General features: G+C 63.8%; 48 protein-coding genes, 4 tRNA genes and 1 pseudogene (2 of these 53 running past the window's edge). 30 read left to right on the top strand and 23 right to left on the bottom strand.

Annotated elements, in window-relative coordinates; all coding sequences use genetic code 11:
• A protein-coding gene (locus tag PCO31110_RS18770) for a DMT family transporter (protein ID WP_010808573.1) crosses the window boundary here: on the bottom strand, positions 1-832 show its 5' portion. It extends 74 nt beyond the left edge of the window; 832 of the gene's 906 nt are visible here — the first part of the coding sequence; it begins with the start codon at positions 830-832; the stop codon falls past the left edge of the window.
• Between the two features lie 167 nt (positions 833-999).
• Here PCO31110_RS18770 and PCO31110_RS18765 point away from each other — a divergent pair, with 167 nt between their 5' ends.
• Both PCO31110_RS18765 and PCO31110_RS18760 read left to right on the top strand, forming a co-directional pair.
• The gene (locus tag PCO31110_RS18765; protein ID WP_036662167.1) at positions 1,000-1,722 is read left to right on the top strand and encodes an AraC family transcriptional regulator; all 723 of its coding nucleotides are present in this window, start codon (positions 1,000-1,002) and stop codon (positions 1,720-1,722) included.
• 49 nt (positions 1,723-1,771) lie between these two features.
• Entirely contained in the window at positions 1,772-2,068 is a 297-nt protein-coding gene (locus PCO31110_RS18760; protein WP_010808571.1) for a YciI-like protein, read from the top strand.
• Positions 2,069-2,238: 170 nt separating this feature from the next.
• Here the strand turns inward: PCO31110_RS18760 and PCO31110_RS18755 are convergent.
• From PCO31110_RS18755 to PCO31110_RS18730, 6 genes are all read right to left on the bottom strand, one after another.
• Positions 2,239-2,314 (bottom strand) — tRNA-Glu (locus PCO31110_RS18755).
• Between the two features lie 16 nt (positions 2,315-2,330).
• A tRNA-Ala gene (locus PCO31110_RS18750) sits at positions 2,331-2,406 on the bottom strand.
• A gap of 83 nt (positions 2,407-2,489) precedes the next feature.
• On the bottom strand, positions 2,490-3,659 hold the full coding sequence (locus tag PCO31110_RS18745) for a DSD1 family PLP-dependent enzyme (RefSeq protein ID WP_051126199.1): 1,170 nt from the start codon (positions 3,657-3,659) through the stop codon (positions 2,490-2,492).
• Between the two features lie 40 nt (positions 3,660-3,699).
• Entirely contained in the window at positions 3,700-6,762 is a 3,063-nt protein-coding gene (locus PCO31110_RS18740) for an FAD-binding and (Fe-S)-binding domain-containing protein (RefSeq protein ID WP_150691127.1), read from the bottom strand.
• Positions 6,763-6,958: 196 nt separating this feature from the next.
• Entirely contained in the window at positions 6,959-8,236 is a 1,278-nt protein-coding gene (locus tag PCO31110_RS18735; RefSeq protein WP_150691126.1) for an MFS transporter, read from the bottom strand.
• Positions 8,237-8,423: 187 nt separating this feature from the next.
• Positions 8,424-9,644, bottom strand: coding sequence for a pyridoxal-phosphate-dependent aminotransferase family protein (locus PCO31110_RS18730; protein WP_150691125.1), 1,221 nt, complete (start codon positions 9,642-9,644; stop codon positions 8,424-8,426).
• A 177-nt stretch (positions 9,645-9,821) separates the two neighbouring features.
• On the opposite strand from PCO31110_RS18730, the gene PCO31110_RS18725 reads away from it, so the two are divergent.
• Positions 9,822-10,538: a GntR family transcriptional regulator gene (locus PCO31110_RS18725; protein ID WP_036662075.1), complete on the top strand. Its 717-nt coding sequence runs from the start codon at positions 9,822-9,824 to the stop codon at positions 10,536-10,538.
• Between the two features lie 135 nt (positions 10,539-10,673).
• On the opposite strand, the gene PCO31110_RS18720 is transcribed toward PCO31110_RS18725, so the two are convergent.
• Complete coding sequence (locus PCO31110_RS18720; RefSeq protein WP_010808565.1) at positions 10,674-11,315, bottom strand: flavodoxin family protein; 642 nt, start codon at positions 11,313-11,315, stop codon at positions 10,674-10,676.
• A gap of 251 nt (positions 11,316-11,566) precedes the next feature.
• Positions 11,567-12,469, bottom strand: coding sequence for an IclR family transcriptional regulator (locus PCO31110_RS18715; RefSeq protein ID WP_010808564.1), 903 nt, complete (start codon positions 12,467-12,469; stop codon positions 11,567-11,569).
• Between the two features lie 174 nt (positions 12,470-12,643).
• Between PCO31110_RS18715 and PCO31110_RS18710 the strand changes: the two genes are divergently transcribed.
• The 7 genes from PCO31110_RS18710 to PCO31110_RS18680 all read left to right on the top strand — a co-directional run bounded on the left by PCO31110_RS18710 (position 12,644) and on the right by PCO31110_RS18680 (position 20,147).
• Positions 12,644-14,092: an NAD-dependent succinate-semialdehyde dehydrogenase gene (locus PCO31110_RS18710; protein WP_010808563.1), complete on the top strand. Its 1,449-nt coding sequence runs from the start codon at positions 12,644-12,646 to the stop codon at positions 14,090-14,092.
• A 110-nt stretch (positions 14,093-14,202) separates the two neighbouring features.
• The gene (locus PCO31110_RS18705) at positions 14,203-15,507 is read left to right on the top strand and encodes an ABC transporter substrate-binding protein (protein WP_010808562.1); all 1,305 of its coding nucleotides are present in this window, start codon (positions 14,203-14,205) and stop codon (positions 15,505-15,507) included.
• 129 nt (positions 15,508-15,636) lie between these two features.
• Positions 15,637-16,533, top strand: a complete 897-nt coding sequence (locus PCO31110_RS18700; protein ID WP_010808561.1) for a branched-chain amino acid ABC transporter permease — start codon at positions 15,637-15,639, stop codon at positions 16,531-16,533.
• Positions 16,530-17,546 carry a branched-chain amino acid ABC transporter permease gene (locus PCO31110_RS18695; protein WP_150691124.1) on the top strand — a complete coding sequence of 339 codons (1,017 nt, stop codon included), beginning with the start codon at positions 16,530-16,532 and terminating at the stop codon, positions 17,544-17,546. Before PCO31110_RS18700 ends, PCO31110_RS18695 begins: the two co-directional genes overlap by 4 nt.
• 11 nt (positions 17,547-17,557) lie before the next feature.
• Positions 17,558-18,322, top strand: a complete 765-nt coding sequence (locus tag PCO31110_RS18690) for an ABC transporter ATP-binding protein (RefSeq protein ID WP_051126198.1) — start codon at positions 17,558-17,560, stop codon at positions 18,320-18,322.
• Positions 18,315-18,962 carry an ABC transporter ATP-binding protein gene (locus PCO31110_RS18685; RefSeq protein ID WP_010808558.1) on the top strand — a complete coding sequence of 216 codons (648 nt, stop codon included), beginning with the start codon at positions 18,315-18,317 and terminating at the stop codon, positions 18,960-18,962. The genes PCO31110_RS18690 and PCO31110_RS18685 overlap by 8 nt, the downstream gene beginning before the upstream one ends.
• A gap of 24 nt (positions 18,963-18,986) precedes the next feature.
• Positions 18,987-20,147 carry an iron-containing alcohol dehydrogenase gene (locus PCO31110_RS18680; RefSeq protein WP_010808557.1) on the top strand — a complete coding sequence of 387 codons (1,161 nt, stop codon included), beginning with the start codon at positions 18,987-18,989 and terminating at the stop codon, positions 20,145-20,147.
• Positions 20,148-20,323: 176 nt separating this feature from the next.
• Here PCO31110_RS18680 and PCO31110_RS18675 read toward each other — a convergent pair whose 3' ends face one another.
• The 4 genes from PCO31110_RS18675 to PCO31110_RS18660 form a co-directional block, all read right to left on the bottom strand.
• The gene (locus tag PCO31110_RS18675) at positions 20,324-21,448 is read right to left on the bottom strand and encodes a glycosyltransferase family 9 protein (protein ID WP_174979642.1); all 1,125 of its coding nucleotides are present in this window, start codon (positions 21,446-21,448) and stop codon (positions 20,324-20,326) included.
• Between the two features lie 193 nt (positions 21,449-21,641).
• The gene (locus PCO31110_RS18670; protein ID WP_150691122.1) at positions 21,642-23,420 is read right to left on the bottom strand and encodes a rhodanese-related sulfurtransferase; all 1,779 of its coding nucleotides are present in this window, start codon (positions 23,418-23,420) and stop codon (positions 21,642-21,644) included.
• A gap of 46 nt (positions 23,421-23,466) precedes the next feature.
• Positions 23,467-24,114, bottom strand: coding sequence for a cysteine dioxygenase family protein (locus tag PCO31110_RS18665; RefSeq protein ID WP_010808554.1), 648 nt, complete (start codon positions 24,112-24,114; stop codon positions 23,467-23,469).
• Entirely contained in the window at positions 24,111-25,424 is a 1,314-nt protein-coding gene (locus PCO31110_RS18660) for an acyl-CoA dehydrogenase family protein (RefSeq protein ID WP_150691121.1), read from the bottom strand. Before PCO31110_RS18660 ends, PCO31110_RS18665 begins: the two co-directional genes overlap by 4 nt.
• A gap of 252 nt (positions 25,425-25,676) precedes the next feature.
• Here PCO31110_RS18660 and PCO31110_RS18655 point away from each other — a divergent pair, with 252 nt between their 5' ends.
• The 8 genes from PCO31110_RS18655 to PCO31110_RS18620 all read left to right on the top strand — a co-directional run bounded on the left by PCO31110_RS18655 (position 25,677) and on the right by PCO31110_RS18620 (position 34,094).
• Positions 25,677-26,774 (top strand): LLM class flavin-dependent oxidoreductase, encoded by a 1,098-nt coding sequence (locus PCO31110_RS18655; RefSeq protein ID WP_150691120.1) that lies wholly within the window; start codon positions 25,677-25,679, stop codon positions 26,772-26,774.
• Positions 26,775-26,791: 17 nt separating this feature from the next.
• The gene (locus PCO31110_RS18650) at positions 26,792-27,676 is read left to right on the top strand and encodes a class II aldolase/adducin family protein (protein WP_010808551.1); all 885 of its coding nucleotides are present in this window, start codon (positions 26,792-26,794) and stop codon (positions 27,674-27,676) included.
• Positions 27,677-27,753: 77 nt separating this feature from the next.
• Positions 27,754-28,797: an ABC transporter substrate-binding protein gene (locus tag PCO31110_RS18645; protein WP_010808550.1), complete on the top strand. Its 1,044-nt coding sequence runs from the start codon at positions 27,754-27,756 to the stop codon at positions 28,795-28,797.
• 6 nt (positions 28,798-28,803) lie between these two features.
• Positions 28,804-29,922, top strand: a complete 1,119-nt coding sequence (locus tag PCO31110_RS18640) for an ABC transporter permease (RefSeq protein ID WP_010808549.1) — start codon at positions 28,804-28,806, stop codon at positions 29,920-29,922.
• Positions 29,916-30,770 (top strand): ABC transporter ATP-binding protein, encoded by an 855-nt coding sequence (locus PCO31110_RS18635; protein WP_010808548.1) that lies wholly within the window; start codon positions 29,916-29,918, stop codon positions 30,768-30,770. Before PCO31110_RS18640 ends, PCO31110_RS18635 begins: the two co-directional genes overlap by 7 nt.
• 99 nt (positions 30,771-30,869) lie before the next feature.
• Positions 30,870-32,117 carry a c-type cytochrome gene (locus tag PCO31110_RS18630; protein WP_150691119.1) on the top strand — a complete coding sequence of 416 codons (1,248 nt, stop codon included), beginning with the start codon at positions 30,870-30,872 and terminating at the stop codon, positions 32,115-32,117.
• Positions 32,118-32,175: 58 nt separating this feature from the next.
• Positions 32,176-33,144, top strand: a complete 969-nt coding sequence (locus PCO31110_RS18625; RefSeq protein WP_150691118.1) for an ABC transporter substrate-binding protein — start codon at positions 32,176-32,178, stop codon at positions 33,142-33,144.
• 305 nt (positions 33,145-33,449) lie between these two features.
• On the top strand, positions 33,450-34,094 hold the full coding sequence (locus tag PCO31110_RS18620; RefSeq protein ID WP_150691117.1) for an alanyl-tRNA editing protein: 645 nt from the start codon (positions 33,450-33,452) through the stop codon (positions 34,092-34,094).
• 129 nt (positions 34,095-34,223) lie between these two features.
• Here PCO31110_RS18620 and PCO31110_RS18615 read toward each other — a convergent pair.
• Positions 34,224-34,337, bottom strand: a pseudogene (locus tag PCO31110_RS18615) (YdeI/OmpD-associated family protein); the annotation flags it as partial.
• An 86-nt stretch (positions 34,338-34,423) separates the two neighbouring features.
• Here PCO31110_RS18615 and PCO31110_RS18610 point away from each other — a divergent pair.
• A complete protein-coding gene (locus tag PCO31110_RS18610; protein ID WP_150691115.1) occupies positions 34,424-34,666 on the top strand; it encodes a DUF3820 family protein in 243 nt (80 codons plus the stop codon).
• 54 nt (positions 34,667-34,720) lie between these two features.
• On the opposite strand, the gene PCO31110_RS18605 is transcribed toward PCO31110_RS18610, so the two are convergent.
• The 3 genes from PCO31110_RS18605 to PCO31110_RS18595 form a co-directional block, all read right to left on the bottom strand.
• Positions 34,721-36,229, bottom strand: a complete 1,509-nt coding sequence (locus PCO31110_RS18605; RefSeq protein WP_150691233.1) for an amidase — start codon at positions 36,227-36,229, stop codon at positions 34,721-34,723.
• Positions 36,230-36,409: 180 nt separating this feature from the next.
• The gene (locus tag PCO31110_RS18600; protein ID WP_051126194.1) at positions 36,410-37,150 is read right to left on the bottom strand and encodes a substrate-binding domain-containing protein; all 741 of its coding nucleotides are present in this window, start codon (positions 37,148-37,150) and stop codon (positions 36,410-36,412) included.
• A gap of 86 nt (positions 37,151-37,236) precedes the next feature.
• Positions 37,237-38,556 carry an MFS transporter gene (locus tag PCO31110_RS18595; RefSeq protein WP_150691114.1) on the bottom strand — a complete coding sequence of 440 codons (1,320 nt, stop codon included), beginning with the start codon at positions 38,554-38,556 and terminating at the stop codon, positions 37,237-37,239.
• Positions 38,557-38,863: 307 nt separating this feature from the next.
• On the opposite strand from PCO31110_RS18595, the gene PCO31110_RS18590 reads away from it, so the two are divergent.
• Both PCO31110_RS18590 and PCO31110_RS18585 read left to right on the top strand, forming a co-directional pair.
• Complete coding sequence (locus PCO31110_RS18590) at positions 38,864-39,790, top strand: LysR family transcriptional regulator (protein WP_010808539.1); 927 nt, start codon at positions 38,864-38,866, stop codon at positions 39,788-39,790.
• 133 nt (positions 39,791-39,923) lie between these two features.
• A complete protein-coding gene (locus PCO31110_RS18585; RefSeq protein WP_010808538.1) occupies positions 39,924-40,355 on the top strand; it encodes a hypothetical protein in 432 nt (143 codons plus the stop codon).
• 136 nt (positions 40,356-40,491) lie between these two features.
• On the opposite strand, the gene PCO31110_RS18580 is transcribed toward PCO31110_RS18585, so the two are convergent.
• Together PCO31110_RS18580 and PCO31110_RS18575 are read right to left on the bottom strand one after the other, a co-directional pair.
• Positions 40,492-41,679: an alpha-hydroxy acid oxidase gene (locus tag PCO31110_RS18580; protein WP_150691113.1), complete on the bottom strand. Its 1,188-nt coding sequence runs from the start codon at positions 41,677-41,679 to the stop codon at positions 40,492-40,494.
• A gap of 66 nt (positions 41,680-41,745) precedes the next feature.
• Positions 41,746-42,219, bottom strand: coding sequence for an Lrp/AsnC family transcriptional regulator (locus PCO31110_RS18575; protein ID WP_010808536.1), 474 nt, complete (start codon positions 42,217-42,219; stop codon positions 41,746-41,748).
• Between the two features lie 174 nt (positions 42,220-42,393).
• On the opposite strand from PCO31110_RS18575, the gene PCO31110_RS18570 reads away from it, so the two are divergent.
• A complete protein-coding gene (locus PCO31110_RS18570; RefSeq protein ID WP_010808535.1) occupies positions 42,394-43,482 on the top strand; it encodes a porin in 1,089 nt (362 codons plus the stop codon).
• A 124-nt stretch (positions 43,483-43,606) separates the two neighbouring features.
• Here the strand turns inward: PCO31110_RS18570 and PCO31110_RS18565 are convergent, their stop codons facing one another.
• Positions 43,607-44,356 (bottom strand): CerR family C-terminal domain-containing protein, encoded by a 750-nt coding sequence (locus PCO31110_RS18565; RefSeq protein WP_150691112.1) that lies wholly within the window; start codon positions 44,354-44,356, stop codon positions 43,607-43,609.
• A gap of 102 nt (positions 44,357-44,458) precedes the next feature.
• Between PCO31110_RS18565 and PCO31110_RS18560 the strand changes: the two genes are divergently transcribed.
• The 3 genes from PCO31110_RS18560 (at position 44,459) to PCO31110_RS18550 (ending at position 48,896) form a co-directional block, all read left to right on the top strand.
• Positions 44,459-45,754 (top strand): HlyD family secretion protein, encoded by a 1,296-nt coding sequence (locus tag PCO31110_RS18560; protein ID WP_150691111.1) that lies wholly within the window; start codon positions 44,459-44,461, stop codon positions 45,752-45,754.
• Between the two features lie 169 nt (positions 45,755-45,923).
• The gene (locus PCO31110_RS18555; RefSeq protein WP_246189907.1) at positions 45,924-47,432 is read left to right on the top strand and encodes a DHA2 family efflux MFS transporter permease subunit; all 1,509 of its coding nucleotides are present in this window, start codon (positions 45,924-45,926) and stop codon (positions 47,430-47,432) included.
• A gap of 6 nt (positions 47,433-47,438) precedes the next feature.
• Entirely contained in the window at positions 47,439-48,896 is a 1,458-nt protein-coding gene (locus PCO31110_RS18550; protein WP_010808531.1) for an efflux transporter outer membrane subunit, read from the top strand.
• Between the two features lie 154 nt (positions 48,897-49,050).
• On the opposite strand, the gene PCO31110_RS18545 is transcribed toward PCO31110_RS18550, so the two are convergent.
• Positions 49,051-49,127, bottom strand: a tRNA-Arg gene (locus PCO31110_RS18545).
• Positions 49,128-49,282: 155 nt separating this feature from the next.
• A tRNA-Arg gene (locus tag PCO31110_RS18540) sits at positions 49,283-49,359 on the bottom strand.
• A gap of 407 nt (positions 49,360-49,766) precedes the next feature.
• On the opposite strand from PCO31110_RS18540, the gene PCO31110_RS18535 reads away from it, so the two are divergent.
• Positions 49,767-51,419 (top strand): AMP-binding protein, encoded by a 1,653-nt coding sequence (locus PCO31110_RS18535; protein ID WP_150691109.1) that lies wholly within the window; start codon positions 49,767-49,769, stop codon positions 51,417-51,419.
• 213 nt (positions 51,420-51,632) lie between these two features.
• Here the strand turns inward: PCO31110_RS18535 and tcdA are convergent, their stop codons facing one another.
• Positions 51,633-52,469, bottom strand: a complete 837-nt coding sequence (gene tcdA / locus PCO31110_RS18530) for a tRNA cyclic N6-threonylcarbamoyladenosine(37) synthase TcdA (RefSeq protein ID WP_174979640.1) — start codon at positions 52,467-52,469, stop codon at positions 51,633-51,635.
• A 19-nt stretch (positions 52,470-52,488) separates the two neighbouring features.
• Between tcdA and PCO31110_RS18525 the strand changes: the two genes are divergently transcribed.
• The 4 genes from PCO31110_RS18525 to PCO31110_RS18510 form a co-directional block, all read left to right on the top strand.
• Positions 52,489-54,567, top strand: a complete 2,079-nt coding sequence (locus tag PCO31110_RS18525) for an AsmA family protein (RefSeq protein ID WP_246189896.1) — start codon at positions 52,489-52,491, stop codon at positions 54,565-54,567.
• Between the two features lie 283 nt (positions 54,568-54,850).
• Complete coding sequence (pdxH, locus tag PCO31110_RS18520) at positions 54,851-55,498, top strand: pyridoxamine 5'-phosphate oxidase (RefSeq protein ID WP_150691107.1); 648 nt, start codon at positions 54,851-54,853, stop codon at positions 55,496-55,498.
• A gap of 116 nt (positions 55,499-55,614) precedes the next feature.
• Positions 55,615-56,826: a class I SAM-dependent methyltransferase gene (locus PCO31110_RS18515; RefSeq protein WP_010808526.1), complete on the top strand. Its 1,212-nt coding sequence runs from the start codon at positions 55,615-55,617 to the stop codon at positions 56,824-56,826.
• Positions 56,823-57,671, top strand: the 5' portion of a protein-coding gene (locus PCO31110_RS18510) for a DUF72 domain-containing protein (protein WP_150691106.1). The gene runs 285 nt beyond the window's last position; 849 of the gene's 1,134 nt are visible here — the first part of the coding sequence; it begins with the start codon at positions 56,823-56,825; its stop codon lies off the right edge, out of view. Before PCO31110_RS18515 ends, PCO31110_RS18510 begins: the two co-directional genes overlap by 4 nt.

Below are 57,671 nucleotides of genomic sequence, written 5' to 3'. Positions count from 1 at the left end.
GCGCCACACCGCCGCCGATCAGGTGGAACGTGTGCAAGCGCTCACCCAGCAACACCACCGCAATCGCCGCCGTCATGACAGGCAGTACGTTGATGAACATGCTGCACCGATTCGGCCCCAGATGGCGAATGCCCTGAATCCAGAGGATCGGCAACAGAATCGACGCCCCCAGCCCCGCGTACAACACCAGCGGCACCGTGGCGGTGTTGAGTTGTGCCTGACCGGCGGGCACGAGCGCAAGCATCGGGATCATCGTCACGAGTGCTGCCCAGGCCTGCACGTAAGTCGACTGCGCAGGCGGCACGGCCACGTGCCAGCGTCGCAGCAACACGCTGTACAGCCCGTAGGATGCCGACGCGATCAACATGAGCACGTCGCCCAGATGTACGCCGCCGTCGAGCAGTTGTGACGGATGCCCCTGCCCGATCAGATACACCAGTCCCGCCAGTGACAACAGGCCACCGACGAGCATGCCGAGCGTTGGCGGCTCACGCAGCAGCACGACGCTCCACAGCAACGTGAGCAGCGGCGCGAGGGCCGTCACGATGGCCATGTTCGTCGCCGTCGTGCTGTGCGCCGCCAGATACGACAGGCTCTGATAGAACGACATGCTCAGGAAACCGAGGAAGCCGAGTTTCGCCAGTTGAGGGCGAATGTGCCCCCAGTTGCGCGCCAGCGGGCGAATGACGAATGGCGTCATGACGGCAAGCGCCAGCACCAGCCGGTAGAACGTGATGGCCGACGGCGCGATGGTCGTGGCCGAGAGCTTCGAGACGATGACATTGCCGGCCCACAACAGCATGGCGCCCAGCGGATACAGGAGGTACCCCATGACGATTTTCCGCAAGTATGAAAAGGAAGCGTCATCGTCGGGCATGCCGCAATGGGGTGTCTCACGCTAAAATTCCATAACCTGTCTTGAAAAGGACACTCATGAACACCGTCCACCGGCCTCGGGAGACTCGCTTGACCGACCACCTTCGCTTCGAAAATACGCCCATGCCAATGGCGGCGATGGCGGTCGACTATGCGCACAACGAGTTCATCGCGTCGCATTCTCATCGCCGCGCGCAACTGCTCTACGCCATCGAGGGCGTGATGATCATCGCGTCGGCGTCGGGTCGCTGGGTGGTGCCGCCCACGCGCGGCGTCTGGCTGGCAGCCGGGCTGGAACATACGGTCCAGATGAGCGGCAACGTCAAGATGCGCACGGTGTTCGTCGAGCCCGGCACGGAACCCTTACCCAATGAGAGTTGCGTGGTGGAAATCACGCCACTCATGCGCGAACTGATTCTCGCGGCCATTCATGTGCCGATCGATTACGCGGACGACTCGCGCGACGCACGCCTCATGCGTCTGCTGCTCGACGAACTGATCGCCCTGCCAGTGCTCCCGCTGTATCTTCCGTGGCCGCGCGACACGCGTTTGGCGCGCACATGCGACCGCCTGATGCAGGCCCCATGCGACGACGCAACCATCGACGACTGGGCTCGCGACACCGGCCTGTCGGCGAAGACCTTCCAGCGACGCTTTGCCCGGGAGACGGGTATGACGTTCGGCCGCTGGCGTCAACAAGCCCGCCTGCTTCAGGCCCTGGAAGCGCTCGCGCGGGGTGAGAAAATCGTGAATGTCGCGCTCGATCACGGCTATGCAAGCCAGAGCGCGTTTGCCGCCATGTTCAAGCGTCATTTCGGCGTACCACCGTCGGCGTTTTACCGATAATGCAGGGGTACGCCGTCGATACCGTAGCGAATTCAAAGGAGACAACCCCATGCATTACCTGCTCACTTACGACCTCGTCGACGATTATCTCGAGCGTCGTGCCCAATACCGTAACGCCCATTTGGCGCTCGCCTGGCAAGCTGCCGATCGCGGTGAACTGCTGCTCGCCGGTGCGCTCGAATCCCCCGTAGACGCGGCGGCATTGCTCTTTGAAGGCGAATCTCCCGCAGCGGCCGAAGCGTTCGCAAAAGCCGATCCGTATGTCGTGAATGGTCTGGTGAAGGCGTGGCGCGTGCGGCCGTGGAAAACCGTCGTGGGCAAAACAGCGAGTTCGCCGGTGCGCTAAGCGAGACGCATGAGGATATGCGGCACAGGACGCCGCCTGCCATGCCACGCCGAGAAGAGAATTCCGTCGCGGAAAAAACAAAACGCGCTTGGCGGTGAAGCCAAGCGCGTTTGTCGACAACCGATTGTCGTCGTGTTTTCGGACATTTCCGAGAATCACGCCGATGAATCTGGCGTCCCCTAGGGGATTCGAACCCCTGTACTCACCGTGAAAGGGTGATGTCCTAGGCCTCTAGACGAAGGGGACATAAAGTCTTCCGTTTTGGTGGAGGTAAGCGGGATCGAACCGCTGACCTCTTGCATGCCATGCAAGCGCTCTCCCAGCTGAGCTATACCCCCGTACGGCGAAGAAACGAGACTATAACGTGGTTTTCGAAAGTTGTGAAGCCCCCTGCGCGAAAATTTTTCGACGCCGTTAGCCTTCACTGACTCAGGCCGCGCGCTTCGATGGGCCACAGCCCTTCGACACGGCCATGCCTTACGGCCACATACCGATCGTAGAGATTGACTGTCGGATCGCAATGCCCAGGCACGAGCAGAATTGGCTCGCCGAGCCACGGTGCGCTGTCCTCGCCGGAAGCCCCCAGCTCAAGCACGCCATGCTCATCCGACGCTGTGCGATAGTACGGCTTGCCCGCCTGTTGCGACGACCAGAAACGCGGCAGCCCCGAATCCGTCGCCACGCTCTTGAGCCCCGCATCGCACACGATGATGCCCGCGCGCGCCGTGCTCATGACCGTCGACGCGAGAAACAGGCCATGGCGGAAGCGCCACTCGTCGCGCCACTCGAGCGAGCCGTAGTGACCGTCGAGAAACACATACGAGCCGGGCTGAATCTCGGTATAGACGCCACTCTCGATATCGAACTCGGCCGTGCCCGTGCCGCCGCCCGTCACCACCGGGCAGGCAATCCCGCGTGCCTCGAGAAAGCGCACGTAGGTCGACGCGCGGTCGGCGGCAAGCCGCGCCGCGTCACGACGCCGGTCCCAGCTATCGATGTGTTGCGCACTGCCGTGATACGCCTGCAACCCGCCAAAGCGCAGCCCTTCGTAATGATCGATGGCATCGACCAATTGCGCCACGGCGTCCGTCGAATCCACCCCGCAACGCCCCTGCCCCACGTCGACCTCAGGTAGCACCGCGATACGCACACCGGCGCGCTGTGCCGCCTTACCGAGCGGCGCGACCTGACGTACGTCGTCCACACAGACGGACAGCGTGACGCGCGACGCCATCTCCACGACGAGCGCCACGCGCGCTTCACCCACGAACTCATTGCTGATGTGGATGTTGCCGATCCCCGCATTGACGAAAGGAATCGCTTCCGTGACCTTCTGACAGCAGATGCCGACGGCGCCCGCCGCGATCTGCGCTCGCGCAATCGTGACGGACTTGTGCGCCTTGGCGTGCGGACGCACCGCGACACCCCGCACGGCGGCGGCACTCGCCATGCGGGCGACGTTCGCGTCGAAGGCGTCGAGGTCGAGCAGCAAGGAAGGCGTTGCCACCTGCGCGAGCGAATCGCCCACGCGGGCAACCGGGGGTACCGCTACATTGGCAGACGTCAAAACCGTATTGAGTGAATCGGGCATCACAATCCCCTGGAGGGCATTTGCAAGAAAATTGCAGCATTCAGACAGGCAGCGCCCGGGCCAGCACACACGCGACGTGAAGCGCATCCGTGTGCGCACCATCGTGAATCTGATGCCGGCAACTGGTGCCGTCGGCCACAACGATAGCGTTCTCCTTGCGCTTCCGGATCGCCGGCAACAGCGTCAATTCGGACATGGCGCGAGAGGTATCGTAGTGCTCGGCCTCATAACCGAAGCTGCCCGCCATGCCGCAGCATGACGACTCGATCGATGATACCTTCAGCCCCGGCACCCAACCAAGCACGGCCGTCACGGCCGAGTAGGCATCGAACGCCTTCTGGTGGCAGTGCCCGTGCACGAGCGCCTCGCCCACGCCGTCTGGCAAGGCCCGCCACGCCACATCGAAACGCCCTGCCGCCTTCTCACGAACCAGAAATTCCTCAAACAGGAACGCATTGTCCGCCACCTTGCGGGCCGCATCGCCGAAACCGTAGCCGAGCACTTCGTCGCGCAACGACAGCAGGCACGACGGCTCCAGCCCCACAATCGGCACGCCGCGTTCGACGAACGGCATCACGGCGTCGAGCAACCGCCGGGCTTCCGCTTTCGCTTCGTCCACCAGCCCCGCCGCGAGGAACGTGCGCCCACAGCACAGCGCACGCTCGCCCGCGCGCTGGTTCACGTGAACGGTATATCCGGCGGCTTCGAGCACACGCTTGGCGGCACGCGCGTTCTCCGGCTCCATGTAGTTGTTGAACGTATCGACGAAGAGCAGTACCTGACGCTGCCCGGCCGCTTCCGGCACCGGCGTTGCAGCGAGCGGCGCCTGACGCGCCAGGAACGACGGCTTCAACGCCGGCACCGAGCGCTCCAGCGCCAGACCGAGCCAGCGCTTCGCGGCGTTGCTGCCCGGCAGACGCTGCGCAGCATCGAGCAGGCCGCCTACGCGGCTGGCCCACGGCGCATAGCGCGGCAGGTAGGCGATCAGCTTGTCGCGCAACGATACGCCGTGACGCTTGGCCCGCGCATGACGCGCCTCGATCTTGAAGCGCGCCATGTCGATGCCCGTCGGGCAATCGCGCTTGCAGCCCTTGCACGACACGCACAGATCGAGTGCCGCCTTGACGTCGTCGCTCGCGAGCCCTTCGTCGCCCAATTGTCCGGACACGGCGAGACGCAGCGTGTTGGCGCGTCCGCGCGTCACATGCTGTTCATCGCGGGTGACGCGATAGCTCGGGCACATCGTGCCTGCGTCGAACTTGCGGCAATGTCCATTGTTGTTGCACATCTCGACGGCCGACGCGAGGCCGTGCGTGACATCGGTGCCGGTATCGGGCGCGCTCTGCTCGCCAGTCAGCGCGTCACGCGTCACGTTCCACGCCGTCCAGTCGAGCGCGGGGGTAATCGGCCTGGCCGCGTAGCCCGGCGCGAAGCGGAACAACTCGCGCGTATCCATCTTCGGCGGACGCACCATCTTGTCCGGATTGAAACGGTTCTGCGGATCGAACAGTTGCTTGATCTCGCCGAACGCCGCATTGATGCGCGGCCCGTATTGCCAGGCCACCCACTCGCCGCGGCACAGCCCGTCGCCGTGCTCGCCCGAGTACGCGCCCTTGTATTCGCGCACGAGCGCCGCCGCCTCTTCGGCGATGGCACGCATCTTCACCGCCCCGTCACGACGCATATCCAGAATCGGGCGCACATGCAGCGTGCCCACACTCGCGTGCGCGTACCAGGTACCCTCCGTGCCGTTGCGATGGAACACTTCGGTCAGCCGCCGCGTGTACTCCGCAAGATGTTCCAGCGGCACCGCGCAGTCTTCGATGAACGACACCGGCTTGCCGTCGCCCTTCATGCTCATCATGATGTTCAAGCCCGCCTTGCGCACTTCCCACAGCGCCTTCTGTGGCCCCGCTTCGGGCATCTTCACCACGCTGCCGGGCAGTCCGAGATCCCCCATCAGCGAGGCGAGATCGTCGAGCTTCGCGCGCAGCGCGTTAGCGTCGTCGCCCGCGAACTCCACGAGCAGAATCGCTTGCGGATCGCCAGCGAGCGCCGTCTCGATCACCGGGCGGAACGCCGGGTTGTCCATCGCCAGATCGATCATCGTGCGATCGACCAGTTCCACCGCGACCGGCCCCAGCCTGACGATGTGCTGCGCGAGATCCATCGCCTGATAGAACGTGGGGAAGTTCACCACACCGAGCGTCTTGTGCACGGGTAGCGGCGCCAGCCTGAGCGTGATCTGACGGCTATACGCGAGCGTGCCTTCCGAGCCGACCAGCAAATGCGACAGATTGGCCACACCGTCGTGTGTGTACGCCCGCGGATTGAGGCAGTCGAACAAATCGAGGTTGTAGCCCGCCACGCGTCGCAGCACGCGCGGCACGCGCTCACGCAGTTCGTCACGCTCACGCACGGCAATCTCGTGAACGCGCTCGAGAATCGCCCGCATGCGAGCGTCGGTGGGCGGCGTGCGCAGCGAACCGAAGTGCAATTGCGCGCCATCGGCCAGCACCGCATCGATGGAGAGTACGTTGTGCACCATGTTGCCGTACTCGAGCGAGCGCGAACCGCACGAGTTGTTGCCCGTCATGCCGCCGATGGTGCATTGCGCCGCTGTCGATACGTCCACCGGGAACCACAGTCCGTGCGGCTTGAGCCACGCGTTCAGGTGATCGAGCACGATGCCCGGCTCGACGGTGACGGTGCGCGCCTCGGCGTCGAACGCCACCACGCGGTTGAGCCACTTGCTGTTGTCGATGACCAGCGCCTCGCCAATGGTCTGGCCGCATTGGCTCGTGCCCGCGCCGCGTGCGAGCACCGGCACCTGTTGGTCACGTGCGATGTCGAGGGCGCGAATCAGGTCCTCCTGATCGCGCGGCACTACCACGCCGATCGGGAATATCTGGTAGATCGAGGCATCAGTCGCATATCGGCCACGACTCGCGCGATCAAAGCACACATCGCCACGCATCTCTCGACGCAGACGATCCTGCAAGGGCGTGAGGGCCACGCCGGCACGCTGCATCGGCATCAGATGCACGGGCTGGGCGACGGGATCGGCGTGGGAAGTCTCGCGGGCGTTTGATTGGGCATTCATGACGTTGCTGGCGTTGAGCTGACAGGGCCGTTGCGCGGGCCCGCCCGGGCGGGCAGAAGATATGGCGAACGTAAAGGTAGAGCGTGTCCGGCTGACGTTTTGCAGGAGATGTCGCCGATGCCGCCCGATGCCGCGCGCGCCGAGCCTCCGGCACGCGCGACGATCAGGCGCACATCACATGGACATCGCACGCCCATCAGGCCGGCTGGCGCGCGTTGCTCGCTTTGGCGGCATCGCCGGCCATCGAAAACTTGCTCTCGGGCTGCATGCGGAAAGCCAGCACCACACCGAGGGCCATCAAGATCATGCTGCCCACGAACGGCAGTTCCCAGTTACCCGTGCGGTCGATGAGATAGCCCGAAATCACCGGCGAGAGGATCGCGGCCAGCGCCGAACCGGTGTTCATCATGCCACTGGCCGTGCCCGAGTATTCCGGGGCGACGTCCATCGGGATCGCCCACATCGGGCCAATCGTCATTTCGGCGAAGAAGAAGCCGGACGCCAGACATGCCATCGACACGTACAGATGGTGCGTGAACATCATCGGCACGAGCGAGATCAGCGTGAGCAGCATGCACACGGACACCATCCAGCTACGTGCGCGCTTCAGGTTGCCGGTGCGCTCGTACAACTTGTCCGTGACGATCCCGCCGAGCGTATCGCCGATCACACCGGCGAAGAACACGCTCGATGCGAACAGCGCCGACTTCTTCAGGTCGAGGTCGTAGCTGTGCAGGAAGTATTGCGGAATCCACGACAGGAAGAGCCACAACGTCCAGCCGTAGCAGAAGTACACGATCGTGACCGGCATCATGCGCTTGAACAGCGGCCCCCACGGCACCGACGCACTCTTTGCCTTCAGGGCAGGCAGCACGGCGAGTTCTTCGGTCGTGATGCGCGGATGATCTTGCGGACGCTCCGTGAACGTGAGCCCCCAAAGCACCACCCAGACCAGACTCACGATCCCGCACAGATAGAACGATTCGCGCCAGCCGTGCGTCGTCATGATGAACACCACCACGGCCGGGGCAACGGCATTGCCGATGCGCGACGCCGCGTGCGTGATGCCCTGAGCGAAACCGCGCTTTTCTTTGGGGATCCAACGGGACATGGCCGACGTTGCCGCCGGAAACGTTGCGCCCTCACCAAGACCCAGCAGCAGGCGTGCCAGCAACAGTGTGACGAGACCGCCCGCCATGCCGGTGAGAATCGTCGCAACGGCCCACAACGCACCGCAAAAGAGCAGCGTACGCTTCGCACCGAAGCGGTCGCTCACCCAGCCGCCGATGATCTGAAAAACCAGATAGGGATAAGCGAAAGCGGAGAAGACGAGACCGATTTCGGTCTTGTTGAGATTGAATTCCTTGCCGAAGCCGGCGGCAGCCGTACTGACGTTGACACGATCGAGATAAGTGATGAAGTACATGACGCATAGCATCACCAGCACGACCCGTGTCGCTCTGAAAAGCTTCATTGCATGTCTCCTGAAACATCCTGTGAAGCGCCCCTGCCTGCAGATGGCGCAAAAGGTGTTGCTGCGGCACGAGCCCTTCTGTGGTGGGGTCCATTACCGCCTGAATGACAAGTAAAGCGTTCACTGCAAGGGCACCGGCAACGGCGGCGGCGCCCTTCGTCTCCTGTTAAGGATAACTAACGGCTCGTCAGGCAGCGGCCTTGAGCGACGGCGTGTCTTTTGCCTGTGCCAGATAGTCCATCGCGGCAACGACACCCGAACCGGCGAGTTTGACGCCGGAAATCTGCAGACCCATTTCGCACCCCGCGAGCGTTGCCATGAGCGTGAGGTCGTTACAGTCGCCCAGATGGCCGATGCGGAACATCGTGCCGCGAATCTTTCCGAGCGCCTGACCCAGCGACATGTCGAAGCGTTCGTAGATACGCTTGCGCACTTCGTCCGCATCCACGCCTTGCGGCATGACCACACCGGTGAGCACCGGGCTGTACACCGCCGGGTCCTGACACTGGATCTCGAGGCCCCAAGCGCGCACGGCGCGGCGCGTGGCTTCGGCCAGACGCTGGTGGCGCGCGAACACGTTGTCCAGCCCCTCTTCGAGAATCATGTCGAGCGCCTCGGACAGGCCGTACAACAGGTTCGTGTTCGGCGTGTACGGCCAGTAGCCGTTCTTGTTCGCTTCGATGATTTCCTGCCAGCCCCAGAAAGCGCGCGGCAGTTTGGCGCTGCGGCCGGCGTCGAGCGCCTTGGGCGAGACCGCGTTGAAGCTCATTCCCGGCGGCAGCATCAGGCCCTTCTGCGACCCCGAAACGGTAACGTCCACGCCCCATTCGTCATGACGGTAATCGGCCGAGCCGAGGCCCGAGATCGTGTCGACGAGCAGCAGCGCGGGATGCCCGGCAGCGTCGATGGCGCGACGCACCGCCGCGATATCCGAGGTCACGCCGGTCGAGGTTTCGTTGTGAACCACGCACACGGCCTTGATGTCATGCGCGGTGTCGGCGCGCAGGCGCGCTTCGATCATGTCCGGCTGAACGCCGCGACGCCAACCGTCGGTGCCCGGCAAGCCGATGAACTCCGGCTTCAGGCCAAGGTTCTCGGCCATCTTCTTCCAAAGCGTGGAGAAGTGTCCCGTCTCGAACATGAGCACGTGATCGCCGGGCGAGAGTGTGTTCGTCAGCGCAGCTTCCCATGCCCCCGTGCCCGAGGCCGGATAGATCACCACCGGCTGCTCCGTCTTGAAGATCTTCTTGATGTCGGCCAGTACCTTGCGACCGAGCGCGCCAAATTCCGGGCCACGGTGATCGATCGTCGGGTAACTCATGGCGCGCAGAATGCGATCGGGCACCGGGCTGGGGCCAGGGATTTGCAGGAAGTGGCGACCCGAGGGGTGGAAATCGAGCTTCAGCATGAACGTCTCTCTCCTGTTCAAAAATTCTCTTTTGAATTTTGCATTCAAAATACTTTAGCAGAGCCGAGGACTTTCGCAATAGGTGAGAAGCGCTTTCAATACAGGCGTTTACCCTAGAGATACGGGTGCCTGACACCGTACGTTACAATCGCGGACATGAAGGCTTGATGATTTTGAATGCAAAAAATGGAAAACACGTCGACGATTGCCGCCCCAGACATTCCGCGCGTGGAGCGCTTGCGTTTGCACGACACGGTGGTCGAGCATCTGCGCAAGCTCATCATCGAGGGGGTTCTCTCACCCGGTGTCAAACTCAACGAACGCGAGTTGTGCGAAACCCTCGGCATCTCGCGCACCCCGCTGCGCGAAGCCTTCAAAGTGCTTGCCGCCGAGGGTCTTATCGAGATTGCGCCAAATCGCGGGGCGAGCGTCGCCCGCATGACGGAAAAGGAAATCCGGGAGATGTTCGAGTTGATGAGTGGGCTCGAGGCATTTTCAGGCGAGTTGGCTGCCGAGCGCATGACGCCCATCGAGCTGGCGGAAATCAAAGCGTTGCATTACGCAATGCTCGCGTGCCGCGCGCAACAGGACCTGCCGGGCTATTACGCGCGCAATCAGGCCATTCACGATCGCATCAATGAAGCGGCGCGCAACGGGGCGTTGCGCCAAACTTATGTGTCGATCAATCGTCGTCTCATGGCGCTGCGCTTTCGCTCGAACTTCCATGCGGACAAGTGGGACCGCGCTATTGCAGAGCACGAGCAGATGATCGATGCGCTGGAAAAGCACGATGGCAAACGCCTCGGCGAGATCCTGCGCAAGCACCTGCTGGCCAAGCGCGACGCCGTCCTGCAAATCCACGCCGAACCGGCGAGCGACGCGCCGAGCAACTGAGCCGGCACTTCCAAAACAAAAAGGCGTGGGCACCCTATCCGGCGCCACGCCTTTTTCATTGGTACTGCGATTCGTCTCTAGCGAGCTTTCGCGGGCCCGCCTGCCGCTCACGCGTCTTGCCGAATCAACCCTGGCTCAGAGACGGCGCTCGGCCGCTTCGCGCGCGCGACGCGCAAGCACGGCGGGCGATTCGAGGACCTCACCCGCGAGACGGGCGACGAGCGCCGCGACGTTGCGGCCGTACTGCTTGCCGGCGATCACATCCGCCGGATCGAGTGCATAGGCGGCGTCGACTTCCATGCCCGACGCCGTGACGGCCGGAAAATCGCTGGCGTGACGCTTGCCGGCGGATGCGCCCGGTGCAATGCCGGATGCGTCGACATCGGCCCACACCATGCCCTGCTGCACGGCAAGCGCCGCGAAGTAGTCGAGGGTATTGCGCTTGTCATCGGACGAACGGCAACTGAACGAGAATCCGCCAGCGACCTTGTCGCGCCAACTGGGTGCCCGCCACAGGCCGGTCGTTGCGTCGGCAAATGCCTTGAACGGGGCGGCGATACCGCCCTGATAGGCCGGAGCACCGAAAATGATGGCGTCGGCGGCCGCCAGACGCGCGAGCATGGCTTCGTCGTGCCATTGCCCGTCGACGAGTTGGTGCGGCTCGATACTGAGCAATTGTGCGTGTGCGCCGGCGTCGTTCACGCCTTGCGCGACGGAATGGGCAATCATGGCGGTTGCGCCGCCTTGCGAGTAGTACACGATTGCGATATTGGACATGGCGTAGTGCTTCCCGAATGGATGTCCGCCCCATGGCACCGCCGGGATCGCGCTTCCCTACGCTTCCTCTGGCTTGTCTGGACATCAGTCAAGTCCAAATAATGCCAGTGATAACCCCTAGGGAATAGCCCGCATAACTGGACATGACTGTTCCGCCAAAGATAACAATCCAATGGCTGCACCACGCTGTCGGTCAATCAGCACCCAGCTGACGGGAAGATGGCGCCACGCTGACCGCGCGCGGATACGCGCTAACGGCGGGCCGGTGCGCCAAGCCGCACGGAGAGTTGATCGGCCAGTTCGCGCATCTGGCATCCGATGCGCCGACCGGTCTCCGAATCGATCTCATTTGTGAGAAAACTGACGGCAAGCCCGGCCACGGCGCGCTCGCCGCTGGCATCGAACACCGGTGCACCGAAGCAGATCATGCCTTCGCGCATCTGCCCGTTGTCGATCGAATAGCCATCGCGACGCACCTGCGCCATTTCCTCGGCCAACGCCGCATAAGTGCTCACGCTCGCCCGCGTAAGCGGCGCAGGCCATACACCGGCCAGCAGATCGGCAGCCTCGCCGGGCGGCAGTGTCGAGAGCATGGCCTTGCCGGTCGCGGTGTAGGGCGCGGGCAGCCGCATGCCAATGCGGAAGGTCACGCCGAGCGGCCGGTTGCCGTTATGGCAGGCCAGATAGATCACCTCCGCGCCGTCGAGCACGGACAGTGTCACGGTTTCCTGCGCAAACGCGCGCGACGCCTCCCAGACCGCCCGGAATTCCTCGGTAATGTTGGTCTGCGTCAGAAACGCGTTCGCCCATCCCATCACGTAAGAGCCCATCGTCATGCCGCCATTGGCATGGCGCTTGACCAGCCGCAGCTTGACCAGCGTATCGCACAGGCCATGCAACGTGCTCTTGGGCACCCCCGTCTCGCGCGCCAGATCGGCCAGCGCCACCGGCTCGGACGAGGCCGCAATCACATCCAGGACGTGCACCGCGCGCACCACGGCAGGCGCCGTGGTCTTGATCGGCTCGGTGGCAAGGGCGTCGGAAGAGGCGTTGGCGGGTACGTCGAGTGTGCGCTTGGGCATGAACGGGGTGTCGGCTTCGAAATCGTGAGGATGGATCGGGTGGCGGGCCACGCGCGAGCATGGTACGGGCAAGTCATTCTCATTCCGCCCTAGGAAAACCCCTTAGTTGCCCCCGAAACGTTCAATACGTAGAATCATGTTCAATACATAGAATATCGTTCAATAGATAGAACGGCAAGCAGCAACCGAGAGACTGCCGCGCGCCGTTTCGCCAACAGGAAAAGCCGGCGAGCCCGGTCAACAGCCATGCAACTCAAAGACACTACCCTCTTCAAGACACTCGCCTGGGTCGACGGTCAATGGATCGCGGCCGACAGCGGCAAGACGTTCGACGTGCTGGACCCGGCCACGGGCGAGGTGCTGGCCAAGGTGCCGGAACTTGGCGCCGAGGAAACCACGCGTGCCGTGGTGGCGGCCGAAGCCGCACAAAAGCCGTGGGCTGCCCGTACCGGCAAGGAACGTGCCGCTGTGCTGCGCCGCTGGTTCGATCTGATGATCGCCCACACGGAGGATCTGGCGTATCTGATGACGCGTGAGCAAGGCAAGCCGCTCGCCGAGTCGCGCGGCGAGATCGCCTATGCCGCCAGCTTCGTCGAGTGGTTCGCAGAGCAAGCCAAACGCGTGGATGGCGATGTGCTCGCCACGCCCGCCTCGGACAAGCGCCTCGTCACGCTCAGGCAGCCCGTTGGCGTGTGCGCGGCCATCACGCCGTGGAATTTCCCCGCGGCGATGATCACACGCAAGGTCGCCCCGGCACTGGCCGCCGGCTGCGCCATCGTGGTCAAGCCTTCCGAACTCACGCCGCTCTCCGCCTTTGCGCTAGCCGAACTGGCACACCGCGCCGGCATTCCGGGCGGCGTGTTTCAGGTCGTGACGGGTGACGCGCGTGCCGTGGGTGGCGTGCTCACTTCGCACCCGAGCGTGCGTAAGTTGTCGTTCACGGGGTCGACCGGCGTGGGCCGCCTGCTCATGGCGCAGTGCGCACCGACCGTCAAGCGCATGTCGCTGGAGCTGGGTGGCAACGCACCGTTCATCGTGTTCGACGATGCGGACCTCGACGCCGCCGTCGAAGGGGCGATCGCGGCGAAGTACCGCAATGGCGGCCAGACGTGCGTGTGCGCGAACCGTTTCTATATTCAGGACGGCGTCTATGATGCGTTCGCCGCGAAGTTCGCGCAGCGCGTGGCCGACATGAAGGTCGGCAACGGTCTGGAAGACGGTGTGCTGATCGGCCCGCTGATCGAAGGCAAGGCGGTGGAAAAGGTGGTCACGCTTGTGGAAGACGCCAAGTCGCGCGGCGGCCGTGTGCTGGTGGGCGGCGAAGCGCATGCGCTGGGCGGCACCTACTACGCACCGACGGTGATTGCCGACGCAACGTCGCAAATGCGCGTGGCACGCGAAGAAATCTTCGGCCCGGTAGCGCCCTTGTTCCGCTTCACGGCCGACGCCGAAGCCGTCGCACTCGCGAACGACACGGAATTCGGTCTCGCGGCGTATCTGTACACACGTGACATCTCGCGCGCATGGCGCACGGCCGAAGCGCTGGAGTACGGCATGGTCGGCCTGAACACCGGCTTGATCTCAAATGAAGTCGCCCCGTTCGGCGGCATCAAGCAATCGGGCGTGGGCCGCGAGGGCTCGCACTACGGCATCGAGGAATACCTCGAACTGAAGTACCTGTGTCTGCAAGTGTGATGGATGGGCCTGGAAACAGGCCCCGCCATCGCACCGAAGCGCCGGAGCATCAGAACTCCGCAAGTTCATAAATCGACAGACAAGTCGCAACACCACCAAAGGAAACCAGTATGAAGCGCGTTATCCAGCGCGGCATGAAGCCGCTCGCTCTCGCACTCGCGGCCGGCGCCGCCATCGCCTCGGTTGCCACGACGGCGCAAGCGCAGACGTCAACGGCCGCGAAGCCGATCAAGATCGGCATCGTGACGTTCATGTCGGGCGCCGCCGCAGGTCCGTTCGGCGTGCCCGCCAAGAACGCCGCCGAAATCACGGCAGCCGAACTCAACGCCGGCAAGGTGCCGGCCCCGTACGCCACGAAGGGCTTCGGCGGCGCACCGATCGAACTCGTCTACATCGACGAAGCGGGCAGCACGAGCAAGCAAGTGAGCGAATACCGCAACCTGCTGAATCAGGGCGTGGACTATGTGGTGGGCTACACGTCGTCGGGCAACTGCCTGGCCATCGCACCGGTCGCAGAAGAACTGAAGAAGGTCACGCTGCTCTTCGATTGCGGCACGCCGCGCGTGTTCGAAGACGCCAGCTTCAAGTACGTCTTCCGCCCAGTCGCCACGGCCACGATGGACAACGTAGGCGCAGCCCGCTACGTTGCCGAGCGCAAGCCGGATCTGCAAACGTACGCCGGCATCAATCAGAACTACGCCTGGGGTCAGGACGCCTGGGCCGACTTCGAAGGCACGCTGAAGGCGCTTAAGCCGAACGCGAAGGCTGTCAGCTCGCAAATGCCGCAGTTGGGCGCCGGCCAGTACAACGCTGGTATTTCGAGCCTGTTGTCCGCGCACCCGGACGTGCTGCATTCGAGCTTCTGGGGCGGCGATCTGGAAGGCCTCGTGGTACAGGCCGGTCCGCGCGATCTGTTCAAGAAGTCGCTGACAGTGCTCACCGCAGGCGAGACGGCCACGCACGGCAAGACGCGTCTGCCGGACGGCGTGATCATCGGTGCACGCGGCATGTACGGCATGTTCGCGCCCGACAACGCACTGAACCGTTGGCTGCGCACCGCTTACAGCGCGAAGTTCAACGATACGCCGAGCTACCCGTCGTACAAGATGAACCAGAGCATCCTCGCGCTCAAGGCGGCTTATGAGAAGGCGCAGGCGGCCAATGGCGGCAAGCAGCCCACGCCCGAGCAGGTTATCGCTTCGTTCGAGCACCTCGCGTTCGACGCACCGGCCGGCAAGATCGGCCTGACGCTGGGCAAGGGGCATCAGGCAGCGCAGGGCACGGCGTTCGGCATTGTGAAAAACGTGAACGGTAAGGTCACCGTGACCGACGTGAAGCAGTATTCGATCGCGGAAGTCACGCCGCCCGAGGGCGTGAAGTCGGCCGATTGGATCAAGGGCGGCCTGAAGCACTGAGGCGTCTCGTTCAGGAGGACTCACGAGTCTTCCGCGCAATAAAGCTGCAACGACCTTGAGTCGTACCCGCAAAGCGGGCGTGGCGGACTGTGTGCCGCCCGCCGCTTTGCGTTCCAAGGAGAATGCGAGATGTCGCAGATCTACGCCGTCCTGGTGGACGGGGTGATGTACGCCGCGTGGCTGTTCCTGGTTGCCCTGGGACTGACCCTCGTCTACGGCGTGCTCAAAATCTTGAACATGGCGCACGGCAGCCTGTACGCGTTGGGTGCGTACGCTGGCGTGACGTTGATCGGCCCGTGGGTTGCCCAGGGCGGCAACCTTTACGTGAGCTATCTGTTGCTCGTGCTGGCGGCCATTGTCGCGGGCGGAGCCATCGGTTTCATCATGGAGCGCGGGGTGCTGAAGCGTTTCTATGGGCAAGACCCCGTGGTGCTGCTGCTGGTGACCTATGCGCTCTTCCTGATCATGGAAGACGCGATCAAGCTGGTATGGGGCGTGGACCCATACACGGTGTCGGAGCCGTACAGCTTCCTCGGCAATTTCGATCTGGGCGATCTTTCGTACCCGAATTACAACTTCCTGATCGTGGGCGTGGCGCTCGTGGCCGGTATCGGCCTCACGTCGTTCCTGAAGTTCACGCGCAGCGGCCGTTTGCTGCGCGCGGTGATTCACGATCGTGAGGTCAGTCAGGCGATGGGCATTCGCGTGAGCCGCTATTTCGTGGTGACGTTCATGGCCGGCGCCGTGCTGGCCGCCATTGGCGGTGCGCTGACAGCGCCGACGGTGTCGGTGGCGCCGGGCATGGGGGTCGAGATCGTGGTGCTCACTTTTGCGGTGGTGGTGATCGGCGGGCTCGGCTCGCTGCCCGGCGCGGCGTTTGGCGCGCTGCTCGTGGGTCTGGTGCGCGCGAGTGCGGTGCATTACTGGCCGCAAGGCGAGCTGTTCTCGATTTACATCGTCATGGCGCTGGTGCTGGCTGTGCGTCCGAAAGGCATCTTCGCTCCGATGGAGGCTCGCAAGATATGAGTTCCGCAATCTGTTCTCACCTGCGCGCGCCCGGCACGTGGCTCGCAGTGATCGGTTTCGCCGCCATCGGTGCGGCAGGTCTGGCGCTGCCGCAATGGCAGTTTCTAGTGTCGGTGGCACTGTCGAAGGGTATCGTCGCGTTGGGACTGGCGCTGTTGCTGCGCACGGGGCTGGCCTCGTTCGGGCAGGCGTTGTTCTTCGCAGTCGGCGCGTACTGCGTGGGCCTCGGCATGAACTATTACGGGCTGACGGCGCTGTTCTCGCTGCTGGCGATCTCGATGATCGTCTCGGCCGTTCTCGCACTGGTGCTGGGTTTCCTGCTGGCACGCTACCGCGACATTTTCTTCGCGATGCTCACGCTGGCGCTGTCGATGATCTGCTACGGCCTGTTGCTCAATAACGTGGAACTCGGCGGCAGCGACGGCTTCAACGTGAACGCTCCGACACTGGGCAGCAGCGCTGAGCCGTGGCAGCTCACGGGCACAAATCTGTTCGCGGTGGGTTTCATCGCGGCGATTGTCTGTGTGATGGCGGTTGCGCTGTATATGCGCTCGACGCCGGGCCGTCTCGGCCCCGCGATCAAGGACAACGAGATCCGCGTGGAGTATCTGGGTACGTCGGCGCGCGCGAACATTCATCTGACGTATGTGATTGCCGGCGCCCTTGCGGGTCTGGGCGGCGCGTTGCAGGCGTTCAACATCGGTCACATCGATCCGGACATGGCGTTCTGGACGACCTCGGGTGAGTTCGTTTTCATCGCGGTGCTCTCGGGCACGCGCTTCGCCTTCTCGCCGTTCATCGGTGCGTTGTTGCTGGAAGTGGCGCGCGCGATGGCGTATCGCTACGCACCGAACACGTGGCAGATCGTAATGGGCGCGATCATGCTGGCGATCATTGCGTTCCTGCCGGGCGGGCTGACGAGTCTGGGGCTGGTGCGTCGCAAGCGGGGGGCTGTGCATCCGGTCACGCAGACGGCAACGACGACGGCGACCGCTTCGGGCGACGCCGCATGAAGGGGCACGAGATGGCATCGAAACACATCATTGAGGCCACGGGCCTGTACAAGACGTTCGGCAGTGTCTCGCCGGCGAAGGACATTACGGTCAATATCGACGCGCAAAGCGTGGTAGGGCTGATCGGCACGAACGGTGCGGGCAAGACGACGTTCGTGAACATGCTCACGGGCTATATCAAGCCGGATCGCGGGGAGATCGTGTTCCGCGGCAAGCGCATCACGGGGCTCGCACCGCGCAAGATTACGCGTCTTGGCATTGCACGTTCGTTCCAGATTCCGCAGCTCTTCGGCTCGCAGACGGCGCGCGAGAACATCGAGATCGCGCTGGCGATTTCGGGGCTATCGGCCGAGCTGGCGAACGAGAGTCTGGCGCGTCTTGGCGTGCTGGAGTTCGCGGACATGATGTCGGGCACGTTGCCCGAGGGCGTGCGCAAGCTGCTGGATATTGCGCTGGCGATGGTCTGCAAGCCGGAAGTGTTGTTGCTCGACGAGCCGACTTCGGGCGTGGCGGCGGAAGAGAAGTTCGACGTGATGAATCGTGTGCTGGATGCAGCACGCGCGCTGGGCATTACGGTGCTTTTCGTGGAGCACGATATGGAAATCGTGCGCCGCTACAGCGATCGGGTGCTGGCGTTTTGCGACGGCCGTATTCTGGCGGACGGCACGGCCGATGTGGTACTGGCCAACGCCCAGGTGCGCGAGTTGATCATTGGCGAGACGGTGGCTGCGGTGCCGGGCGCCGGGAATGTGGCAAGCGAGGTGGCCCATGCTTGAGGTCGGAAATCTGAATGTGCGCTTCGGCGCGACGGACATTCTGCGCGGGGTGCAGTTCTCGGTGCCGAAGGGCGCGATTGTCGGTCTGATCGGCCGCAACGGTGCGGGCAAGACGACGACGTTGCGCGCGATCATGGGACTGGTGAAGCCGAACGGCGGCACGCTGACGTTCGACGGCGTGGATCTGGTGAAGGCGCCGCCGCACGAGCGCACGTCGCTGGGTATCGGCTACGCCCCGGAAGATCGCCGTCTGATTCCGGACATGACGGTGGAGGAAAACCTGTGTGTGCCCGCCTGGGCACTGAAGGCGAAGGACGTGCAGGAACGTCTGGACAAGGTTTACCGCATCATTCCGGAAGCCCGGGAGTGGGCGCCGCGCCGTGCCTTGCAATTGTCGGGAGGCCAGCAGAAACTGGTGGCTGTCGGACGCGCGCTCATGACCAGTTCGCGTCTGCTGATGCTCGACGAACCGTTCGAGGGCGTGGCCCCGGCGCTCTCGAAGCGCATTGCCGAGGTGATCGGCCAGATGCGCGGCGCCGGTCTCGCGGTGATTCTGTCGGGCGCAGATCTGCAACACGCAGGCGCGGTGCTCGATAGCGTCTACCGAATCGATCGCGGCCAGATGGTCGCGTCAATCTGAGAAGGTCTCAAGAGGAAAACGATGATGAACGCTTTTCGTTTCCAGACGGTTCCAACGGTCGTCGTGGAATTTGGTGCAGCACGCCGTCTGGGCGCGCTGTTGCGCGAGCAGTATCCGGCGGGCAAACGCCTGTGCGTGGTGACGGACGGCTTTTTGCACAAGAGCGGTCTGCTGGCCCCGGCGCTGGCAGATCTCGCCAAGCACGACTGGCAGGTCTCGGTGATCGACGACGTAATCGCCGACCCGCCTGAGCATGTGGTGCTGGAAGCCGCCGAACGCGCCCGCGCCGCCGACGCAGAGATCGTGCTGGGGCTGGGCGGCGGCTCGTCGATGGACGTAGCCAAGCTACTCGCCGTACTGCTGCCCGGCACGCAGTCGATCAAAGAAATGTACGGCGTCAAGAATGTCACCGGCACACGCCTGCCGCTGGTGCAAATGCCGACGACCGCCGGTACGGGCTCGGAAGTGACCGCCGTGTCGATCGTGACAACCGGCGAAACGACGAAGATGGGTGTCGTAGCGCCGCAACTTTACGCAGACCTCGCAATTCTCGATGCGGAACTCACGCTCGGTCTGCCACGCGTCGCCACCGCCGCAACGGGTATCGACGCGATGGTGCACGCCATCGAAGCCTATACGTCCGCGCATCTGAAGAACCCGATTTCAGACACGCTCGCCGTGAAAGCCCTCGAATTGCTCTCGCGCAATCTGCTGCCCGCCTGCAACGACGGCAACCACCGCGAGGCCCGCGAAGCTATGCTGCTCGGCGCCATGTTCGCCGGACAAGCTTTCGCAAACTCGCCCGTCGCCGCCGTTCACGCCCTCGCCTACCCGATCGGTGGCATCTTCCACGTCGCCCACGGCCTCTCTAACGCCCTCGTGCTCTCGCATGTCATGCGCTTCAATGCCCCTGCCGCGAGCAAGCACTACGCCGAGCTAGCCGATGTCATCCTTCCCGCCAAGATCTCCGGCAGCGATGAGGCAAAAACCAACGCGCTCATTCAACACATCGAGCAACTCATCGTCGATACCGCGATTCCCCGTACCCTGCGGGAAGTTGGCGTCAAGCAAGACGACATCGCCCGCATGGCCAGCGACGCCATGCGCCAGACGCGCCTTCTCGTGAATAACCCGCGTGAAGTCACCGAGGCAGACGCTTTCGCTATCTATAGCGCCGCGTTCTAAATCGACAGGCCCCTTGCCCTGCACCCCGGGTCGGCTTGATCGGCCGACCCGTTGCTGCACCCCGCCCAGAGTACCTCTCCGACGGACCGGGCCCCCTTTCCGCCTCTCAGACATAAACCCAACTCGATTCGGAAAGGGGCCCCGATCCGTCTCTTTCCCCGTTCTCCCCCCTAACGCTAGCGCAGCGGCACCGATGCCAAGGTGGCAACGACCGTCTCCGCCAACTCCTCCGGATCCACCGCACTCACGTCTGAATCTGTCTGCAACGGCACCGATTGACACTGCGGCGTCAGTCGCAAATAGGGGGGTTCAGCCTTCGCAAAGAGCGTCACGCTCGGCGTGGATGTCGTGTGCGCCACATGCATCAAACCACCATCGGCACCCACGAAAAGTGCAGCGTTTGCAATCACTCGCTTCGCTTCACGCAACGTCAACTGACCCACGTACGACGCCAATTGCAGATTGACGAATTTCGCCGTCATCAACGCCTTCGCCGCCTCAGCACCATTGCCCGATCCCAACAACACGATGCCCGCCGGCATCCCCGGTTGGTACGCTATGTCGTATGCCTGCAAGAACTCGCGCCATTGCGCATATGTGCGGCGCGGCTCCACACCCCCCATCGCAAGCACCAGAAACGGCCCCGCCGGCAGTTGCTGCGCCACAGCCTCCGGTAACTCCGACTCCCTGCGCAGATACGGCTTTGCACGCGCAAACAAGTCGTCGGACGCCAGCCCCAACGAGAAGACATCGTTGACGGCCGCAAAGCTGAACTGTGTCTGATTACGATCCGGGCCGTGGAAGAAGCGGAACAAGCAGGCAAAGGGCAGCGACGGGAAGAATTTTCGCTTCAGCCGCAGAGTCGGATAGTTGAATTCCTGCAATACGATGACGTCGTATTCGCCCGGATTCACGCTCGCGGGATCGTCGTAGACGTGACGGAAGATATCGTCACCCTCGAACAACGCCTTCAGCCCCGGCGTAATCAGCAGATCGACAGGCCCCTCACGTCCACGCAACAGCGCCCGGCCTGACATGTCCATCACGGCATCGCCCACCGACGCCTTGCCGCCATAGATCCACAACACCCGCGCATTCGGCGCCACATGACGCACTTCTCGATTCGACTGCCCGCTTATCGCGAGACGCAAGCGCCGGTGCAGATATTTTTTGGCAACGCTCAACGACGACGTGCGTTGCATGAAGACGTCGGGCTCGTGATACACCCACGCATAAGGAATGCGGGTGCTCGGCTCGGTAAGGGCGCCTAGACGGCGGGCAATGAAGCGCTGCAATGGCATGGTCGAATCGAAAGCAGGTGGGCCGCCGCCTCGCCCCCGCATGCCCGTGAAATAAGCTCACGCCGCGAGTCAGGCGACAGCGCCGGAAGTTCGGGAGTATGCCACGTCTGTCCGCGAAAACGGCACCGCAACCCCTTCCCTTGCCGCCCGCCCGTCGCCGCCTGCATCTCCCGTTTTCCCTCGACAAGGCCCGTCACACCACCTGAAAGTGGTGCGTGCCGTCTCGATGCAGTTGATCGACGAGCCCAAACTCCCAGTCGAGATATGCCTGCATCGCCTCAGCAGCGTTATCGGTGCCTTCATACGGACGGCGATATCGATCATCACGCACACTGGCCAGTCGCGTCTCGCCCGACTCCAACGGCAGTCCGGCATTGATCCACGCCTGCGTACCACCATCGAGCACCACGATCTCGGCATCGCTCAGACGTCGCAGATCCGCAGCCGCAAAGCGCGCGAGCAAGCTCGAGCCGCAGGTGAGCACGTAACGCTGTGCAGGTCCGATCTTGCGCAACGCCTCAGCCAGCCGCGCACGAATGACGAACCACGCGCCCGGTATGTGACGTTTGACGTAATTGACACCGGACGTGAAGTCGAGCATCGCGACCTGCCCCGGCACCGCCTCGTCGAGCCACCGCGCCAGCAACGCGGGCGAGACGGTCGCCACGTCAGGCGCGCTCGGCGTATGCAATGGCCAGCCACCCCGCGCACTGCGCGCCTCGGCGCTGTGCGGTTCGACCACGTACACGGTCCAGCCCATCTGCGCCAGCCACGAACCGGTCATATCGGCACGCACGCCATCGTCGTCCGCCAACACGATCCACGCGCCACGCACCGGCACCTGATGGTCGGTCTCCTGCACGAGTTGCCCACCCGGCGCACTCGCAAAGTCAGGCAAGTGCCCCGCTTCATATTCTTCCGGCGTGCGCACGTCAAAGCGATACACGGTGCGCCCCGGCGCATTCAGCGACGCCACGTCGGCTAGCGCGATGCGGCGTACCCCGGCACGATCGGCAACGGCTCTCGCCCCCTCCCGCGCAACCGCCAGTGTCGCTTCACGCACGGTGGACGGATGACGGCGATCCGCCCCTCGCTCGAGGGTCTGACCGGCCAGCGTCCAGCCAATGGTGCCGTTGCGCAATGCCGCCACCGGATTCGGCAATCCGGCATTGACGAGCGATTGCGTGCCGATGATGCTTCGCGTGCGCCCCGCGCAGTTGACGATCACGCGCGTGGCCGGATCCGGTGCGAGTTCACGAACACGCAGCACCAATTCGGCACCGGGCACGCTCGTCGAACCGGGAACGTTCATGGTCTGGTATTCGTCGAAGCGGCGCGCGTCGACAACGACCATATCGGCATCGGCATCGAGCAGTGCCTGCACTTCCTGCGCCGACAGCGACGGCGTATGACGCAATCCCTCGACCCACTCGCCAAAAGCCTTGCTCGGCACGTTGACGTCGCGGAACACTTCACCGCCCGCAGCAATCCAGCCGTCGAGGCCGCCCGCGAGCAAATTGACGTTCGTGTAGCCCAGTTTGCGAAGCACACTCGCTGCGAACGGCGCGAGATCCTGAGCGTTGTGCTCGCCGTACACGACGACCCGTGTGTCGCGTCGCGGAATGCGCGCCCATGCGTCGATTTCTACACGCGAGAGCGGAAGATTCGCAGCCCACAACGGATGTGTCTGCGCATACGGATCTTCTTCACGGACGTCGAGCAGAGCAATTTCCTCGCGCGCGAGCAACGCGGCGCGCACGTCGGCAAAGGTCAGTTCGGGGAAGGTGAAATCGGCGGCGGCGAGCGCCTGGTCAGCCGTCTGCGACGGCGCGTCAGTCGAGTGAGCGGACACGGTGGTTCCTTGAATTCGTCGAACGTTGCTTCGGTATCGTGTGTCGGCACGGCGAGGTGCCCCGTCTGCGTATGCCAGCGGCCATTGTCGCAGAAGGGCCCCGCACAAGTGGCACACCATGTGGTGCACTGCGGCATGTGCAGTACGGCTGATGGGCGCGCCGGTCTCAGACGCGTGGCGCCGCTCTGCCCCAAGGGTTCGGTAACTGCGCGTTCGCATAGCCGGAGACGAAGCCTTTGCGCTCGCCCGACTCGGTGAACACGCTGCGATGCACCGCACCAATGTTGGCGCCATACACGTGAATGCTCACCGACACCCGGTCGGCGTAGGCGTTGGTCACACGGTGAATGTCCCCCAGACGCGGCGACAACACCTCCACGTCGCCCGGCGACAAACGCACCGGCTCGCCCGCAATGACAGGCACGCCCTTTGCGTCGAGCACGTAAGGCAGGGAGTCCTCCGCGCCGCGCAGCATGCCGATCAGGCCCCACACGGTGTGGTCGTGAATCGGTGTGCGCTGCCCCGGCCCCCATACGAAACTCACGATGGAAAAACGCTGTGCGGAATCGCAATGCAGCAGGTATTGCTGATAGTGATCGGGATGCGGGGTCGCGAACGCCTCGGGCAGCCAGTCGTCGCGAGCGACCAATTGGGCGAGCAGCCCGGCGCCCTCTTCAAGGAGCGTCGTCTCGTGCGGACGGCGTTCTAGCAGTCGCGAGAATGCGGCAACAAAGTTGCGCAGCGGATCGAGCGCTTCGTAATCATGGTCGGGCACATCACCGCTCAGTGCGATGCCATCCAAAATGGCGGTCATACGGATTCCCGGAAAGCAGCGAGCGCCCGCCGGCCGGCAGCGCCCAGAATGGTGTCGTTTTGCGGCGTGTGAATGCGGCTGCACAGCACGTCGCGGTGGTAACGCTCAAGCGGATTGTTGCGCGAAAGTCCATGATTGCCAGAGAGCTGCAAAGCGAGTTCGAGAACCCGAATGGCATTGCCCGTTACCGTGAACTTTAACGCACCGCTGGCGATGTCGTCATCCGGCACGCCGGCGTCAGCCGACTCGGCCGCCCCATCGAGCAATCGCTGGTTCACATGCAGCAATGTCGCAATCTCGCCCACCGTCTCCTGAATGCGTGGCACGCTGGCGAGCGGCGCGCCAAGATTACCCGGCACGCGCGTGTTCAGGAACGTCACGAGCCAATCGACACCCGCGCGCGCCACCGCGTCATAGAGGGTGCCCAGCAACACGCTCATCCACGCCTGTTGTTCGATGTGCGCGTCGTTATCCGGCTGACCGATGCCCGCCGGCGCCCACTCATGGGGCAAGCGAATATCGACAGCATTGCCGAAAGGCAGGTCGACATCTTCAAGAACGACTTCGTGACTGCCCGACGCGCGCAGCCCAAGGTGATCCCAGTTCTGAATGACGCGAATACCGGGCCGGTCGGGCAGCGCCTGCGGACCATCAGGACGCGGCACGAGAAATACCCCGACACGCGGCTCCGGTTCGTCGGTTCGTGCCCAGACCGACAACCAGCGTAACGCCGGAATGCCGGTGCAGTAGAGCTTGCGGCCAGACAGCCGCCAGCCGGACTCGGTACGTCGTGCAATTGTGGACGGCAAGCCGCCCCGGGCTGGCGTGCCCAGATCGGGCTCGACGCGCAGCGCATTGATCAACGCGCCGTCGCGCACCGCACTGTCGAAAACCGCACGTCGTTGCGCCTCGGGCCAGTGCGTGCTCGTCCGGACGAGCGAGCGGTGCTGAAGGTAGGTCATCGTCAGCACGAGCGCGGTGGCCGATTCGCCCGCCGCAACGGCGCCGACGATGCGCCGCGCCGCGACCAGCCCGCCACCACCGCCGCCCTGCGCACGCGGCACGATTTCGGCAATCAGCCCGTGACGATGCAACAGGGCGAAGTTCTCGAACGGGAAGCGTGCCTCGCGGTCGAGCGCCGCCGCACGCTCGGCGAGCGTGCGTGTAATGGGAGGCAGCAAGGCAGCCAGTTGCGCAAGACGTGCCGGACCATCGGCCCGCGGCAGAGGTAGCACCGCGCCGGACGGCGCCTGGTTCGCTGGCGACGGCAACGCGTCGGACAGCAACGGCGATTGACCAAGAGAAGACATGGCTTTTGGAATAAGCAAATACGCGTTTGGCACAGCGCGTGCCTTCTTACGCAGTGCCCATAGCGTAAGGCCCGGCTCAGCCTCGCCCAACCATCCATATCGAATAATCTTTGCGGAAATGATTATTTAACGGCCGCGAATTGTTTGCGTAGGCTCACTCACGTTCACCGTCTGTTTCCGATCGATGGGCGTGTAGCGCAAACCGACCCACGTCGCCGTGCACGCGTCCTGCCCCAAATAAGGAGAGCGTTCATGAGCGTCGAGATCATCGGCATGATTCAAAGCAGTAAGCAATCCGAAATTCATCCGCAAAACGGCCCGGCGGTCGACCGCGACTACGTGCGTAATTTCGCCCGCGCCCACGAGCAGTCCGGCTTCGACCGCATTCTCGTACCGCACCATTCCACCAGCCCGTCCGCCACGCTCACGATCGCCTACGCGACGACCGTGACCGAGAACATCCACTTCATGCTCGCGCACCGCCCGGGCTTCGTCGCGCCGACGCTGGCCGCGCGCCAGATCGCCACGCTCGATCAGTTCAGCGGCGGCCGTCTCGGCGTTCACTTCATCTCGGGCGGCTCCGATGACGAACAGCAACGCGACGGCGACTTTCTCTCGCATGACGAGCGCTACGCGCGTACCGACGAGTATCTGAGCATCCTGCGTCGCATCTGGACTGAAGACCGCCCGTTCGACCATGACGGCACGTATTACCGCTTCAAGCAGGGCTTCTCGGAGGTCAAGCCGGTGCAACAACCACACGTGCCGATCTTCTTCGGCGGTGCGTCGGAAGCCGCGCTGGAAGTCGCCGCCAAGCACGCAGATATCTATGCCCTGTGGGGCGAATCGCTCGATCAGGTGCGCGACATCACCACGCGCGTACGCACGGCCGCCGCAGTGCACGGCCGCGTGCCGCGCTTCTCGGTGTCGTTCCGCCCGATTCTCGGCGAGACCGAAGCAAAGGCCTGGGCGCGCGCCGATCAAATTCTCGCACAGGCGAAAGCCATTCGAGAAGCCGCTGGCCTGCCGCAAGGTTCGGCGCTGCAAAGCGAAGGCGCACGACGCCTGCTCGCTGCCGCCGATAAGGGGGCGCGCCTCGACAAGGTGCTGTGGACGGAGATCGCCAAACTCATCGGCGGACGCTCGAACTCGACCGCGCTCGTCGGCACGCCCGAGCAAGTCGCCGACGCGCTGCTCGATTATTACGACCTCGGTGTGACGACGTTCCTCATTCGCGGCTTCGATCCGCTGGGCGACGCCATCGACTATGGCCGCGAACTCATTCCGCGTCTGCGCACCCTGGTGGCCGAACGCGATCGTCAAAACGACGCCACGCGCCGCGCGGCCTGATTAAGGAGAGACTGCCCATGGCTGCCGTTCTGCCCGTCGACACGCATACGTTCGCACGCTCGACGTCCACCCCCGCCCCGACACGCACCACGCCCACCGGGCTCGTGCTCAACGCCGCGCCGCAGCAGCGCTTCTGGTTCGACGCGCCGCCGGTGCGCAACGATGTGCTTGCCGAGCGCCGCCACCGCCAGACACGTCTGGCCGCCGCGTTTCGCATCTTCGCGCGCCACGGCTTCGACCTCGGACTGGCCGGACACATCACGGCGCGAGATCCCGAGCTGACCGACCACTTCTGGGTCAATCCGCTGGGCGTGCACTTCTCGCGCATCAAGGTATCCGATCTGCTGCTTGTCAATGCCAGGGGCGAGACGGTCGTGGGCGACAAGCCGCTCAACAAGGCGGCGTTCGCGATCCATGCCGCCATTCACGAGGCCCATCCGCATCTCGTTGCCGCCGCACACACGCACTCGACCTACGGCAAGGCATGGTCGACGCTCGGACGCGCGCTTGATCCGCTCACGCAGGATTCGTGCGGTTTCTTCGAAGACCACGCACTGTTCGACGACTTCACCGGCATGGTGGTCGACGACAGCGAAGGCAACCGTATCGCCCGCGCGCTGAACAAGCCCGACGGCAGCGGCACGGTCAAGGGCGTCATTCTCAAGAACCACGGCATTCTCACAGCGGGCCCGACTGTCGAGGCCGCCGCATGGTGGTACATCGCCCTCGAGAACGCCGCGCACACGCAGTTGCTCGCGCAAGCCGCCGGCACGCCGCAGCCGATCGACGATGCGACGGCGCGCCACACGCACAGTCAGGTCGGCGGCCCGGAAGGCGCGCTGTACTCGTTCGAAAGCCTCTACGAAGGACTGGTTGCCGCCGAGCCGGATCTGCTCGACTGACGTCGCGGGGCGTGCCTCACGCGCCCCATTTCGCTACCCGCACACAAACATCAGAAATCATCAGGGGAGTCGTATCCATGAAGTTTCGTCACACCGCCAACGGCTCGGAAGTCACGACGCAACACGAAGTTCACCCCGGCCGCCGCAAGGTGCTGCGCGCGGGCACGGCCGCCGCACTGGCCGCCCCGGCCCTCTTGCTCGGACGCCGTGCGTGGTCGCAACCGCGCAAGCTCACGTTCGCCTGGAATCAGAACTCGTTCTGCCTCACGCCGATCGTCGCCGCGCAGGAACGCGGCTTCTTCGAGAAGAACGGCCTGCAAGTCGACCTGATCAACTACAGCGGCTCGACCGACCAGTTGCTCGAATCGATTGCCACCGGCAAGGCAGACGCCGCCGTCGGCATGATCCACCGCTGGCTCAAGCCGCTCGAAGCCGGTTTCGACGTGAAGATCATCGGCAGTTCGCACGGCGGCTGCGTGCGCTTGCTGGGCGCGAAGGCCGCTGGCGTGACGTCGCTCGCCGCGCTCAAGGGCAAGACCATCGGCGTCTCCGACCTTGCCGCACCGGGCAAACACTTCTTCCAGATCCTGCTCGCCAAGAACGGCATCGACGCCGAGCGCGACATCACCTGGCGTCAGTACCCGGCCGACCTGCTTGGCGTGGCCGTCGACAAGGGCGAGATTCAGGCGATTGCCGACGGCGACCCGAATCTGTATCTGCTGGAGAAACGCACCAAGGGCGCGTACGTCGAACTGGCCACCAACCTGAGCGGCGAATACGCCCGCAAGGTGTGCTGCGTAATCGGCGCGCGCGGGGAACTGGTGCGCAACGACCGCGCAGCAGCTAGCGCGCTCGCACGCTCCATCGTGCAAGCCACCGAGTTCGTGAACGAGAACCCGAACGAGGCCGCGAAGATCTTCGCCAAGTATTCGCCGAAGATCAGCCCCGAAGACCTGCGCAAGCTGTACGCAACGCTCACCTACTCGCACCATCCGACCGGCGCAGACCTGCGCGATGAAATCGCCTTCTTCGCCGACGACTTCCGCCGCATCGGTGTGCTCAAGAAGAGCACCGACCCGCAGAAACTGGCGCAGCACGTCTACGCCAATGTCCTGGGATAAACGACCATGAGTGCCATTCTCGACAACGCTGCGCTACGCGGGGCCTCTCCTGCCGGCGCACTGGAACTCGCCGAACAGACGGCGGGCACAACGCTGCGTGTGCCCGTGCCCCGCTTCGACGACACCGACATCGATCAACGCTTCGCCGCCCCCCGCACGCCCGCCTTGTGGGGCACCGGATTCGCCGCCGCGCTCGCATGGGCCGCCTTCGGCGCGCTCACGCTGCGCTGGCCCAACAAGATCGTGGGCTTCTCCGACTGGGCCTTTACCGACGAACTGGGCGCGTTCGCACTCGTCGCCGCCGCCATACTCGCTGTGCTGTCGGTCGCAGGCCGCGCCACCCCGCCGTTGCTGCGTTTGCGCGAAGCACTTACCGGTGCGGGCCCGTGGCTCGTCGCCATCGCGCTCGTGCTGGCCGCGTGGGAAATCCTCACCGCAAAGACCGGATCGCTGCCCACGCCGTTCTTCGCCCCGCCGCAAGCCCTCATCGAGGTCTATACGGACGATTGGCGACGCCTCGGCGACAGCGCCGTGAACACGCTCAAGCTGCTCGGCATCGGCTTCGGACTCGGTGCCATCGCAGGCTTTCTGATCGGTGTGTCGATCGGCTGGTCTCGCGCGATCGGTTACTGGGTCCATCCGGTACTGCGCGTACTGGGCCCGGTGCCTGCCACCGCCCTGCTGCCGCTCACGTTCTACTTCTTTCCGTCGAGCTATTCGGCCGCAACGTTCCTGATCGCGCTGTCGACGGCATTTCCTGTCGCGGTGCTCACGTGGTCAGGCGTCGCAGGGGTGAACAAGAGTTACTACGACGTTGCCCGCACGCTCGGCGCGTCGGATGCATTTCTGGTGCTGCGCGTCGCGATTCCCGCTGCGCTACCCAACGTTTTCGTCGGTCTTTTCATGGGGCTTGGGGCATCGTTCTCGGTGCTCGTCACCGCCGAGATGATGGGCGTGAAGTCCGGCCTCGGCTGGTACCTCACGTGGGCGCAGGGCTGGGCCTCCTACGTGAACATGTACGCCGCCCTGATCGTCATGGCATTGCTCTTCTCCGGTGTCATTACGCTGCTCTTCACCGTGCGTGACCGCGCGCTTGCGTGGCAGAAAGGAACCGTCAAATGGTAAGCGCCGCAACGTCTTCTCCTACACTCGACCCGCGGGACGCCGGCGCTCCGGCGTCTCATCCCGCGAGCGACAGCGCCGCCTCCGCGAACGACACCGGCGCGCGGATCGATATTCGCGGCGTCGATCATTGGTTCGGCACGCGGCAGGCGCCGTTGCAAGTGCTCGACGGGGTAAACTTGAGCGTCGCGCCCGGCGAGTTCGTGGCGTTGCTCGGCCCAAGCGGCTGCGGCAAGTCCACGTTGCTGCGCCTCGTTGCCGGACTCGAGACCGCGACACGCGGCACGATCACGCAGGACGGCACGGCGATTACGCGTCCCGATCCGTCGCGCATCGTGGTGTTTCAGGACCCGACGCTTTACCCGTGGCGGCGCGTGCGCGATAACGTCGCACTCGGTCTGCAAGCCCGCGGCGTGCTCGGCAAGGAACGCCAGCGAGTCGACGCAGCGCTCGCACGCGTGGGCCTTTCGGAGTTTGCCGATGCGTTTCCGCATCAACTCTCCGGCGGTATGGCGCAGCGCGTGGCACTCGCCCGGGCGCTCGTCAACGACCCGCGTCTGCTGGTGCTCGACGAGCCGCTCGGCAAACTCGACTCGCTCACGCGCCTGGCGATGCAAAGCGAACTGGTCGATCTGTGGCAACGCGCCGGTTTCTCGGCGCTGCTCGTCACGCACGATGTCGAGGAAGCCCTCTTCCTGGCGCAACGCGTAATCGTGTTCAGCCCGCGCCCGGCGAAGATCGTGGCGGAGCTACGTGTCGATCTGCCCTATCCGCGCCATCGCGGCGACGCGCGCATTACCGAACTGCGCCACGAAGCGCTCCGACACCTGGGGCTCGATGCAAGCTGGTAATCGCGCAGGTCGTGGTGTCACGAAGCGAATGAAGTCGACGTACCGGCCGTCATCGGCGTTATCGGCGTCATCGGAGCGCGTCCCGGCGGAGCGCGCCCGATGACGTCGCCCCCCTCGCATCTCTGGCTTAACGCCCTGCTGCAAGCCCTTCAGTTCGTGCAGTCCGCCGGGCTGGACACGCTCTATGCGCTCGGCATCACCGGCGACTCGCATGGCGCGCTGGCGTGGCCGTGGGACGTGCGCATCGCCGGGGAAAATCTCGTCATCGACGTTGCCCTCGCCCGTCAGTTCGGCGGGATGCTCGCGGCCATCGCGTTTGCGCTCGCCTGCGTGCTGCTGGCGCTGTTCTGGCGACGCGCGTGGCGCTGGCTGCTCGCCGCCGCCCTTGGCGCACTTGTGCTGGCCCCATGGCCGTCTCCATCGCTTTGGCTGACGGCCGCCGTGCCGACCAGTTTCCATACGAGCCCGACGGGCTTCACCGTGCAGAGCATCTCGCGAGGCTCACGTGTGTATGCGGCCCAGTGCGTTGTATGTCACGGCGCCGACGGACGCGGCGAAGGCCCGCTGGCCTCCACGTTGCACCGTTGGCCGCCGACCATGGCGAGCGCCTTACTAAGCCGCCGCGCGGACGGTGAACTGTTCTGGCATGTGTTGTATGGCATGCGCGACGATGGGGGCATGACGATGCCCGGCTTCGCCGGACGGCTGAGCGATCGCGAAATCTGGGCCGCACTCGATTACATGCGCGTGCTCTCGGCGTCGGCCGGTATGGCCGCTGGCGGCAGTTGGCCCGTGCCGATTGCATTGCCCTCCCTCGCAGTGAGGTGCGCCAACGGCCCCACCCGGAATATCGCCGTGTGGCGCGGCAATCAGCGGGTGCGCGTCGTCGCAGTCGATGCCGATCATCCGCCCCCGTTTGAAGACCCGCGTTTCCTCACCCTGCTGGTCGAGCGCAATAGCCCGTCACCACATCAAGGGGCCGGCATTCGCAAGGTGGCAGCGCAACGTCCGGAGCGCACGCCGGCGGCCAATGTCACAACCCTGTTCGGTGCGCGAGCCGACTGCGTGGCCGATGACCCCGAGGCATGGCAGGTCTTCGCACAGATTGCCGGGGCTTCCCCGTCAAGCGTCGCAGGCACCGAATGGCTGGCAGACCGTGACGGCTGGTTGCGCGCCCTCGCCCCCGCCGGCCGCCGGGGCTGGGCCGACGGCGGCCTGATGTGCACAACGTCGACCGCCCTGCCGGACGGCGCTCTGGCGGCCCTTCGCGCAGACCCGCTCACCACCGCGCTGCGCCAAATGGACGACGACCCCGTGCGCTTCGTCAAAGGCGGCTTCGTGCACTAGCCATCGCTCAGCGTCCGCACCGGACTTCCCCTTTTCCAATCCACCACAGGCATTCATCATGACGATTTCCCGACGCCGCTTTCTCCAATACGTCACGACCACCGGTGCGGCGGGTGCGCTGACCACACTCGCGCTGCCCGGTGTGTCTTACGCGCAGTCCGGCCGCCCGATCCTCAAGGCTGGCGATCAGAAAGGCGGTCTGCGTGCGCTGCTCGAAGCCGCAGACGAACTCAAGGCATTGCCCTACGACATTCAGTGGACCGAGTTCCCCGCCGCCGCACCGCTGGCCGAAGCGCTCAATGCGGGTGCCGTCGATTGCGGTCCGATCGGCGACGCGCCGGTGATCTTTGCGCTGTCGGCGGGTGCCGCCATCAAGATCATCGGGGCCAATCGCTCCGATGCGTACGGCACCGCCGTGATCGTGCGGCCAGACGCCACGCTGCGCACCGCCACCGACCTCAAGGGCAAAAACATCGGCACGACGAGAGGCTCCATCGGTCACTTCGTCACGCTCAAGGCGCTCGCCGCCGCCGGTCTGGCACCGAACGACGTCAACTTCCGCTTCCTGCCGCCAGCCGACACCATCACCGCGCTGGCCAGCGGCTCGGTCGACGCATGGGCGACATGGGAGCCCTACACCGCCGTGGCGGAGACCACCGGGCGCGGACGCGTGCTTGTGAACGGACGCGGACTCTGGTCGGGGTTGAGCTATCTCGCGGCGACCGACACCGCCATCGCGAGCAAACAGGACGTGCTGCGCGATTTCCTCGCGCGTGCCGTGCGTGCCCAGGTCTGGTCCTATCAGCATGTCGATGCATTCTCTGCGGCCATGGCGCGTATCGTCGGCATCCCGCCCGAGGCCGCGAAACTACAGTTCTCGCGACGTGCCACGAAATGGCGCAACATCGACGACGCGCTCGTCGCAGAGCAACAGCGTACGGCCGACTTTTACTCGCAAGTCGGCTTGCTCCGGCAACCGCTCGACGTGAAGACTACGTTTGACCGGCGCTTTCCCATCAAGGCCTGATGGCGGCAGCGGAGGGCGGGGAAAGCTCCGCCATGCACGCCAGCGCATGAGCCGTCGCGGGAATTGTTGGGATACTCAGTCTAAGATCGACTTTGAACGCGCTTCGGCGTGAGGCTGGAAAGTGTCTTAATTCCGGCAGCAGTCCATAGGCCAGAAGTGCTTACGATCCCGGCAGCAGTCCACGAACACCACGCAGGTGATGTTGCAATGAGGAACGGACGCCGATCGCAAGATCGTACAAGCCACTCAAGTCCGGCTCGATTACCCTATGAACCTTTTTGGGAAAGAACAGGATCGGTCAGATCATGATGCGAAAAATTTTCTGGGACGAACCTTACAAAACAACGCTGGATACCATCGTCAGTCAAGTTGACGGTGAGCAAGTCCAGGTCGAGTCGACGATATTTTTTGCGTTCTCCGGCGGCCAGGAGAGCGATTATGGTTCGCTTGGCGGATACCCGGTTATCAAGGCCGAAAAGCTTGGTCTGGAAATCGTTTATACCTTGCCGCACGACCATTCGCTACGTGTGGGGGACTGCGCCACATGGCGAATTGACTGGGAGCGGCGCTATCGTCTGATGCGCCTGCACTTTGCCGCAGAAATGGTCTTGCAGTTGGTATATCGGCTACGCCCGGGCATCGAGCGCATCGGCGCCCACATCGCACAAGATAAGGCGCGCATCGATTTCGCGAGCGATGTCAGCCTGGCACCGTTGTTTCCCGAGATCGAATTAGAGGCAGCGAACTTGACGTCGCGCGACCTCCCTATCCTCACAGGTTTCAGCGACGTCCAAACACAGCGAAGATACTGGAAAGTCGATGGCTTTGCGATGATGGCATGTGGAGGCACGCATCCAAAATCGACTCGCGAGATTGGTGCGGTGAAACTCAAACGCAAAAATACGGGGCGAGGAAAGGAGCGAATTGAGATCTTGCTGGTGCAAGCCTAGTGTGTTGCATTGACCGGGGGAATCCACAGCCAGAATCCGACACTCAAATGGGTTTTCGTAGCAGCCAATCACGAGCGAATAGTGCGCGGCGTCGTCCGGTGGCCTTCAACAACGATCGACCTTCCTGGCCTACGGATGAATGGTTTCGCCGCGATTCAGCGTGCTGTTGAACGCCTCGATTTTACGCACCCGTGTTTCGGGCTTTTTAGCGTTCTGCATCCGAAACATGATCGCGTAGCGGTTATGGCCGCCAGCGCGACGAGTGCCGCCTGTGGTAGCGTGACGCTTTCCGTCTCACTTGCGTGCGCGTCACGCCGCGCCCTTTCGCCATGCTCGACTTCGACGCCGACGCGCTGATGCGCCTCGTCACGACGCCCATGCCATTCGGCAAACACAAAGGCACCTACATCGCCGATCTGCCGGGCAACTACCTGAGCTGGTTCGCCCGCGAAGGTTTCCCGCCGGGCGAGATCGGCCGCCTGCTCGCCCTCATGCACGAGATCGATCACAACGCCTTGGGTGAATTGCTGCGGCCGCTGCGCGCGAAAGCGCAGGCCGCGCGCGCCCGGTAAGCCGGAATCGGCCGGAGCGCCGCCCGCACGTCCAGGCACATCCTCGCAGGGCCGTCAGGCCCGCACGGCGCCAGTGAGCATCGGCGGCAGATGGCGGCGTACCCACTGCGTTTGCTGCTCGTAGGCGTGTGCCAGTTGCAGCACGGCAAGATCCGCTTGCGCGGGTCCGATGATTTGCAGTCCCATCGGCAAACCGCGTGCATCGAACCCGACCGGCACGCTGATCGCCGGCAACCCGGCCAGCGTCGGCCCGATCACGACTTCCATCCACCGGTGGTAGGTGTCCATCGGCTTGCCCGCCAAGGACGTCGGCCAGTGCATTTGCGCATCGAACGGGAACATTTGCGCCGACGGCAACAACAGGAAGTCGTAACGCTCGAACAATCGTGCGAGCGAGCGGTACCACTCACTGCGATCGACGCTCGCGCGAAACACGTCGGCAGCGCGCAACGCGTCGCCTCCCGCGACTTCCCATTGCGCCTCCGGCTTGAGCTTGTCGCGACGTGCCGGGTCGGCATACATCGCGCCCAGCGAACCGTTCACGAGCCAGTGACGCAGCGTAAGCCACGTCTGCCACAGCCGGTCCGGTGCAAAGTCGGGCATGCACGGCGCCACTTCGCATCCCATCGCCGTGAAGTCGCGCAACGATGCTTCGCACAACGCCATCACGCCGTCTTCCATCGGCAGATAACCGCCGTAGTCGCCGAGCCAGCCCAGCTTCACGCCCTTCACGTCACGCGATAGCGCACTCGCGAACGGCGGCGTCTCGCCAGCGAGCGAAAGCGGGCTTCGCGCGTCGTAGCCGGCCTGCGTTGCGAGCAATTGGGCGACGTCGGCCACCGTTCGGCCCATCGGCCCTTCGGTGCTCAGTTGCTGGACGAAGACTTCGGGTGTCGGGCCATACGGCACACGGCCCTGCGACGGCCGCATGCCGTACACGTTGCCGAACGCCGCCGGGTTGCGCAGCGATCCCATCATGTCGCTGCCGTCCGCCACCGGCAGCAGGCGCAGCGCCAGCGCACTGCCTGCCCCGCCGCTGCTGCCACCGGCGATGCGCGTTGTGTCGTAGGCGTTACGCGTGGTGCCGAAGACCGGGTTGTAGCTGTGCGAACCCAGTCCGAACTCGGAAACATTGGTCTTGCCGATGAAAATCGCGCCCGCAGCGCGGATGCGCGCGACGCTGATGCTGTCCTGCGTGTCGGGGGCTGCCGACGTCAGAGGCGAGCCCTTGCGTGTGGGAAATCCGGCACAGGCGGCCATATCCTTCACCGCGTGCGGCATGCCGTGCATCCAGCCAAGATACTGACCGTTCGCCAGTTGCCGGTCGCGCTCGTCGGCCTGCGCCAGCAACGCGTCGGCATCTCGCAGCGACACGATGGCGTTGACCGCCGGGTTGTACTGCGCAATATGAGTGAGATAGGCCTGCATCACCTCACGGCACGAAACCTGACGCGTGCGAATGGCGCTGGACAGTGCGAGCGCGTCGAGCGCGACGATATCGTTCAGGGGAGTGTCGGGGGTAGCCGTGGTGTTGGCTGCGGCTGCACTCGTTTGGGCAGCCATGGGGGGCAGGTCTGGCACGATGGCCATGCGTCTATCTCCTTGGCGGTGGCGTCGATCGGTGCGACGCCGTTGTCTGTCACGCCATTGTCGGTCAAACCCGCCAAGGATGCCGAGGGGAAAATTAAGTCCGCCACGGCGGTGGAAATACGTCAGTTCTCATCTTCAGCGATGCCCGGCGCATCAGTGCGTCAGCGGATCGAGACCGGTCGATTCGACATCCTTTGCAACGGCAGGCGCGGCCATGTACGTCAGCAGCTTCTTCGCCTCGTCAGGATGCGGCGCATTCACCGGTACGCCGCCCGCGAAGCGCGTGACCGATTGCAGCGACTCGGGAATCTTGCCCGCGAACACGGCGCCCTTGACCGGCAGCAGTTCGCTCACCTGTTGCAATCCCAGTGCGTAGTCGCCGGCGGCCACCTTCTCGGCGACGGGCGTCTTCTGCACCATCACCGATTTGCCTTGCATCTGCTCGGCGATGCCCAGTTTCTTGAAGAGCTCACGCTCGATATACACGCCGCTGGCGCTGTCGGAGTACGCGACCGACTTCGCGGCCAGCAGCGCCGCCTTCAGCTTCTCGGGGGTGCTGACATCCGGCACGGTGTCGCCCGCTTTGACGACGACACCGATACGCGAATCTGCCAGATCGACGCGCGAATCGGGGCGCACCTTGCCCGCCTTGATGAGATCGTCGAGCGCGTAACCGACCATGATGACGACGTCGGCCGACTCACCCCGCGCCAGACGATTCGGGATCGCCTCCGGCGCTTTGCCCATCGACGGCCCCCAGGCTGTGTCGACGTGGTCGCCGCTCGATGCCTCGAACTTGGGCAGCAGCAGCTTGTACGCGGCCGTGAAGCCGCCGGAGTTCATCACGCGCAGGTCTTCTGCGTGAGCGGATGTGGCAGCGAACAGCGCCGTCATCGCGACGCCCGCACCGAGCGTGGCAAACAGGCGTCGGGCTGCGCTCGTGCGCACAGAGATGGAAGTGTTTTTCATGGCGCGCGCTCTCAGCCTGCGGCAAGTTCGGTACGGGTGCGGCCTTGCCCGCCGGGGCGGCCACGATAAAGCGCCAGCGTCGCACAGATTGCGCATAGCGCGGCGAAGCTCATCCAGTAACCCGGCGCAGCCTTGTCGCCCGTGGCATGGATCAGATACGTCGACAATGCGGGCGTGAAGCCGCCGAAAACCGCCGTCGCCAAGCTATAGGCCAGCGAGAATCCGGCCACGCGCACGTCTGGCGGCATCACTTCGGTGAGCGCCGGGATCATCGCGCCGTTGTACATGCCGTACAGGAACGAGAGCCACAGCAACGCGATCAGCATGCGCGTAAAGCTCGGCGCCTGCACGAGGAACGACAGAACCGGATAGGCGCTCACCAGCGTGAGGCCCGCGAAGAGCAGCAGCACCGGACGACGGCCAATGCGGTCGGAGAGCGTGCCGCCGATCGGCAGCCAGATGAAGTTCGACACGCCCACGCACAGCGTGACGAGCAGCGCATCGGCGCTCGAGAGGTGCAGCACGCTCTTGCCGAACGTCGGTGCGTAGACGGTAATCAGGTAGAACGCCGTCGTGGTCAGCGCCACGAGCATCGTGCCGCCGAGCACCACGCCGGCATTGGCGGCCATCGAACGGAATACTTCGCCGACCGACGGGTGATGCTTGCGTTGCTTGAACTCCTCGCTCTCCTGAAGCGAGCGGCGCAGCGCGAAGATCACCGGCACGATCATGCAGCCCACGAGGAACGGCAGGCGCCAGCCCCACGAGGCAATCTCTTGCGCCGTCAACGTGAGCGAGAGCACAAAGCCAAGGCCCGCCGAGACCACGATGGCGACCTGCTGGCTCGCGGACTGCCAGCTCGTGTAAAAGCCCTTACGGCCCGGCGCGGCGATTTCCGCCAGATACACGGACACACCGCCCAGTTCGGCACCGGCCGAGAAGCCTTGCAGCAGACGGCCGATCAGCACCAGCACCGGCGCGGCCAGACCGATGGTTTCGTAACCCGGCACGAAGGCGATGAGAATGGTGCCGCTCGCCATGATGGCCAGCGTGGTGACCAGCCCTTTGCGACGGCCGACGTTATCGATGTACGCGCCCAGCACGATGGCGCCGAGCGGGCGCATCAGGAAACCCGCGCCGAAAACGGCAAAGGTCAGCATGAGCGATGCGAATTCGCTGTCCGTCGGGAAGAAGACGCGAGAGATCTGGGTGGCGTAGAAACCGAACAGGAAGAAATCGAACTGCTCGAGGAAGTTGCCGGCCGTCACGCGCAGAACCGCGCCGGCTTTCGATGGGCGACGCGAAACCGCGTCTTGGGGGCGCTGTGACATGCGCTGTCTCCGTTTTGCATGCAGCCCGGGGGGCGGGCCGCCAATGAATCGTCGCATTGCGTCTCTGCCAGGGACGTGTCGAACCGTCGTGGACGCTTTTTTGAAACCGCCAATGGTGCGCCGGAAGTTCCCCGGTTGTGAATTGCAAGTTTTGGAAAGATTGATGCGCATACGCTATCAATCATAGGATGCTAATGCGCCTACCGATCGGTAACACGTTACACTCTGCGCCACGCCCGAACCCGCGGCTATCCCCCGGTGTCCGTGCCGCGTGCGGCGCTTGCCCGACTCTCATCCCCCCAATGTCATGGCGATCAATTTCGATCTGAACGATTTGCAGGCCTTTCGCGCGGTGGCGCAACTCGCGAGCTTTCGCCGCGCGGCCGAAGCCATTCACCTCTCGCAGCCCGCACTCTCGCGCCGCATCGACAAGCTCGAGGAGGCGCTGGGCGTCAAGCTCTTCGAGCGCAGCACGCGGCGCGTGGCACTCACCAACGTCGGGCGCGCGTTTGCACGCGATGCCGAACGGATTCTCGACGATCTGGATAACGCGCTACTGGGTATTCGAGACGTGGCGTCGTCGAGCCTCGGGCATGTGACCATCGCCTGTGTGCCGTCTGCCGCGTATTACTTCATGCCGCAGGTGATCTCGCGCTACCACCAGGCGTATCCGCGCATCCGCATCTCGGTGCTCGACGCCAGCGCCAACGAGGTGCTTGCCGCCGTGGTGAACGGCGATGCCGATTTCGGGTTGAATTTCATCGGTAGTCAGGAGCCGAACATCGAGTTCAAGCTCCTGCTGCAGGAGCGTTACGTGGCGGCGTGCCGGCGCGATCATCCGCTCGCGGGCAAGAAGCGGGTGACGTGGCGAGAGCTTTACGAGTACGACTACATCACTGTCGGGAAGGCCTCGGGTAACCGCCTGCTGCTCGATCAGGCGCTGACGGCGCTGCCGCAACGCCCGCCGAGTATCTGCGAGACACAACATGTGACGACGATGCTCGGACTGGTCGAAGCGGGCCTGGGTGTGGCGGCCGTGCCGACGATGGCGATGCCGGGCGGCGACCACCCGTTGCTCACGAGCGTGCCGCTGGTCGATCCCGTGGTGACGCGCCGCGTCGGCATGATCCGGAGCAAGGCGCGGCCGCTCTCGCCAGCGGCCGCCCAGTTGTATCGCTACGTGGCCGAGATGAAGGTGCCGTCGCGGCGCCGCACGGGCGGCGAGGCCGTATAGCCGAATCGCAGCGAATGCACGCAAGGTAACATTTCGTTACCGGCCTTACGAGAAGTGAAACATTGAGGTAGCGGCGACGGAACGATGCGTCTTTATACTTGCCTCGCGTTCATTCGAATCCACTTCAAGACTCATGCTCAAGCGAATTTTCCCGATGGTGGCGATCGCCGCCGTGGCAGCAACGACTTCCCTGACGGCTTCGGCCAGTGACATGAACAATGCCCTTGGCGGCGCGCTGGGCGGCGTGGCAGGCGCGGCCGTGGGCGGTGCGCTTGGGGGCAGCACCGGTGCTGTGGTGGGAGGTGCGGTTGGCGGTGGCGCCGGCGGCGCAATCACGTCGAACCGGCGCGAGCGCACGGGCGCCATTGTCGGTGGTGCGCTGGGCGGTGGTGCCGGTACGGCGGCAGGCAATGCGATGGGCGGGCGCTCCGGCGGCCTGATCGGCGCGGCCGTCGGCGGCGGCGCGGGTGCCGCGCTCGGCGGCAACATGTCGCGCTCGAACTCGTACGACGACGACGACCACTACCGCGGAAAGCGCCGCGGTCATCACAAGCACCATCATTGATCGGTCTGCGCCGGTCTTCACCGAAACGAAGCGTCCCGTGATTGCAGGGCGTTGTCCGGATGGGGTTGCCCCCGACGGAAATAAAAAAAGCCGCAGCGCGATTCGCTGCGGCTTTCGTGTTTTTCCAGCCGGCCGATTACCGTCCGCCTGGCTCCGGCAGGTACGGGCCAATGCCCGTCGGATAACTGCCCGGGATCAGCATCGACGAATCGAGACGGTCAATGGTCGTGCGGCCGGTCAGTGCCATGGTCACATCCATCTCCTTCGCAATGACCTCCAGCGCGCGGCGCACACCCACCTCGCCCATCGCCCCCAGACCGTACAGGAACGGACGCCCGATGAGCGTCCCCTTCGCGCCCAGGGCCATCGCCTTGATCACGTCCTGACCGGAACGGATGCCGCCGTCGAGCCAGACCTCCGTGTCGCGCCCCACCGCCGCCACAATGTCGGGCAGCGCGCGAATCGTCGAGATCGCACCGTCAAGCTGACGCCCGCCGTGATTGCTCACCACGATCGCGTCGGCCCCGGTGTCGCGTGCGGCACGCGCATCTTCAGGGTCGAGCACGCCCTTGAGCACGAGTTTGCCGCCCCAACGCTTCTTGATCCACTCGACGTCGTTCCATGACAGACGCGGGTCGAACTGCGCCGCCGACCAGGTGGCAAGCGAACCGATGTCATCCACGCCCTTGGCATGACCCACGATGTTGCCGAAGGTGCGTCGGCGTGTCCTCAACATGCCCATGCACCAGCGCGGCTTGGTCATCATGTTGGCAATGTTCGGCAACGTCAGCTTCGGCGGCGCCGACAGGCCATTCTTGATGTCTCGATGACGCTGACCGCTGATCTGCAAGTCCATCGTCACCATCAGTGCCGAACACCCTGCGGCCTTGGCCCGGTCGATCAAACGCTCGATGAAGTCGCGATCGCGCATCACATACAACTGGAACCAGAACGGCGCCTTGGTGTGCGCCGCCACGTCCTCGATGGAGCAGATCGACACGGTCGAGAGCGTAAACGGCACACCGAACGCTTCAGCCGCACGCGCCGCGAGAATCTCGCCGTCCGCATGCTGCATGCCTGTCATGCCCGTCGGCGCCAGCGCCACCGGCATGGCGACCGACTCTCCCAACATCGTCGTGCGCGTGCTGCGATGCTCGATGTTCACGGCAACGCGCTGCCGGAACTCGATACCGCCGAAATCCGCCGCATTCGCCCGATAGGTCGCCTCCGTCCACGACCCCGAATCGACATACTCGTAAAACATGCGCGGCACTCGCCGCTGTGCGAGAACCCGTAAGTCCTCGATGGTGGTAATCACTGCCATGCTGTGTCTCTTCTTCCGGGAAATTCCAACCGTCTTTTGGCGGTTAGTTAATATGTTATATAATTTTTACTTCGGCTTGACGAGGTCCACGAGGGACTGCGTGTGTTTAATTGTCTTGAGCACGATATTCGACTGAATCGACATCACGGCAGGCGCCCGGTATAGCTCATTGACGATGAAATCGGAGTAGTGCGCAAGGTTACGGGCTCTTACCGTCAAGATGTAATTGGCCGAGCCGGTGACGATTCGCGCAGTCACGACTTCCGGCCAGTTCTGCACACATGCGAGAAATTTTTCATGCCACTGATCGACGTCCGGTCGGAGCGTGATTTGCACTAACGCCTCGAACTCCAGGCCGATATGCTGTGCGTCCACGATGCAGCGGTATCCGGAAATCACCCCGCGGTCCTCGAGCAATTTCACCCGGCGAAGGCAGGCCGACGGCGACAAGCCGACGGCATCCGCCAACTCCTGGTTGGAGATGCGTCCGTTGAGTTCCAGATGGCGGAGGATGCGCAGATCGGCAAGGTCGAGGTTCATTGGCAGAATCCGTCAAGTTTTGACGAATTCTGGCAGATCCTTCGATTCGCCGCCAGTTGCCCGGCAGAAATGACAAGCCGATTCGTACCGAGAAGCATCCGTGACCGTCTACATCGGAAGGCGCAGCGGATCCGTTTTTCAGTCCGCAGCCCATCTACAAGAGAAAGGAGACCCATGAAGTCTGCAATTCCGGCCAGTCTGGCCATCCTCTCGGCCGCTTGCGGCCTCGCCTTCAGCACCACCGCTACCGCCCAAAGCGCCGTCACCCTGTACGGAATCGTCGATCAAAGCGTGCGGTATCAGACCAACGCCAATGCCAACAACGACGCCCTGTGGCAAGTGACCAACGGCGCCGTAACCAACAGCCGTTTCGGCTTCAAGGGCTCGGAAGACCTCGGCGGCGGCACGAAGGCGATCTTCCAGTTGGAGTCGGGCATCAACCCGCAAAACGGCCAACTCACGAACGGTCCCCGACTGTTTGACCGCTATGCTTTCGTCGGCCTGCAAAACCAGTACGGCGCGATCAAGATCGGCCGTCAGGCAACCGAGGCGTTCAACGTCTACGGCGACTTCGATCCGCTCACGATCGGCAACTATGCGAACAACTCGTGGATGTACAACATCACGCGTGGCCGTGTGGACAACGCCGTGAGCTATGCCGGCACGTTCGGCGGCCTGTCGGTCGGTGCGACTTACGGTTTCGGCAACACCGCCGGCACGATGGCCGCGAGCAACTACTGGGGCACCCGTGCTGCCTACACGATGGGACCGTTGCAGGTCGCCGGCGTGTATCAGCAGGCGCGAGACGCCGCCAAGCGCGTGCAGCAGATGTGGGGGCTGGGCGGTATCTACAGCGTCTCCATCGCCAAGGTGTTCGTCGGCTACATGGGCGGTCGCGATCGCAGCGGCTGGCTCGACGGCACGCTCAACGACCCGGCGCACGCCGTCACCACAGGTAACCTGAACGACAATCCGCGCAAGGACATGACGTTCTATCTCGGCACGACGATCCAGGCCATGCCGAACCTCGCGATCACGGGTGCCGCGTATTTCGACGACATCAAGAACATCAACGCGCAGGCGAGCGATGCCGGTTCGGGCCGTCGCTACACGTACGTGCTGCTCGCCGAGTACGCCCTGTCGAAGCGCACGCAAGTCTACGGCACCGTCGACTACAACAAGGTCAGTGGCGCCGCACGCGTGGAACTGCCGGGTAACGCGACGCAAGTGGGCGTGGCAACGGGTATCCGCCACATCTTCTAAGCCGATGGCGCGAAACGCAGACTCGCGTTGCCCGCCTCAAGCGTGACGCTTGCTGCCGTACTCCATCATTGAAAACGACTCGGGGGCACCGAAAGGTGCCCCCGAGTTCGTTGCCTGCCTGAACTTATTTGGCCGACTTGCGCTGCTTGACGATCCGCTCCAGCAATTGCCGTGTCTGCTCGAGTACCGCCTCACGCACCATCCGATTACGATCGGCATCCGGTTCGCTGGCCCATCCCATCGAACAATCGACGGAGCGGCGCATCACGCGAAATGCCATGCCCAGCGTGCTGATGCACACGGCGCGAATGCGCATCTCCTCGTTGTCAGGCGCCACCCCCGCGAGGCGGGTCACGATGTTCGCGCCAACCGCCGCGAGCCGGCTTGAAAAGCGCTCGTGAAACGCCTTGAACCCGGCTTCCGGCCCGAGCCCCGCTTGCTCGCGAGCCATGAACATGTGCCAGCCATCGATCTCCGGGACCTCCTCCATGAAGCCTGCCTTGCGGATCTGTAGCTCGCAAAAGGCGTCCATGAGTTGCTTGTCGGTCGCGCCGGGATCGGCCACCACACGCTCGGCCAACTCGATGGCCTCTCCCATCTGGCCCAGCACAAGACCCAGGATGTACTCGACGCACGCCTTGTACACCCCTTCCTTGTTGTCGAAGTAGTACTGCAGCGCCGGCGCGTTCACCCCTGCCTCGTTCGCGATGTCTCGCGTAGACGCGCCGGCAAAGCCGTACTCTCCGAAACACTTGATCGCCGCGAGGACGATGCGCGCGCGCGTTTCCTCGCCACGTTGATACCCCGTGTCGACTGCATGCCGCGCACGCGTTGCCACGCCCCGAGCACGCCCTGCACGTGAAGTCCCTGTCATGTATGTCCTTGCTTGCCAAAACTTTCGTCAAAAATATAACACTTGACACAAATCGATCAACTGGAATAATTGTGCCGAATGGAATAATTTGAGGAAGTTCCCATGACCAACGCAGCACAGGTCGAACAGGCGGAAGCGGCGCCGCCCACCGCACGTCAGGCGCAAGCGCCGGCCGGCAAGGTCGCAGAGCCCAGCCAGACGAAGGCCCCGGCCAACCCGCGTCGCAAACAGATCCTGCTCGGCGCGCTGGCGCTGGGCGTCGTCGCAGCGCTGGGTTGGGGCGGACACTGGTGGTTTGCCGGGCGCTTCATCGAGTCGACCGACGACGCCTATCTGCAAGCCGACAGCATGACCGTCGCACCGAAAGTGGGCGGCTATGTGATCGAAGTGCTGGTGCGCGACAACGAAACGGTGACGGTCGGCCAGCCGCTCGTGCGTCTCGATGGGCGCCAGTACCAGGCTGCCTACGACGAGGCGCAAGCGACCGTCGTGGCCCGCGAAGCCGACGTGGCCCGGGCACAGGCGGAACTCTCCCAGCACTCGGCGACCATCGCACAGGCACGCGCTGAACTCGACAGCGCACGTGCGAACGCCGCGTACTCGTCCGGTCAGGTCAAACGCTACGTACCGTTGGTCGCGACCGGCGCCGAAACCGACGAGCGTCTCGCGGAACTGCGCAATGCCAGCGCACGCGCCGACGCCTCGCTCAAGAGCAATGAGGCCAGCCTGCAAGCGAGCGAGCGGCAGACGGACACGCTCACCGCCGCGCTGGCGCAGGCCAAAGCGCAGTTGACGGTGGCACAGGCAAGCGCGCGCAAGGCAGACCTCGACCTCGCGGACACGGTGGTCAAGAGCACGCTGGCCGGACGCGTTGGCGATCGGGCGGTGCGCGTCGGCCAGTTCGCGCAGCCGGGTACGCGACTGCTCACCGTCGTGCCGGTGCAAAGCCTCTATCTGACGGCAAACTTCAAGGAAACGCAGGTCGGCCGCATGCGTCCCGGCCAGCCGGTGACGGTGCATGTCGACGCCTTGCCCGGCGAGCCGATCCATGGTGTGGTCGATTCGCTCTCCCCCGGCACCGGCGCGCAGTTTGCGCTGCTGCCCGCGCAGAACGCCACCGGTAACTTCACGAAGATCGTGCAGCGCGTGCCGGTGCGCATCCGTCTCGATGTGCCGGCGTCGCTGCGTTCAGTGTTGCTGCCGGGCCTGTCGGTCACGGCAGACGTCGATACGCATCGCAACGCCCCGGCCGCGCCAGCCAAACAGGCGGCCCGCTCGGGCCAGGCCAGCAGTGCCACCGCCCAACAGCTCTCGCTCAGTGCGCCGCTCGATGCCACCGTTTGCCCCCTTGCGAGCACGGCGCCGTCGCCCACGAACGTTGGAGTGCAATGTGGCTGACGGTCGCGTTGTGAGCGCGTCGACGCCGTCGCTCTCGCCGGTCACGCCGACGCGCGATCAGGCGCGCAGCACCGTGGCGGCGGGCGGCGACGGCGGTAGTGGTGGTGCACACGTTGGCGCCGTAAGCGCCGCTGCACCCCGCAACGCGTCGGCGTCGGACTGGATCGCCGTGGCCGCCGGTGCGCTGGGCGCACTGCTGGCCACGCTCGATATTTCGATCACGAACTCGGCACTGCCGCAGATTCAAGGACAGATCGGGGCCTCGGGCACCGAGGGCACCTGGATATCGACCGGCTACCTGATGTCGGAAATCGTCATGATTCCGCTCGCCTCGTGGCTCACGCGCGTGCTCGGGCTGCGACGCTTTCTGATGCTCAACGCCGTCTTCTTCACGCTCTTCTCGATGATGTGCGGTGCGTCGAGCAGCCTGCCCGAGATGATCGTCGGCCGCATCGGACAGGGCTTCGCCGGTGGCGCCATGATTCCGACGGCGCAGATGATCATTCGCACGCGTCTGCCACGCCATCAGATGGCGGTCGGCATGGCGATGTTCGGTCTGATCGTGCTGCTGGGGCCATTGCTCGGCCCGGTGGTCGGCGGGTGGCTGACCGAGAACGCCAACTGGCGCTGGTGCTTCTTCCTGAATCTACCAATCTCGGCGGCCATCGTCACGCTGCTCATGCTCGGTCTGAAGCGCGAGCCGGCCAATCTGCAAGCCTTCTTCAAGGCGGACTGGCTGGGCATCGTGGGCCTGACCATCGGCTTGAGTTCGCTCACCGTGGTGCTAGAGGAAGGACAGCGCGAACGCTGGTTCGATTCGCACCTGATCATCGGGTTGTCGATTGCGTCGGTCATCGGCATCGGCATGATGCTCGTGGCGCAGTTCACGGCCGAGAAGCCGATCGTCAAGCTCTCGCTGCTGGGCAACAAGAATTACGCGAGCGTGATCTATATCGTCTTCACGGTGGGCGCGGGACTCTACGGCGTGTCGTATCTACTGCCGCAGTTCCTCTCCACGATTGCGGGCTACAACGCGCAGCAGTCGGGCAACATCATGCTGCTCTCGGGGCTGCCCGCGTTCCTGATGATGCCGTTCTTGCCGCGCCTCATCAGCCGGGTGGACATCCGTCTGCTCGTGATTCTCGGGCTACTGTGCTTCTTCGCGAGTTGCATGCTCGACATCAGCCTGACGGCACAAAGCGTGGGCCACGACTTCACGCTTTCGCAATTGCTGCGTGGCGTGGGGCAAATGCTCGCGATGATGCCGCTCAATCAGGCGTCGATGGCAGCCGTCGACGCGCACGATGCCGGCGACGCGGCAGGTCTGTACAACATGGCCCGCAATCTCGGCGGGTCGGTGGGACTCGCATTGCTCGGCACGCTGATCGACCGGCGCACCGACTATCACGACGCCATGCTGCGCGAGACAATCACCGCCAATAGTGCGCTGGGGCAGGAACATCTCGCGGCCAATGCGGCGGGCTTCTTCGCACAGACGGGCGACATGATGCACGCGCAACTCCAGGCCACAGCACAGCTCGCCGCCGACATTGCGCGGCAGGCGAGCGTGATGACGTTTTCCGAAACTTTCTACGCACTAGGTATCGCGCTGCTGCTTTGCGTGCCCCTGGCCCTACTGCTCAAGCAACCGACCGGATTCAGATCCGGCGGCCATTGAATCATCATGACGTTTCCTATCCGAACACTGGCCCTCGCGGCATGCCTTCTCGCCACTGGCTGCACCGTCGGTCCCGACTATCGTGGCGCGCCCGAAGTCGCGGGCGACGCCCTGCGTGCCGGGGCAACGTTCGCGCATGCGGGCGAAGGCGTGCAGGCACACACGCCCGGCGCCGCCCGGTGGTGGACGGCGCTGAACGATCCGCAGCTCACCGCGCTGATCGACGACGCCATCGCGCATAGTCCGGACATCCGGGTGGCACAGGCAAAGGTGCGTCAGTCGCGCGCGAGCCTGCGCAGTCATCAGGCCGACCTGCTGCCGAAGGCGGGCGTCGATCTGGCGATGGTGCGCACCCGCTCGCCCGATCTGAGCCTGCTTGGCGGCAACAACGGTAGCGGCAATGGCCGCGGCCCGCTCGACCTCTACGTCGCCGGGTTCGACGCCAGTTGGGAAATCGATTTGTTCGGCGGCACGCGACGCGCCGTCGAAGCCGCCGGTGCCGACGCCGACGCGGCGTCGGAGGATCTGGCCGATGCCCACGTGCAACTCGCCGCCGAAGTCGCCCAGACTTACGTTGCGCTGCGCGATCAGCAGGCACGGCTTGCTCTCGTGCACGATTCGGCGCAATTGGAAGGCGAAATGCTCGATCTCACGCGTCAGCGCCGGGCGGGCGGTGTCGCCTCGGAACTCGACGTCGAACGGCTCGTGACGCAAGTGGAGCAGACGCAATCGCGCGTGCTGCCGCTCGAAGCAGACGTCATCGAATCGCTCGATCAGTTGGCACTGCTGACGGGGCGCGCACCGGGCGCACTGGATGCCGAATTGCAGGCATCCAAGGCACTCCCTAGCGTGCCCGCGAAGGTGGCTATCGGCGATCCGTCTGCGCTGTTGCAAGCGCGACCGGACATTCGCGCCGCCGAGCGCCGTCTGGCATCGCAGAACGCGCAGATCGGCGTGCAGACCGCCAACTGGTTTCCGAAGCTCTCGATCATGGGCGAACTCGGATATTCGGCGCTGGACCCCGGCCATCTCGTGCGCAAGGACAACTTCAGTTGGATGACGATGCCGCGTCTGCAATGGAACGTGCTCGACTTCGGACGCGTGCAGGCCGGCGTCGACGGCGCAAAGGCGGGCCGCGATCAGGCGCAGGCGAAGTACGAGAGCGCCGTGCTCACCGCGTTACGCGACGCCGATGTGGCACTTGCCCGCTACGGGCATCAGCGCGAGAACGTGTACCGGCTGCGCAGCGTGGAGGCGTCGGCCACGCGGGCGGCGACGCTCACACGTCAGCGCTACCGCGCGGGCACCGCGAGCACACTCGATTGGCTGGATGCGGAACGCACGCGCTTTTCCGCCGAGCAAGACCGTATCGCCGGTGACGCACAGCTTCTCAAATCGTTCGTGATGTTGCACAAGGCGCTGGGTCTGGGATGGCAGGTCGCCCCGGAAAGCGGCGAAGGCTGACGCGACGGCGCTGGCACGATGGCGTTCGATGCGGAACGTCGTCGCGCCTGACGATGGCGGGAACGATGAATGCCGAACCGTGCGATACTTTTCGTCGGCACAAACGAAAACGCTCCAGAAGCTTTCGCCTCTGGAGCGTTCTTGCCAACTGGGTTGGCGCGGCTGGCAGGATTCGAACCCACGACCCCTTGGTTCGTAGCCAAGTACTCTATCCAACTGAGCTACAGCCGCACTTACTGCACGTGAGACATCGATCAGACGATCCTGCTGCTGTCGATCTGCCTTCTCATCGACGCGGGCCGAATGTACATGACATGCGGCGCGTCACTGGGAAAGACTCTCCCGAAAAACTAAGGGTCTCCCCGTGAGGAGACCCTCGAATTAGGTGGCGCGGCTGGCAGGATTCGAACCCACGACCCCTTGGTTCGTAGCCAAGTACTCTATCCAACTGAGCTACAGCCGCGTCGTGAGAACAGAATTATGTAAGAAACCGGACCGCCACGCAAGCGTTTTTTGCAATTCTTTTGTCACATCTGCGGTTTGTCCGTTACATCGGCCATTCCGTGCGGGATTAGCGCGGAATCCCCCGCACTGGCAAGCCTTTGCCGCTAGAGCAATTACTCCATGCAAACCCGCATCAAATCAGGGCTTTCCATGTGCTCGCCCTGGAGACGGCACGGTATGCTACGGCTTTTTGCAGCGCGTCGATGGGCGCGTTTGCCGCGCATGCGAGACCGGACAGGGGAGACGACACGTCCGGAGCCCCCTCTCGTATTGCCAAAATGTACTGCGATGAAACGACGCACCGCGCGCCCAATCTCTTCCCCCGGCGACGACGATGCGATAAAAATCAAATTCAAGGAGGCGCTCATGGAAAAAGTCTGGCTCAAGAGCTATCCGCCCGGCGTGCCGGCCGAGATCGACGTCAACAAGTATCGTTCGCTGAACGATCTGTTCCTGCAAAGCTGCCAGAAGTTCGCGGACCGCCCGTCGTTCACCAACCTCGGGGTAACGATGACCTTCGCGGACCTCGAGCGTAAATCGCGCGACTTTGCCGCGTATCTGCAAAGTCTGCCCGGACTGGAACGCGGCTCGCGCGTGGCAATCATGTCGCCGAACCTGCTCCAATATCCGGTCGCCGTCTTCGGCATCCTGCGTGCGGGGATGGTTGTCGTCAACGTCAATCCGCTCTACACGGCAGGCGAACTCGAGCACCAGCTGATAGACGCCGACTGCGGTGCCATCGTGGTGATCGAGAACTTCGCCGCCACGCTGCAAAAGGCACTGCCCAACACACCGGTCAAGCACGTCGTCACGACGGCCATCGGCGATCTCGTGCCCGCGCCGAAGCGCTGGATCGTGAACTACGTCGTGCGTCACGTGAAGAAGATGGTGCCCGAGTGGAACATCCCCCGCGCCGTGCCGTTCCGTACCGCGCTTGCGCAAGGTGCACGTGCACAGCATCAGGAAGTGCAACTGGGTCACGACGACATCGCGTTCCTGCAATACACCGGCGGCACCACGGGGGTCGCCAAGGGCGCCATGCTCACGCACGGCAACATGATCGCCAATATGTTGCAGGCGCGCGCCTGGATCGGCTCGGGTCTCGAGGAAGGCAAGGAGATCATCGTCACCGCCCTGCCGCTCTATCACATCTTCTGTCTGACGGCGAACTGCCTGGTGTTCCTCCAGTTGGGCGCACTCAACCTGCTCATCACCAACCCGCGCGACATGCCCGGCTTCGTGAAAGAGCTGGGCAAATGGAAGTTCACGTTCATGACGGGCGTGAACACGCTCTTCAACGGGTTGCTCCACACCCCCGGCTTCGACCAACTCGACTTCAGCGCGCTCAAGTGTGCGCTTGGCGGCGGTGCTGCCGTGCAGCGTGCGGTGGCCGATCGCTGGCAGAAGGTAACCGGCCATCCGCTCATCGAGGCGTACGGTCTGACGGAGACGTCGCCCGCCGTGTGTATCAACCCGCTCGGCAGCGAGTTCAACGGGTCCATCGGCCTGCCGATCTCGTCAACGGACGTCAGCATCCGCAACGATGCCAACGAAGCCCTCGGCTTCGGCCAGGAAGGTGAAATCTGCGTGCGTGGCCCGCAGGTCATGAAGGGCTACTGGCGTCGACCGGACGAGACGGCAAAGACCATCACGCCGGACGGTTGGCTGCGCACCGGCGACATCGGCACGATGGACGAGCAGGGCTATGTGCGCATCACCGACCGCAAGAAGGACATGATCATCGTGTCGGGCTTCAACGTGTATCCGAACGAGGTCGAAAGCGTGCTGGCCATGTGCCCGGGCGTGCTCGAAGCGGCAGTCGTCGGCGTGCCGAGCGATCGCACCGGCGAAGCGGTGAAGGCTGTGATCGTCAAGAAATCGCAGGATCTGACCGAGAAGGTCATCATCGACTTCTGCCGTCAGCACCTGACAAACTACAAGGTGCCGCATTTGATCGAGTTCCGCAAAGACCTGCCCAAGACGCCCGTGGGCAAGGTGCTGCGCCGCGAACTGCGCTGATGGCTTTGCCCCGCAAGTTGTTTCGTCGTACGTAACGAAGCGAAGCGAAGCGGAACAGAAATTCGCACGACAACACAAATGGCCGGGAGCGAACCCGGCCATTGTCATTTCAGCTATCGAGACGTCGATCGAGGCATTCGCCTCGACCGGTAACCTTTGGTTACAGACGTCTCCTGCGCTCCTTGGTAAAACACGGATACGTCTGGCGGGTCATCAGGCCGAACGCCCGGTGATTCGCGTCAACACATGGGCAGCGGCCGCCATGCCGAATGTGGCTGTCACACACATGCTCGATCCGAAACCCGCGCAATTCAGGCCCTGTGGCCCCGCAGCCGCTTCGGGGCTTTCTCCCGGTGCACAGACCGCTTCCGGATACTGCAAGGGCTCGTCCGAGTACACGGCGGGCACATTGAACTTGGCTTTCGGCCCACGGACAAAACCATGTTGCTTGCGTAATTGCGCACGCACTTTCGCAAGCAGCGGATCCTGGATCGTGCGGGCGAGATCGTCGATACGGATACGTGTCGGATCGAGCTGGCCGCCCGCCCCGCCAACGGTGATCAGACGCTGCTTATGCGCGACGCACCAGGCGATAAGCGCAGTCTTCACCCGTACGCTGTCGATGGCGTCGACGACCCAGTCGAAGCCGCCGCTCAACATGGCATCGAGGTTCTCCAGCTCCACGAAGTCCTCGACAAGCGTAAGCTGGCAAGCAGGATTGATGGCCACGATTCGCTCGGCCATCGCGGCAACTTTCGGCTTACCGTAGTTGCCGTCCAGGGCGTGCACCTGACGATTGGTATTGCTCTCGGCGACGTTATCGAGATCGATGAGCGTGAGTCGGCCCACGGCGCTGCGCGCGAGCGCCTCGGCCACCCACGAACCGACGCCGCCGATGCCGATGACGGCCACGTGGGCATCGCGCAAGCGCGCGAGACCGTCGTCACCGTATAAACGCGCGATGCCGCCAAAACGGCGGTTCGCGTCAAAATCTTCCTCCGATGGCGGGGCAGGCACCGGAGCAACAACAATCGACGGGGTACTGTTCATGATGCGATGGGTAACGTCCTTGAAATGGCTAGCGATCACGATAGTCGCCATCGTGCTGGCATTCGCGGCGTTCATCACGTGGTTTGACTGGAACTACGCCCGGCCCTTTATCAACCGGGAAGTGAGCACCGCGACCGGCCGCCCGTTCGAAATCCGGGGCGACCTCTCGCTGCACTGGCTGGCGCCGAACGCACAGGCCCCTGGACTGGGGCGCTGGCTGCCGCGGCCTCGCCTGATCGCGAATGATATCGTGTTAGGCAACGTTGCGTGGAGTCAGACGCCGGACATGATCACGCTCGGACGCCTCACGTTCTCGCTCGAATGGCTACCGCTGCTCGACAAGCATGTGGTGCTGCCCGAAGTCGCCTTATCTGCGCCCAAAGTCATCGTGGAGCAGCGCGCCGACGGACAGAACAACTGGACCTTCACGAAGGGCGATGGCCAGCCGTCCCCGTGGAAACTGGCCATCGGCCGCCTGATTCTCGAAGATGGGGTGGTGCGCGCCAATATCGCTCCCCAGCAACTCGATCTGACCGCGAACATCGCGACCATCGATGGGCAGGCCCCCTACGGCATCGGTGTCTCGCTCAAGGGCACTTTCCGAAAAGTTGCCGTGACCGGCAAGGCGCGGGCCGGCGACGTCCTCTCGCTCGAAGACGCCGGCGACCCTTACCCGCTCGACGCCAGCGTGCGCATCGGCCGCACGCAGATCGCCGCGACGGGGACGTTCACGAATCCGGCCACGCTGTCGGCGCTCGACATGCATCTGCGCCTGGCCGGCCCGACGATGGCCGACCTCTATCCGATTACCGGCGTGTTGCTGCCGGAAACGCCTGCCTACGAGACCAACGGGCATCTGCTGCACACGGCCGGCGTATGGCGCTATGAACGCTTCCAGGGCAAGGTCGGCCAGAGCGATCTGTCGGGCACGCTCGTGTTCCGCCGGCGCGAGCCGCGCAACATCCTGCAGGGCGCTGTCGTATCGAATCAGTTGCGGCTGGTCGATCTCGGGCCGGTCGTGGGCGGACGGAATCCGTCCGGCGGCAGCGATCTGTCGGGCAAACCCAAAGCGCCGCCGTCAGACAAGGTACTGCCGGTCGATCCCTTCAGGACCGACCGCTGGCGCGCCATCGATACCGACGTGCAATTCACCGGCCGCAAGATCATCAAGGACAAGAGCCTGCCGATCGACAACCTAGTCACGCACATCGTGCTCGACGACGGCGTGCTCTCGCTCCGGCCGCTGGAGTTCGGTGTCGCCGGGGGACGCATCACATCAACACTGGTCCTCAACGGCCAGACCGAACCGATGAAGATGGACTCGCAGGTCTCGCTGCGCCACCTGAAAATAAAACAGTTGCTGCCCGACGTCGATCTGATGAAGACAAGCGTGGGCGAAGTGAACGGCGACGCGGCACTGACGGCAACCGGCAATTCGATTGCCGCACTGGCCGGTTCGGCCAACGGCGAACTCAAAACGCTGATCGACCGCGGCTCGGTGAGCAAGTTGCTGCTGCAATACCTGGGGCTCAACGTGGGAAACATCGTTCTGACCAAAATCTTCGGCGATAAACAGGTCGAGATGCGATGCGCGGCAGCAGACTTCGCGGTACGCGACGGCCTGATGGACACACGCACGTTCGTGATCGACACCGAGGACACGAGCATCGGTGTCACCGGCCAGGTCGATCTCAAGCGCGAGCGCTTCAACCTGACGATCCGGCCTGAGCCGAAGCACTTCGGCCTCCTGTCGCTGCGCTCGCCGTTTTATGTGCGGGGAACGTTCAAGCACCCGGACGTCGACGTCAACGTGCCGATGCTGGTTGCGCGTGCCGGAGGCGCCATTGCACTGGGCGTGCTCGCTCCGTACACCGCGCTCGTGCCACTGCTTGAACTCGGCCCTGGCAAGGACAGCCCGTGCGGCGAACTGCTCGCCAGCCTGCAACATTCGGCGAGCCGGAATCCGTCGACCGTCAAATCGGCGCCCGACGCCAACGGTGCCAAAACGGGTGCGCAACGCAGCCGAACCAATGGTCAGCGCACGCCAACGCCGGCGGCCACGGCGCCCGTTTCCGGTAACGGCCGGGAAGCACCGTGACTCCCGGTCGCTTCGCGCATGGGTTTCGCACCGCCGAAACGATGTCCATGCCATGCGCAGGGATTTGCCGCCGTCACGTCACGCGACTTCGAGACCCGCGACGGCCATCCGGCAAAACTACTTCACTCCTTAAATATCAAGCACATGGCGTGAGATGACCGCCTCGCGGGGCATTCGAAGCATTGGTGCCCCCCTATGCGACGAATCGCCACGCGCGCACGTTCGCCGACTCTTCGCTATACTGTGTCGCAACCCCAACCGCAACAGACTGATATTGACCGTCGTGACTCAGACGCTTTCGCTCGCGGACCTGCGCAAAAACTACGCCCTCGGCTCACTTTCCGAGACCGACGTGGCGTCCAGCCCATTCGGACAATTCCGACGATGGTTTGAGCAAGCGCTTGCCGCCGAACTGAACGAGCCGAACGCAATGACGCTCGCCACGGTCACGCCGGACGGTCGGCCGGACGCCCGTATCGTGCTCCTCAAGGGTGCGGACGAACACGGGTTCACGTTCTTCACGAATTACGAGTCGCGCAAAGGCCAGGAACTGGCCACCACGCCATACGGCTGCCTGCTGTTCCACTGGATCGAACTTGAGCGTCAGGTGCGCATCGAGGGCCGTGTCGACAAGGTAAGCGAAGCCGAGAGCGACGCTTATTACCACTCGCGCCCGGTGGGCTCCCGTCTGGGCGCCTGGGCCTCGGTGCAAAGCGCCGAAGTGGCCGATCGCAGCATCATCGAGCAACGCGAAGCGGACTTCCGGCGCCAGTTCGGCGACGCCCCGCCGCGCCCGCCGCACTGGGGTGGCTACCGGCTTGTCCCGGAGACCATCGAATTCTGGCAGGGCCGCGAATCGCGCCTGCACGATCGCATCAAGTATTTCCGGCTTGCCGACGGATCATGGCGCGTGGCGCGCCTGTCCCCCTGAACGTTTTGTGTCGGCTACGCCGACGCGGTACGCCTGCCCGCCCGTTCTGACGAGGAGACGTCACCGTGCCGTGCGGTACGGATTGCAGTTTTTTTGGTGACACTTGGAGCATATCCATGTTGTGGGAGAAAAAACTCGAAAACTGGGTCAGCGGCGTCAAGACATCATCGAACCTGCCGATCCGGCTCGCACTCTGGAATGGACAGCACTATGATTTCGGTGCCTTCGACAACCCCAGCGTAACGTTGCGCATCAATGGCCCTGCGGCCATGACGCGTCTACTGAGTCCCAGCCTCGATAATCTCGGCGAGGCGTACGTGAAGGGCGAAATCGACGTCGAGGGTAAGCTCGCCGACGTCATCAACATGAGCTACGCGCTCGCCGGTAGCAGTCTCTCGGCTATCGGCCCGCTGGAACGTGCCGTACGCCACTTCAATCACAGCAAGAAGTCCGACAAACGCTCGATCGAGTTTCACTACGACGTGTCGAACGAGTTCTACCAGTTCTGGCTGGACAAGAACATGGTTTATTCGTGTGCCTACTTTGAAAACGGCGACGAAGACCTCGACACGGCTCAAGAGAAAAAGATCGATCACATCCTCACCAAGATCCAGTTGCAGCCAGGGCAGACCCTGCTCGATATCGGCTGCGGCTGGGGCGCCCTGGTGATTCGCGCTGCGCAGAAATTCGGTGCGAAATGTGTCGGCGTCACGCTCTCCGAGAATCAGTTCGCTCTCGCCACGGAACGGGTCAAGCAACTCGGTCTCGAGAATCAGGTCGAAATCCGCATTCAGGATTATCGCGACGTGACAGGCGAGTTCGACCGCATCACGAGCGTGGGGATGTTCGAGCACGTCGGGCGCAAGAACCTGCAGGACTATTTCGCCAAGATTGCATCGCTGCTCAAGGACGACGGCATCGCCATGAACCACGGCATCACGTCGACCGATCCGGATAGCGGCGAGACGGCGATGGGCGGCGGAGAGTTCATCGATAAGTACGTGTTCCCGAACGGCGAGTTGCCGCACATCAGCCTCGCGCTGGAATCGATGCAGCGCGGCGGGCTGGAAGCTAGTGACGTGGAAAGCCTGCGCCGTCACTACGCGCACACGCTCACGCTCTGGTCCGAGCGCTTCGAAGCGCACGCCACCGAGTTGCGCAGGTTGGCCGGCGAAGAGCGCTTCCGTGTCTGGCGCGTGTATCTCGCGGGTTGCGCGTATGCGTTCGAGCACGATCACGTCTCGATCTATCAAATCGTTTGCCGCAAGGCGGGCCTGTCGGCCAAGCGTCTGCCCTGGTCGCGCCGTTACATGTACGAGAACCGATGAGCCAGTTCGATCTGTTCGGCACGCCGCCTGACGATCCTCCGACAGGCGGGCGTGCCGGGCAGGTCGATGGCAACGCTCCCGCGCAGCAAAGCACCGAACCTCGCAAGCGCGCAGCGCGCCGTGGCGGCGTCGGTGCTGCCGATATTCCCCCTGCCATGCAGACGCTGGGCAATCAATTGCCAGGCCGCATTCGCCTGGGCACCTCGTCGTGGTCGTTTCCCGGCTGGAAAGGCATCGTCTGGGACGACGATTACAGCGACGCCAAACTCTCCCGCCAAGGACTGACGGCCTACGCGAACCATCCGGTGTTGCGCTGCGTCGGCATCGACCGGTCGTTCTACAAGCCGATGTCGATCGTCGAGTATCAAAAGTATGCGCAGCAGGTGCCGGACGACTTCCGGTTTCTGGTCAAGGCGCCGAGCGCTGTGACCGATGCGGTCGTTCGCGGCGAGAAAGGCGAAGGGCTGAGCCCGAACCCCTGCTTTCTCGATGCACGGATCGCCACCGAGCAATTTGTCGCGCCCTGTCTGGCCGGACTCGGGCCGAAGGCGGGCGTATTGGTGTTTCAGGTGTCGCCGCTGCCCGTCGAGTTGCTGCGCGACATTCCCGCGCTGGTTCAACGCGTAGAAGCGTTTTTCGCCGCCCTGCCGCCATTGCCTCAAGGGGAAATATCGCCCGAAGGCGCCGCCACTGCGGGGCCGTGCTATGCGCTGGAAATTCGCGACGGCGCATTGCTCACACCACGTCTCATGCGCGCGTTGGGACAGTTGGGGGTGCGCTATTGCATCGGCCTGCACGCGCGCATGCCTCACGTGGAACGTCAGGCGGCAGCGCTGGCCATGCTC

This window comes from Pandoraea communis (assembly GCF_902459745.1).
Classification (GTDB): Bacteria; Pseudomonadota; Gammaproteobacteria; order Burkholderiales; family Burkholderiaceae; genus Pandoraea; species Pandoraea communis.
The sequence above is the reverse complement of the archived record's forward strand: the minus strand, read 5'-3'. Positions and strand labels throughout refer to the sequence as shown.

Bases quoted from the DNA above. Each gene is read 5' to 3' on its own strand.
- PCO31110_RS18695 (WP_150691124.1), top strand. From the start codon at position 16,530: ATGAGTTCCGCAATCTGTTCTCACCTGCGCGCGCCCGGCACGTGGCTC.
- PCO31110_RS18685 (WP_010808558.1), top strand. From the start codon at position 18,315: ATGCTTGAGGTCGGAAATCTGAATGTGCGCTTCGGCGCGACGGACATT.
- PCO31110_RS18585 (WP_010808538.1), top strand. From the start codon at position 39,924: ATGCTCAAGCGAATTTTCCCGATGGTGGCGATCGCCGCCGTGGCAGCA.
- PCO31110_RS18595 (WP_150691114.1), bottom strand. From the start codon at position 38,556: ATGTCACAGCGCCCCCAAGACGCGGTTTCGCGTCGCCCATCGAAAGCC.
- PCO31110_RS18580 (WP_150691113.1), bottom strand. From the start codon at position 41,679: ATGGCAGTGATTACCACCATCGAGGACTTACGGGTTCTCGCACAGCGG.
- PCO31110_RS18560 (WP_150691111.1), top strand. From the start codon at position 44,459: ATGACCAACGCAGCACAGGTCGAACAGGCGGAAGCGGCGCCGCCCACC.
- PCO31110_RS18570 (WP_010808535.1), top strand. From the start codon at position 42,394: ATGAAGTCTGCAATTCCGGCCAGTCTGGCCATCCTCTCGGCCGCTTGC.
- tcdA (WP_174979640.1), bottom strand. From the start codon at position 52,469: ATGAACAGTACCCCGTCGATTGTTGTTGCTCCGGTGCCTGCCCCGCCA.
- PCO31110_RS18565 (WP_150691112.1), bottom strand. From the start codon at position 44,356: ATGACAGGGACTTCACGTGCAGGGCGTGCTCGGGGCGTGGCAACGCGT.
- PCO31110_RS18760 (WP_010808571.1), top strand. From the start codon at position 1,772: ATGCATTACCTGCTCACTTACGACCTCGTCGACGATTATCTCGAGCGT.
- PCO31110_RS18610 (WP_150691115.1), top strand. From the start codon at position 34,424: ATGCTCGACTTCGACGCCGACGCGCTGATGCGCCTCGTCACGACGCCC.
- PCO31110_RS18670 (WP_150691122.1), bottom strand. From the start codon at position 23,420: ATGGTGTGCCACTTGTGCGGGGCCCTTCTGCGACAATGGCCGCTGGCA.
- PCO31110_RS18660 (WP_150691121.1), bottom strand. From the start codon at position 25,424: ATGTCTTCTCTTGGTCAATCGCCGTTGCTGTCCGACGCGTTGCCGTCG.
- PCO31110_RS18765 (WP_036662167.1), top strand. From the start codon at position 1,000: ATGCCAATGGCGGCGATGGCGGTCGACTATGCGCACAACGAGTTCATC.
- PCO31110_RS18625 (WP_150691118.1), top strand. From the start codon at position 32,176: ATGACGATTTCCCGACGCCGCTTTCTCCAATACGTCACGACCACCGGT.
- PCO31110_RS18735 (WP_150691126.1), bottom strand. From the start codon at position 8,236: ATGAAGCTTTTCAGAGCGACACGGGTCGTGCTGGTGATGCTATGCGTC.
- PCO31110_RS18635 (WP_010808548.1), top strand. From the start codon at position 29,916: ATGGTAAGCGCCGCAACGTCTTCTCCTACACTCGACCCGCGGGACGCC.
- PCO31110_RS18550 (WP_010808531.1), top strand. From the start codon at position 47,439: ATGACGTTTCCTATCCGAACACTGGCCCTCGCGGCATGCCTTCTCGCC.
- PCO31110_RS18515 (WP_010808526.1), top strand. From the start codon at position 55,615: ATGTTGTGGGAGAAAAAACTCGAAAACTGGGTCAGCGGCGTCAAGACA.
- PCO31110_RS18665 (WP_010808554.1), bottom strand. From the start codon at position 24,114: ATGACCGCCATTTTGGATGGCATCGCACTGAGCGGTGATGTGCCCGAC.
- PCO31110_RS18600 (WP_051126194.1), bottom strand. From the start codon at position 37,150: ATGACGGCGCTGTTCGCTGCCACATCCGCTCACGCAGAAGACCTGCGC.
- PCO31110_RS18575 (WP_010808536.1), bottom strand. From the start codon at position 42,219: ATGAACCTCGACCTTGCCGATCTGCGCATCCTCCGCCATCTGGAACTC.
- PCO31110_RS18630 (WP_150691119.1), top strand. From the start codon at position 30,870: ATGACGTCGCCCCCCTCGCATCTCTGGCTTAACGCCCTGCTGCAAGCC.
- PCO31110_RS18590 (WP_010808539.1), top strand. From the start codon at position 38,864: ATGGCGATCAATTTCGATCTGAACGATTTGCAGGCCTTTCGCGCGGTG.
- PCO31110_RS18710 (WP_010808563.1), top strand. From the start codon at position 12,644: ATGCAACTCAAAGACACTACCCTCTTCAAGACACTCGCCTGGGTCGAC.
- PCO31110_RS18705 (WP_010808562.1), top strand. From the start codon at position 14,203: ATGAAGCGCGTTATCCAGCGCGGCATGAAGCCGCTCGCTCTCGCACTC.
- PCO31110_RS18700 (WP_010808561.1), top strand. From the start codon at position 15,637: ATGTCGCAGATCTACGCCGTCCTGGTGGACGGGGTGATGTACGCCGCG.
- PCO31110_RS18745 (WP_051126199.1), bottom strand. From the start codon at position 3,659: ATGCCCGATTCACTCAATACGGTTTTGACGTCTGCCAATGTAGCGGTA.
- PCO31110_RS18645 (WP_010808550.1), top strand. From the start codon at position 27,754: ATGAAGTTTCGTCACACCGCCAACGGCTCGGAAGTCACGACGCAACAC.
- PCO31110_RS18640 (WP_010808549.1), top strand. From the start codon at position 28,804: ATGAGTGCCATTCTCGACAACGCTGCGCTACGCGGGGCCTCTCCTGCC.
- PCO31110_RS18720 (WP_010808565.1), bottom strand. From the start codon at position 11,315: ATGTCCAATATCGCAATCGTGTACTACTCGCAAGGCGGCGCAACCGCC.
- PCO31110_RS18650 (WP_010808551.1), top strand. From the start codon at position 26,792: ATGGCTGCCGTTCTGCCCGTCGACACGCATACGTTCGCACGCTCGACG.
- PCO31110_RS18680 (WP_010808557.1), top strand. From the start codon at position 18,987: ATGAACGCTTTTCGTTTCCAGACGGTTCCAACGGTCGTCGTGGAATTT.
- PCO31110_RS18620 (WP_150691117.1), top strand. From the start codon at position 33,450: ATGATGCGAAAAATTTTCTGGGACGAACCTTACAAAACAACGCTGGAT.
- PCO31110_RS18725 (WP_036662075.1), top strand. From the start codon at position 9,822: ATGCAAAAAATGGAAAACACGTCGACGATTGCCGCCCCAGACATTCCG.
- PCO31110_RS18605 (WP_150691233.1), bottom strand. From the start codon at position 36,229: ATGGCTGCCCAAACGAGTGCAGCCGCAGCCAACACCACGGCTACCCCC.
- PCO31110_RS18690 (WP_051126198.1), top strand. From the start codon at position 17,558: ATGGCATCGAAACACATCATTGAGGCCACGGGCCTGTACAAGACGTTC.
- PCO31110_RS18730 (WP_150691125.1), bottom strand. From the start codon at position 9,644: ATGCTGAAGCTCGATTTCCACCCCTCGGGTCGCCACTTCCTGCAAATC.
- PCO31110_RS18535 (WP_150691109.1), top strand. From the start codon at position 49,767: ATGGAAAAAGTCTGGCTCAAGAGCTATCCGCCCGGCGTGCCGGCCGAG.
- PCO31110_RS18655 (WP_150691120.1), top strand. From the start codon at position 25,677: ATGAGCGTCGAGATCATCGGCATGATTCAAAGCAGTAAGCAATCCGAA.
- PCO31110_RS18740 (WP_150691127.1), bottom strand. From the start codon at position 6,762: ATGAATGCCCAATCAAACGCCCGCGAGACTTCCCACGCCGATCCCGTC.
- PCO31110_RS18675 (WP_174979642.1), bottom strand. From the start codon at position 21,448: ATGCCATTGCAGCGCTTCATTGCCCGCCGTCTAGGCGCCCTTACCGAG.